This is a genomic window from Pelomonas parva (genome assembly GCF_043555835.1).
GTDB lineage: Bacteria > Pseudomonadota > Gammaproteobacteria > Burkholderiales > Burkholderiaceae_C > Pelomonas > Pelomonas parva.
Genome location: NZ_JBIGHV010000008.1, coordinates 55,882 through 112,300, shown reverse-complemented (window position 1 = coordinate 112,300; position 56,419 = coordinate 55,882). Strand labels below are relative to the sequence as shown.

Annotated in this window: 53 protein-coding genes (2 of these 53 running past the window's edge); 28 read left to right on the top strand and 25 right to left on the bottom strand. The window is 68.4% G+C overall.

The genetic code is table 11. From position 1 onward, the window contains the following. The 6 genes in view from ACG00Y_RS20675 to ACG00Y_RS20650 are tightly spaced (at most 31 nt apart) and all read right to left on the bottom strand, a layout consistent with a single transcriptional unit that may run on beyond the window. A protein-coding gene (locus tag ACG00Y_RS20675; RefSeq protein ID WP_394482132.1) for a pilus assembly protein crosses the window boundary here: on the bottom strand, positions 1–1,666 show its 5' end (the start). It extends 2,150 nt beyond the left edge of the window; the window shows 1,666 of its 3,816 coding nt (coding positions 1–1,666); its start codon is at positions 1,664–1,666; its stop codon lies beyond the left edge, outside the window. Between the two features lie 31 nt (positions 1,667–1,697). Then, positions 1,698–2,306, bottom strand: coding sequence for a pilus assembly PilX family protein (locus ACG00Y_RS20670; RefSeq protein WP_394482130.1), 609 nt, complete (start codon positions 2,304–2,306; stop codon positions 1,698–1,700). Between the two features lie 5 nt (positions 2,307–2,311). Next, the gene (locus ACG00Y_RS20665) at positions 2,312–3,451 is read right to left on the bottom strand and encodes a PilW family protein (protein ID WP_394482128.1); all 1,140 of its coding nucleotides are present in this window, start codon (positions 3,449–3,451) and stop codon (positions 2,312–2,314) included. Further along, positions 3,448–3,846, bottom strand: a complete 399-nt coding sequence (locus ACG00Y_RS20660; protein ID WP_394482126.1) for a type IV pilus modification PilV family protein — start codon at positions 3,844–3,846, stop codon at positions 3,448–3,450. The genes ACG00Y_RS20665 and ACG00Y_RS20660 overlap by 4 nt, the downstream gene beginning before the upstream one ends. Further along, positions 3,846–4,469, bottom strand: a complete 624-nt coding sequence (locus tag ACG00Y_RS20655; protein WP_394482125.1) for a pilus assembly FimT family protein — start codon at positions 4,467–4,469, stop codon at positions 3,846–3,848. The genes ACG00Y_RS20660 and ACG00Y_RS20655 overlap by 1 nt, the downstream gene beginning before the upstream one ends. Next, positions 4,463–4,921, bottom strand: coding sequence for a type IV pilin protein (locus ACG00Y_RS20650; protein ID WP_394482123.1), 459 nt, complete (start codon positions 4,919–4,921; stop codon positions 4,463–4,465). Before ACG00Y_RS20650 ends, ACG00Y_RS20655 begins: the two co-directional genes overlap by 7 nt. A 242-nt stretch (positions 4,922–5,163) precedes the next feature. Here ACG00Y_RS20650 and ACG00Y_RS20645 point away from each other — a divergent pair, with 242 nt between their 5' ends. From ACG00Y_RS20645 to ACG00Y_RS20620, 6 genes are read left to right on the top strand one after another with little or no spacing between them, the layout of a single operon-like run. Further along, the gene (locus ACG00Y_RS20645; protein WP_394482121.1) at positions 5,164–6,015 is read left to right on the top strand and encodes an ABC transporter ATP-binding protein; all 852 of its coding nucleotides are present in this window, start codon (positions 5,164–5,166) and stop codon (positions 6,013–6,015) included. Beyond that, a complete protein-coding gene (mlaE, locus tag ACG00Y_RS20640) occupies positions 6,012–6,791 on the top strand; it encodes a lipid asymmetry maintenance ABC transporter permease subunit MlaE (protein WP_394482119.1) in 780 nt (259 codons plus the stop codon). The genes ACG00Y_RS20645 and mlaE overlap by 4 nt, the downstream gene beginning before the upstream one ends. A 19-nt stretch (positions 6,792–6,810) precedes the next feature. After that, complete coding sequence (mlaD, locus tag ACG00Y_RS20635; protein WP_394482117.1) at positions 6,811–7,311, top strand: outer membrane lipid asymmetry maintenance protein MlaD; 501 nt, start codon at positions 6,811–6,813, stop codon at positions 7,309–7,311. Further along, positions 7,308–8,153 (top strand): MlaA family lipoprotein, encoded by an 846-nt coding sequence (locus tag ACG00Y_RS20630; protein WP_394482115.1) that lies wholly within the window; start codon positions 7,308–7,310, stop codon positions 8,151–8,153. The genes mlaD and ACG00Y_RS20630 overlap by 4 nt, the downstream gene beginning before the upstream one ends. Before the next feature lie 55 nt (positions 8,154–8,208). Then, complete coding sequence (locus ACG00Y_RS20625) at positions 8,209–8,850, top strand: MlaC/ttg2D family ABC transporter substrate-binding protein (RefSeq protein WP_394482114.1); 642 nt, start codon at positions 8,209–8,211, stop codon at positions 8,848–8,850. A gap of 2 nt (positions 8,851–8,852) precedes the next feature. After that, positions 8,853–9,161, top strand: coding sequence for an STAS domain-containing protein (locus ACG00Y_RS20620; protein ID WP_394482112.1), 309 nt, complete (start codon positions 8,853–8,855; stop codon positions 9,159–9,161). Here ACG00Y_RS20620 and ACG00Y_RS20615 read toward each other — a convergent pair whose 3' ends face one another. Continuing rightward, the gene (locus ACG00Y_RS20615; RefSeq protein WP_394482539.1) at positions 9,162–10,022 is read right to left on the bottom strand and encodes a MurR/RpiR family transcriptional regulator; all 861 of its coding nucleotides are present in this window, start codon (positions 10,020–10,022) and stop codon (positions 9,162–9,164) included. Between the two features lie 2 nt (positions 10,023–10,024). Further along, positions 10,025–11,470: a glucose-6-phosphate dehydrogenase gene (zwf, locus tag ACG00Y_RS20610; protein ID WP_394482111.1), complete on the bottom strand. Its 1,446-nt coding sequence runs from the start codon at positions 11,468–11,470 to the stop codon at positions 10,025–10,027. A gap of 111 nt (positions 11,471–11,581) precedes the next feature. Between zwf and tal the strand changes: the two genes are divergently transcribed. From tal to ACG00Y_RS20595, 3 genes are read left to right on the top strand one after another with little or no spacing between them, the layout of a single operon-like run. After that, a complete protein-coding gene (gene tal / locus ACG00Y_RS20605; protein WP_394482109.1) occupies positions 11,582–12,523 on the top strand; it encodes a transaldolase in 942 nt (313 codons plus the stop codon). 2 nt (positions 12,524–12,525) lie between these two features. Further along, on the top strand, positions 12,526–14,160 hold the full coding sequence (pgi, locus tag ACG00Y_RS20600; RefSeq protein ID WP_394482107.1) for a glucose-6-phosphate isomerase: 1,635 nt from the start codon (positions 12,526–12,528) through the stop codon (positions 14,158–14,160). Further along, on the top strand, positions 14,157–14,777 hold the full coding sequence (locus ACG00Y_RS20595) for an HAD family hydrolase (protein WP_394482105.1): 621 nt from the start codon (positions 14,157–14,159) through the stop codon (positions 14,775–14,777). The genes pgi and ACG00Y_RS20595 overlap by 4 nt, the downstream gene beginning before the upstream one ends. On the opposite strand, the gene ACG00Y_RS20590 is transcribed toward ACG00Y_RS20595, so the two are convergent. The 7 genes from ACG00Y_RS20590 to ACG00Y_RS20560 all read right to left on the bottom strand — a co-directional run bounded on the left by ACG00Y_RS20590 (position 14,774) and on the right by ACG00Y_RS20560 (position 21,430). Then, complete coding sequence (locus tag ACG00Y_RS20590) at positions 14,774–14,989, bottom strand: DNA gyrase inhibitor YacG (RefSeq protein ID WP_394482103.1); 216 nt, start codon at positions 14,987–14,989, stop codon at positions 14,774–14,776. The two genes, ACG00Y_RS20595 and ACG00Y_RS20590, sit on opposite strands and share 4 nt — an antisense overlap. A 7-nt stretch (positions 14,990–14,996) precedes the next feature. After that, positions 14,997–15,752: a cell division protein ZapD gene (zapD, locus tag ACG00Y_RS20585; RefSeq protein ID WP_394482102.1), complete on the bottom strand. Its 756-nt coding sequence runs from the start codon at positions 15,750–15,752 to the stop codon at positions 14,997–14,999. Positions 15,753–15,926: 174 nt separating this feature from the next. Then, positions 15,927–16,532: a dephospho-CoA kinase gene (gene coaE, locus ACG00Y_RS20580; protein WP_394482100.1), complete on the bottom strand. Its 606-nt coding sequence runs from the start codon at positions 16,530–16,532 to the stop codon at positions 15,927–15,929. 15 nt (positions 16,533–16,547) lie between these two features. Beyond that, a complete protein-coding gene (locus tag ACG00Y_RS20575; RefSeq protein WP_394482098.1) occupies positions 16,548–17,489 on the bottom strand; it encodes a prepilin peptidase in 942 nt (313 codons plus the stop codon). Positions 17,490–17,559: 70 nt separating this feature from the next. Continuing rightward, positions 17,560–18,783 (bottom strand): type II secretion system F family protein, encoded by a 1,224-nt coding sequence (locus ACG00Y_RS20570; RefSeq protein WP_394482096.1) that lies wholly within the window; start codon positions 18,781–18,783, stop codon positions 17,560–17,562. Positions 18,784–18,801: 18 nt separating this feature from the next. Then, positions 18,802–20,469, bottom strand: a complete 1,668-nt coding sequence (gene pilB, locus ACG00Y_RS20565; protein ID WP_394482536.1) for a type IV-A pilus assembly ATPase PilB — start codon at positions 20,467–20,469, stop codon at positions 18,802–18,804. Positions 20,470–20,704: 235 nt separating this feature from the next. Continuing rightward, positions 20,705–21,430, bottom strand: coding sequence for a siderophore-interacting protein (locus tag ACG00Y_RS20560; RefSeq protein WP_394482094.1), 726 nt, complete (start codon positions 21,428–21,430; stop codon positions 20,705–20,707). Between the two features lie 108 nt (positions 21,431–21,538). Here ACG00Y_RS20560 and ACG00Y_RS20555 point away from each other — a divergent pair, with 108 nt between their 5' ends. Then, complete coding sequence (locus ACG00Y_RS20555; RefSeq protein WP_394482092.1) at positions 21,539–21,937, top strand: MarR family winged helix-turn-helix transcriptional regulator; 399 nt, start codon at positions 21,539–21,541, stop codon at positions 21,935–21,937. Positions 21,938–21,940: 3 nt separating this feature from the next. On the opposite strand, the gene ACG00Y_RS20550 is transcribed toward ACG00Y_RS20555, so the two are convergent. Further along, complete coding sequence (locus tag ACG00Y_RS20550; protein ID WP_394482090.1) at positions 21,941–22,867, bottom strand: LysR family transcriptional regulator; 927 nt, start codon at positions 22,865–22,867, stop codon at positions 21,941–21,943. A gap of 89 nt (positions 22,868–22,956) precedes the next feature. On the opposite strand from ACG00Y_RS20550, the gene aptA reads away from it, so the two are divergent. From aptA to ACG00Y_RS20525, 5 genes are all read left to right on the top strand, one after another. Next, the gene (gene aptA, locus ACG00Y_RS20545; protein WP_394482088.1) at positions 22,957–24,303 is read left to right on the top strand and encodes an omega-aminotransferase AptA; all 1,347 of its coding nucleotides are present in this window, start codon (positions 22,957–22,959) and stop codon (positions 24,301–24,303) included. 3 nt (positions 24,304–24,306) lie between these two features. Further along, a complete protein-coding gene (locus tag ACG00Y_RS20540) occupies positions 24,307–25,815 on the top strand; it encodes a CoA-acylating methylmalonate-semialdehyde dehydrogenase (RefSeq protein ID WP_394482534.1) in 1,509 nt (502 codons plus the stop codon). 393 nt (positions 25,816–26,208) lie between these two features. Then, complete coding sequence (locus ACG00Y_RS20535) at positions 26,209–27,102, top strand: hypothetical protein (protein ID WP_394482087.1); 894 nt, start codon at positions 26,209–26,211, stop codon at positions 27,100–27,102. Between the two features lie 543 nt (positions 27,103–27,645). Further along, positions 27,646–28,920, top strand: a complete 1,275-nt coding sequence (locus ACG00Y_RS20530) for an NAD(P)-binding protein (RefSeq protein ID WP_394482085.1) — start codon at positions 27,646–27,648, stop codon at positions 28,918–28,920. 83 nt (positions 28,921–29,003) lie between these two features. Next, positions 29,004–29,891 (top strand): DUF4394 domain-containing protein, encoded by an 888-nt coding sequence (locus ACG00Y_RS20525; RefSeq protein WP_394482083.1) that lies wholly within the window; start codon positions 29,004–29,006, stop codon positions 29,889–29,891. A gap of 21 nt (positions 29,892–29,912) precedes the next feature. Here ACG00Y_RS20525 and ACG00Y_RS20520 read toward each other — a convergent pair whose 3' ends face one another. The 9 genes from ACG00Y_RS20520 to ACG00Y_RS20480 all read right to left on the bottom strand — a co-directional run bounded on the left by ACG00Y_RS20520 (position 29,913) and on the right by ACG00Y_RS20480 (position 37,571). Beyond that, positions 29,913–30,899, bottom strand: a complete 987-nt coding sequence (locus ACG00Y_RS20520) for an aldo/keto reductase (protein WP_394482081.1) — start codon at positions 30,897–30,899, stop codon at positions 29,913–29,915. Between the two features lie 51 nt (positions 30,900–30,950). Beyond that, complete coding sequence (locus ACG00Y_RS20515) at positions 30,951–31,913, bottom strand: Gfo/Idh/MocA family oxidoreductase (RefSeq protein ID WP_394482079.1); 963 nt, start codon at positions 31,911–31,913, stop codon at positions 30,951–30,953. Then, positions 31,910–32,779, bottom strand: coding sequence for a class III extradiol dioxygenase subunit beta (locus tag ACG00Y_RS20510; RefSeq protein ID WP_394482077.1), 870 nt, complete (start codon positions 32,777–32,779; stop codon positions 31,910–31,912). The genes ACG00Y_RS20515 and ACG00Y_RS20510 overlap by 4 nt, the downstream gene beginning before the upstream one ends. A 2-nt stretch (positions 32,780–32,781) precedes the next feature. Continuing rightward, entirely contained in the window at positions 32,782–33,216 is a 435-nt protein-coding gene (ligA, locus tag ACG00Y_RS20505) for a protocatechuate 4,5-dioxygenase subunit alpha (RefSeq protein WP_394482075.1), read from the bottom strand. A gap of 3 nt (positions 33,217–33,219) precedes the next feature. Then, positions 33,220–34,134, bottom strand: coding sequence for an amidohydrolase family protein (locus ACG00Y_RS20500; protein ID WP_394482073.1), 915 nt, complete (start codon positions 34,132–34,134; stop codon positions 33,220–33,222). A 1-nt stretch (position 34,135) separates the two neighbouring features. Beyond that, positions 34,136–34,819 carry a 4-carboxy-4-hydroxy-2-oxoadipate aldolase/oxaloacetate decarboxylase gene (gene ligK, locus ACG00Y_RS20495; RefSeq protein ID WP_394482071.1) on the bottom strand — a complete coding sequence of 228 codons (684 nt, stop codon included), beginning with the start codon at positions 34,817–34,819 and terminating at the stop codon, positions 34,136–34,138. 1 nt (position 34,820) lies between these two features. Further along, the gene (locus ACG00Y_RS20490) at positions 34,821–35,849 is read right to left on the bottom strand and encodes an amidohydrolase family protein (protein ID WP_394482069.1); all 1,029 of its coding nucleotides are present in this window, start codon (positions 35,847–35,849) and stop codon (positions 34,821–34,823) included. Between the two features lie 14 nt (positions 35,850–35,863). Further along, positions 35,864–36,559, bottom strand: coding sequence for a substrate-binding domain-containing protein (locus ACG00Y_RS20485; protein WP_394482067.1), 696 nt, complete (start codon positions 36,557–36,559; stop codon positions 35,864–35,866). Positions 36,560–36,665: 106 nt separating this feature from the next. Continuing rightward, on the bottom strand, positions 36,666–37,571 hold the full coding sequence (locus ACG00Y_RS20480) for a LysR family transcriptional regulator (RefSeq protein WP_394482065.1): 906 nt from the start codon (positions 37,569–37,571) through the stop codon (positions 36,666–36,668). Positions 37,572–37,695: 124 nt separating this feature from the next. Here ACG00Y_RS20480 and ACG00Y_RS20475 point away from each other — a divergent pair, with 124 nt between their 5' ends. From ACG00Y_RS20475 to ACG00Y_RS20415, 13 genes are all read left to right on the top strand, one after another. Further along, positions 37,696–38,121 (top strand): GlcG/HbpS family heme-binding protein, encoded by a 426-nt coding sequence (locus ACG00Y_RS20475; RefSeq protein WP_394482063.1) that lies wholly within the window; start codon positions 37,696–37,698, stop codon positions 38,119–38,121. Beyond that, positions 38,118–39,161 (top strand): amidohydrolase family protein, encoded by a 1,044-nt coding sequence (locus tag ACG00Y_RS20470; protein WP_394482061.1) that lies wholly within the window; start codon positions 38,118–38,120, stop codon positions 39,159–39,161. The genes ACG00Y_RS20475 and ACG00Y_RS20470 overlap by 4 nt, the downstream gene beginning before the upstream one ends. Beyond that, the gene (locus ACG00Y_RS20465) at positions 39,158–40,054 is read left to right on the top strand and encodes a VOC family protein (protein WP_394482059.1); all 897 of its coding nucleotides are present in this window, start codon (positions 39,158–39,160) and stop codon (positions 40,052–40,054) included. The genes ACG00Y_RS20470 and ACG00Y_RS20465 overlap by 4 nt, the downstream gene beginning before the upstream one ends. 15 nt (positions 40,055–40,069) lie before the next feature. Then, on the top strand, positions 40,070–40,939 hold the full coding sequence (locus ACG00Y_RS20460) for a fumarylacetoacetate hydrolase family protein (protein WP_394482057.1): 870 nt from the start codon (positions 40,070–40,072) through the stop codon (positions 40,937–40,939). Positions 40,940–40,942: 3 nt separating this feature from the next. Further along, entirely contained in the window at positions 40,943–42,484 is a 1,542-nt protein-coding gene (locus ACG00Y_RS20455) for a bifunctional 3-(3-hydroxy-phenyl)propionate/3-hydroxycinnamic acid hydroxylase (protein WP_394482055.1), read from the top strand. 13 nt (positions 42,485–42,497) lie between these two features. Then, a complete protein-coding gene (locus tag ACG00Y_RS20450; RefSeq protein ID WP_394482053.1) occupies positions 42,498–43,385 on the top strand; it encodes an alpha/beta hydrolase in 888 nt (295 codons plus the stop codon). Between the two features lie 450 nt (positions 43,386–43,835). Beyond that, positions 43,836–46,166 carry a TonB-dependent receptor gene (locus ACG00Y_RS20445; protein ID WP_394482051.1) on the top strand — a complete coding sequence of 777 codons (2,331 nt, stop codon included), beginning with the start codon at positions 43,836–43,838 and terminating at the stop codon, positions 46,164–46,166. An 11-nt stretch (positions 46,167–46,177) separates the two neighbouring features. After that, positions 46,178–48,958, top strand: a complete 2,781-nt coding sequence (locus tag ACG00Y_RS20440) for a glycosyl hydrolase (RefSeq protein WP_394482049.1) — start codon at positions 46,178–46,180, stop codon at positions 48,956–48,958. A gap of 9 nt (positions 48,959–48,967) precedes the next feature. Then, a complete protein-coding gene (locus tag ACG00Y_RS20435) occupies positions 48,968–50,320 on the top strand; it encodes an MFS transporter (protein WP_394482048.1) in 1,353 nt (450 codons plus the stop codon). A 23-nt stretch (positions 50,321–50,343) separates the two neighbouring features. After that, a complete protein-coding gene (locus ACG00Y_RS20430; RefSeq protein WP_394482046.1) occupies positions 50,344–52,902 on the top strand; it encodes a family 1 glycosylhydrolase in 2,559 nt (852 codons plus the stop codon). Further along, entirely contained in the window at positions 52,902–53,825 is a 924-nt protein-coding gene (locus ACG00Y_RS20425; RefSeq protein WP_394482044.1) for an alpha/beta hydrolase, read from the top strand. The genes ACG00Y_RS20430 and ACG00Y_RS20425 overlap by 1 nt, the downstream gene beginning before the upstream one ends. After that, positions 53,822–55,345, top strand: coding sequence for a glycoside hydrolase family 43 protein (locus tag ACG00Y_RS20420; RefSeq protein WP_394482042.1), 1,524 nt, complete (start codon positions 53,822–53,824; stop codon positions 55,343–55,345). The genes ACG00Y_RS20425 and ACG00Y_RS20420 overlap by 4 nt, the downstream gene beginning before the upstream one ends. After that, positions 55,342–56,419: the 5' end (the start) of an alpha-L-rhamnosidase gene (locus tag ACG00Y_RS20415; protein WP_394482040.1), read on the top strand. The gene runs 1,619 nt beyond the window's last position; the window shows 1,078 of its 2,697 coding nt (coding positions 1–1,078); it begins with the start codon at positions 55,342–55,344; the stop codon falls past the right edge of the window. Before ACG00Y_RS20420 ends, ACG00Y_RS20415 begins: the two co-directional genes overlap by 4 nt.

Genomic DNA, 56,419 nt, shown 5'->3' with positions numbered 1-56,419 from the left:
TTGCGCTTGCGACGGTGAAGCTGTCAGGTGGGTTGAAGCCACCGTACTTGGCAGCAAGATAGAACTGCCGGTTAGCCTTGTAGCCGCCTTCCAGGACGTCAAGCCAATAGGTTTTGATGGTTTGCTTGCCGGCCAGATCGTCCCGGATGTCGGTGGTATTGGCGTAGTACGCCAGACCTGCCATCAGATAACCGGCATCGTTGCTGGGAATCAGTGAAGTACCCAGGTTGCTCAGCCCCTGCAGGGTGCCGACCTTGTTCGTCCACTCCACGGCGTCGACGGTGTCGTTGGCGACGGCGGTGGGTTTGGCTGGCTCTTTGCCGCCGGTGGCGCCTGGCAGGTTGCGGTCTGCGTGGGTATTGACGTCACCAATTCCCAATATGAAATTGCGTTGGCAGGAATATTGAACGGGGTCTTTCCAGTTGGTGATGACAGGAAACCCATCCAGCATTGTTCGGCGGGTGGCGTCGTTGACACCCGTCATGGCGGACCACTCCGTCACATTGCCCAGGTTGCGGAAGTAGCGCAACGTCGCGTAATACAGCTCGCTCACGTTGTCGTAGCGCTTGTAAACGGTGCGGTTTATTTCCCCAAATTTATTGAGGTAGTTCATCACGCCGCTGTCCAGAATCGGCACGGCGGCCGTGCTGCTGGCGGTGGCGTCGGCGCTATTGGGGTTTCGCGCCATCACGCCGGTGGTCGAACTCCACTCCGGTGTGAGCGGATTGGCAATGTCGGGGCTGCCGGGCACGGGCTGGGTCGGGCCGATGAAGCGCTGCGCCGCCCGCAAGACGGCACCGTCGCGCTTCAGGTTTCCGTCGCCCGTATCATCACTCGCCAGATACCCGAAGGCGCTGTAACGGATTTTGTTCGAATACTGCTGCATCAAGCCTTCCGGCTTGTAATTGCCACCGGCATACGCAACGCAGTTGGCTTCGCGGCCGACGCTGTTGTCGCATACCTTGACCCGAATGAAAACCTCATACTGGGTGGCCAGGTTTGCGGTGCTGTTGAAATGTGTCGGCGTGCCGCTGTAGCTCGGCGAACCCGATGCGACGGCCATGAAGCGCATCTTGTTGCCGTAACTCCAGATGGCGGTGCCGAGAGTTGCCGCGCCGGTAAAGGGTGTCGCGCCGGCAATCGTCGTGCTTCCGGATGTGGTGCTATTGGCGAAATTGTTCGCGGCGGAACCCTGGCCGCTGCTCCATGCCTTCTCGAGCACGGTCAGCTCGGGGGTGTCGATCCAGCGATATCCGCCGGTCAAGGCCCAGCGAAACGGGTCGATGGTCTGCATCGATGCCCAATTCAGGAAATTGCCACTCCATTCGCCGGAGCAAACCCTGTTGGTGGCTGCACGGGTGGGATAAAAATAGTTGTTGTCGCTGTCCGGCGCCGTGCTGCTGACAAACTTATATTTGTAGCATTTGCCCGGGTCGAAGTAGCCGAGATAGTTGTTTGTCGACGCGTAAGTGCGGCCCGGGTGAGCAACGCTGATGGCCGTGGGGAACTCCACCGACAGGGCCAACGCCATGTTGCCCGGCACATTGACGGACGAGAACACGGGCTGATCGGCGAGCGGTACCTGGGCGGTGGTCGTTGCTGCGATGACGAGCAGGCTGGCTGTCAGGGCCAAACCGCGCGCGTTGACAAAGCGGACTGCATTCATGGAGGACCTCGTTACGCCGGAGCGGCCGGACTCAATCTGCGGTGAATGTGGACTGGAAGAAAGACAGCGTCTTGCGCGGCCCCGTCACACGCAGCGTGATGCGAAAGATGGGCTGCTCGGGTGGAGCTGCCTTGATCAGCTCACTCGACGCCGTGCCAAAAACCTTCTGGGCAGCCATGGTGCAAGTGCTCGAACTGCAGGCGCCGTCGGTGGTTGCCAGGCGATCGATCACATACCGGATCGTGACGCCCATGTCATCCACCTTGATGTCCCTGTCCGCAGTGCCAATGGCCTCGAACTGGGCGTCCGACAGCAGCGCAGTCGGAATGCCTTGCGGATTGGACGGCAGCAGGGAGGCGCTGTAGTTGGCCGACTTGAGGTTGCTGTTGCGTGCCGTCTCGGTGGCCAGCGCGCCGGCGTCGCGGACGACGTCCAGCGCGATCTGCAAGGCGCGTTCGCCCTGGTTGGTCAGGTCTCGCTTGAAGCCGATGTTGCCGAGGACAAGCTGGCTGGACGTGATGGAGCGGGAGATCGCGACTGCGCCGATCAGCAGGATGACCAGGGTGATGAGCGCGAAGATCAGCACCATGCCGCGTTGCGATCGGCGGCGTTGCGCGAGTTGGGCAGGATGGCGTTTCATCGCGTCTAGCGGGAGTACCGCACGTTGCGCAGCGGCACCGTGAATTCCACGGTCCGGTAGCGCTGGGTCGCCGTACCGGCCGGTACGGTGAAGGTGTGCTGTTGCGCGGCAGGCAGCGTGTCAAACAGCGTCAGGGTCGGTCGCGTGACATCGGTCTTGTCCACGAGGTCGCTGCGAAGGACCAGGCCGACGCGGAGCGACAGGATGGACTGCAGGTTGTCTCGCGATGTGGCCGACCCGTCGCGCAGTGCGGCGGCGGTGTAGCCTGCGCTGGTGGGGGCAATCCAGGCGTCGACGGTCCCGTCCCTGGGCGCGCTGTCGACGCCGTACCGGACCCGCATGTCCACGATGCCCTCTGCAAGTGCTTGTGCGCCCGCGGTCAGCTGCAGCAGGTCATAAGAGAAGAGCGTGTTGTTGGCGCCGATCCCGAGCAATTGCAGGCGGGGCTGGTTGCCCGTGGCGTTGCCGAGCAGCGAGACGTTGGTATTGCCGATGGCGAAGTCGGCCAGTGCTACGCCGGCAATGACGTCTGCCGCGAGCGTGCCGCCGAAGGTCAGGACCTCGGCAGTGCCGCCCACGAAGCCGGCGCTGACCTGCTGCAACATGCACTGCGCCAGACCGTCCTGCGCCACGAGCACCAGGTCGCCGCCGCGCATGCCGAGCGTGTTGCTCAGCTTCACCTGTCCGGGTGCGGCCGTGCCCGGCGATACGGGCAAAGCCGTCTCGCTGAGCCCTGAGTGGCCCGTCGCCACGGCAATCACGTCCGAGCCGCCAGCGCCGGCGCCGGCGAACACCATCACGGGTGCGAGCCTGTAGTCCTGAGGAATCGCAGCGAAAGGCGCAGGAAATGCCGCAGTGGCTGGCAGCAACTGAGCTGCGTTGCGGGACGCGTGCAGGGTGCAGCCGTAGTTGCTCGCCGTCGCCTGGCTGAAGCCCGCGCCCGCGCTGCGCAGTTCGCGGTCCAGCAGGTAGGAGGCATACGCCGAGTTGCTGGTCAGGTCGTTGCCCGACGTCACGCCGCGCCGCACCGATTCCTGGCGCGCCACCATCGTGGAGATGGTCAAGGTCAGCACCAAGCCGATCACCATGGCAACCATCAGCTCGACCAGCGAGAACCCACGGTCAAGGCGTGCAGGGCGGCTCATTGGGGAATCACCACGTCGGTCGAATAGCGATTGGTGTCATTGGCGGCGCCGGTCGATTGAACCGGCCGCCAGCTGACCGTGATGCGCGCGGTATTGCCGTTGACTGTGACGGTGCCCACGCCGTTCGGCACGCCGCCGCTGGCCGGGTCGGCGGCCCGGGCGGCCCAAGCCTCGACGGTGGCGGCATTCACGTTGACGTTGTTCTGGTCGAACATCGTGGCCGCCATCTCGGCGGCCAGCAGCGTCGCGCGCTGTGAGTCCTCGGTGCCGACGGCAGCCTGCAGCGCACGGCCCTGCAGCGTGATCAGGCCAAGCAGCCCGAAAGTGATGATCAACACGCCAACCAGCATCTCGATCATCGAGAAGCCGCGCGCCTTGCAATGAGGGCTGTGCATCATCGGCATCCGTCCGGAGCTGTGCTGGCTTTGCCGGGGTCGCACAAGCGGATTGCGCCCGCGAGGCTGACGTCCAGGCGCAGCGCACGGTTTTCTGCGCCGGTGGCGGTAGGGGCCAAGTCGAAACGTGCCGTGCCCGCCGTGCAGTTCGCGCCGATGGCGGTGGGGTCTTCCATCGAGGTCTGCCTGCCGTCCCCACCGAAGCACAGCGCTGCAAGCGGTGTTGGGTCTGCGGCGCCGACCGCGACCTGTGAAGTCAGGCTGACACCTGCGGACACGTCCGTCAACACACCGCATTGGATGGCCTCGGCCGTATCGGCGGTCAGCAAGGCGTTGGGGACCGAGCGAATCTGCCAGTTGAGGCCATTCGCATCGGCAGTCGACGTGACGGTGCAGTCCTTGTCGGTGGTGCGAAAGAAGACGACCGTGTGCGCGCGCCGCTGCGCCTCGGCCTGCGCCAGGCGAACACCCGCCTGCAGCGTCTCGGTCACCGTGCGGACTCGCGAATTGCGAATCCAGCTGGTGAAGTTGGGCAGCGCCAGTGCCGTCAAGATGACCAGCACGCTGACGGCCACCATCAGCTCGACCAGGCTGAAGCCGCGCTCTGAACCACCGCTCAGCATGAATCGCCCTTCTTCATGATCCATTTGCTCGCACAGGTGCTGCCCCAGCCGGTCGGCAGTGCAGTCGTGGCGCGCACGTCCTGATGATTGACGGTGTAGGTGAAGCCGCTCGAAGGCCCGCTGCCTACCGCGCGCAGCGTGAACTGAGTGGCGTTCAGCGTGCCCGTGCAACTGATGACAAAGTTGCCGAACGTGCGGGTCGACACGACGCTGTTGTTGCAAGGCGAGACGAAGGTGCCGCTGTCCGCGTAGGTGCGGTTGTCCTGGTAGTAGCGCTCCATCTGCGCGCGCATCGTGGCAAGCCCGGTGCTGGCGTCGGCGAGCCGGCTGCGCGAGACATAGTCCCGGTACTGCGGTATGGCCACGGCTGCCAGGATGGCGATGATGGCCACCGTGATCATGACTTCGATCAGCGTGAAGCCTCGGGCGTTGGCGGGGGAGCTGCGGGGCATGGCGGCACTTTGTTGAGCGGTTGGCCTGTATTCTGTTGGCGGGTCGGCGGCTTGCGCTACCGCTTGTCGCAGCACTGCAAACGCTGGTCGCTGGCGACGCCCCATTCGTGAAGTAGCGCACGCCCTGGAGGTGGTGCCTGCGGGGAAGGCTGCCGCCGACGCTGACGAGAGCGGACGGGTCATCGCTATGCCGACTGCCCATGCGCGGGCGAACTCAGGGGGCTCTCGGTGTTTCCCCTATCATGGCGCCCTTTATTCCCGCCCGGCTTCGGCCCGCTCGCGTGACTCCCTTGGCAACCGCTCCCCTGATCGAACTGCGCAATGTCAGCTGCGGCTATGGCGATCGCGTGATCCTGGACGGCGTCAACCTGAAGCTCGAACGCGGCAAGGTGCTGGCGCTGATCGGTACCTCGGGGGGCGGCAAGACCACCGTGCTGCGCCTGCTGGGCCGGCAGCTGCGCCCGATCTCGGGCCAGGTGCTGTTCGACGGCCAGGACATCGCACCGCTGGACCTCGCCGGCCTGTACGCCGTGCGCCGGCGCATGGGCATGCTGTTTCAGTTCGGCGCGCTGTTCACCGACCTGAGCGTGTTCGAGAACGTCGCCTTCCCGCTGCGCGAGCACACGGACCTGACCGAGGCCATGATCCGCGACCTGGTGCTGATGAAGCTCAATGCCGTGGGCCTGCGCGGCGCGCGCGACCTGCTGCCCAGCGAGATCTCCGGCGGCATGGCCCGCCGCGTCGCGCTGGCCCGGGCGATCGCGCTGGACCCGGACCTCGTGCTGTATGACGAGCCCTTCGCCGGCCTGGATCCGATCTCGCTCGGCATCGCCGCCCGGCTGATCCGCGACCTGAACGATGCGCTGGGACTGACCAGCATCGTCGTCTCGCACGACCTGCACGAGACCTTCGGCATCGCCGACGAGGTGGCCATGATCGCCAACGGCCGCGTCGTCGCCCAGGGCACGCCGGACGAGCTGCGGCGCAGCGAGGACCCGCTGGTGCGCCAGTTCGTCGGCGCCCAGCCGGACGGCCCGGTGCGTTTCCACCAGCCGGCCGTGCCGGTGGCTGAGGATTTCGGAGTGTCCGCATGATGGCGTTGGCGGTCCGCGTCGGCGCGGGCGTGCGGTTGAAGCTGGCCGACATCGGCGCCTCGGCGCGGCTGTTCCTCAGCCTGCTGGCCCGCTCGCCCAAGGCGCTGATGCGCTTCGTGCTCGTGCGCGAGCAGGTCTTCCACCTGGGCAACAAGTCGCTGTCCATCATCGGCGTGTCGGGCCTGTTCGTCGGCTTCGTGCTGGCGCTGCAGGGCTACTACACGCTGCAGCGCTACGGCTCGGCCGAGGCCGTGGGCCTACTGGTCGCACTGAGCCTGGTGCGCGAGTTGGGGCCGGTCGTCACGGCGCTGCTGTTCGCCGGCCGGGCCGGCACTTCGCTGACGGCCGAGATCGGCCTGATGAAGGCCGGCGAGCAGCTCACCGCCATGGAAATGATGGCCGTGGACCCCGTGCAGCGCGTGCTCGCGCCGCGCTTCTGGGGTGGTTTTATTGCCATGCCCTTACTTGCGGCAGTCTTCTCCGCGCTGGGCATCATCGGCGGCTGGGTGGTGGCGGTGCCCTTGTTGGGCATCGACGCCGGCGCCTTCTGGTCGCAGATGCAGGGCGGCGTGGATGTGTTCAAGGACATCGGCAACGGGGTCGTCAAGAGCCTGGTGTTCGGTGTCACCGTCACCTTCGTAGCGCTGCTGCAGGGCTACACCTGCCGACCCACGCCGGAAGGCGTGTCGGCAGCCACCACGCGCACCGTCGTGCTGTCGTCCCTCGCCGTGCTGGCGCTGGACTTCATGCTGACCGCGATGATGTTTTCGATTTGATTGGATTCAGGGACACCACATGCAAGCTTCTCGACATGACGCCTGGGTGGGTCTATTCGTGCTGCTGGGCGGCGCCGCGCTGCTCTTCCTCGCGCTGAAGGCCGGCAATCTGCTCAGCCTCAATTTCGATGAGACCTACCAGGTGTCGGCCCGCTTCGACAACATCGGCGGCCTCAAGCCCAATGCGGCGGTCAAGAGCGCGGGCGTCGTCGTCGGCCGCGTCGAGACCATTGCCTTCGACGACAAGACCTTCCAGGCCCGCGTCGTCATCAACCTGAACAAGGCCACCGCTTTTCCCAAGGACAGTTCGGCCAAGATCCTGACCTCCGGCCTCCTGGGCGAGCAGTACATCGGCCTGGAGCCAGGTGCTGCGGAGAAGAACCTCGTCAGTGGCGACCTGATCACGCAGACGCAGAGCGCCGTCGTGCTGGAGAACCTGATCGGCCAGTTCATCAACAGCAAGGCCTCCGACATGGGCAGTACGGCTGCGCCTGCGCCGACCTCGGGAGGCAAGCCATGAGCCCGGTCATTCGTGCGCTGGCCATGCTGGTGCTGGCATTCGGTCTGGTGGGCTGCCAGACGGTCAAGGGCGTCGGCACGCGGCTGGAGCGCGCCGTCGACAAGGTCATGGGCTCCAAGGGCCAGCGGCTGGACCCGTGGGAGAAATGGAACCGCAAGGTCTTTGCCTTCAATGAGAAGCTGGACGCCAATGTGCTGAAGCCGGTGGCGACGGCCTATTCCGAGATCGTGCCGTCGCCGGTGCGCACCGGCATCGACAACTTCTTCGGCAACATCAGCGATGCCTGGTCGGCGGTGAACCTGCTGCTGCAGGGCCGCTTCAAGGCGGGTGTGGACCAGGGCATGCGCTTTGCCGTCAACTCCACGCTGGGTTTCGCGGGTGTACTGGACATCGCCACCGAGGCGGGCCTGGAGAAGAACAGCCAGGACTTCGGCAAGACGCTGGGCCACTGGGGCATGGGCACCGGCGCCTATGTCGTCTGGCCGGTGTTCGGGCCGTCGTCGGTGCGCGACTCGCTGGCGCTGCCCGTGGATTGGCAGGCCACGCCCGCCGTCGTCTTCGACGGCGGCAGCAACAAGGCTGCGATCTCGGTGCTGAATGTCGTCAACGCCCGCGCCAACTTCCTGCGCGCCGGCGACATGCTCGAAGGCATCGCGCTGGACAAGTACACCTTCTACCGCGACGCCTACCTGCAGCGCCGCGGCAGCTTCGACGACGACGAGGAGTTCGAGGTGCTGGTGCCCGGCAATGGCGCGTCGGCGCCGGCTGCGGCCGCGGCGCCCGCCGCTTCGGCTCCCACTGCCAAGAAACCGGCGGAGCCGGCTTCTGCGGCCTCCCGGTGAACCAAATCACGGGCTGGCGCGTTGAGTGCCCGTCCCTGTTCTGAGAAAGCGAACCATGACCCTGCTGACCTCCCTGCGCCGAGCGCTCACCGTGGCCGCACTGGGCCTTGGCGTCCTGCACGCCGCCCATGCCGCCGATGCCGGCACGCCCGATCAACTGATCCGTGACCTGTCGCTGGAGACCATCGAGGCCGTCAAGGCCGACAAGGACATCCAGGCCGGCAACATCAGCAAGATCATCGCCCTGGTGGACACCAAGGTGATGCCGCACGTGAACTTCCAGCGCATGACGGCCTCGGCCGTCGGCCGCTTTTGGCGCCAGGCCACGCCCGACCAGCAGACCAAGCTGCAGGCCGAGTTCAAGACCCTGCTCATGCGCACCTACGCCGGCGCGCTGACGCAGGTGAAGGACCAGACCATCGGCCTGAAGCCGTTGCGCGCCCAGCCGACCGACACCGAGGTCGTCGTGAAAACCGAGATCCGCGGCAAGGGCGACGCCATCCAGCTCGACTACCGCCTGGAGAAGTCCGGCGCCGTCTGGAAGATCTACGACGTCAATGTGCTGGGCATCTGGCTGGCGGACCAATACCGCAACAGCTTCGCGCAGGAGATCGGCGCCAACGGCATCGACGGCCTCATCAAGAGCCTGGCCGCCAAGAACGCCAAGGCCGCCGGCGCACCGGCCGCCAAGAGCTGATCTTGAGCAGCCTGAAGCTGCCCGCGCGGCTGCGCATGGATGGCGCCCGCGCCACCTGGGCGCAGATGTCGCCCGCCTTGCGCGCGGAGGCCGCCCAGGTGCTCGCTGCCGCCGGCCGCGAGGTGCGGCTGTCGGCGGCCGAGCTGACGGATTTCGATTCGTCGGCGCTGAGCCTGCTGCTGTCCGCCGCGCGCCAGTGCAGCGAGCAGGGCGCCACGCTCAAGCTGGCGGATGCACCGGAGAAGCTGCGCGAACTGGCCCGCGTCTACGGCGTGGCCGAGCTGCTGTGGCCGGCCACAGCGGCCGCCTGATCAGCCTGCATAACGCTTGGCGCGCAGGTTCTTCTTGATCTCCTGCAGCACGGGCCGCAGTTGCTGGCCCAGCTTGAGCGCGACGCCTGTCGTCAGGATATCCACCGCGATCAGGTGCAGCAGCCGCGACACCATCGGGCTGTAGCGGTCGAAGTCTTCCGGGTGGTCCACCGCCAGCAGGATCTGGCTGGGGCCCAGCGCCAATTGCGCGAGCGGCGAGGCGCTCGCGGTGATGATGATGATGGTCGCGCCCTTCTTGCGCGCGATGTCGGCGGCGTCCAGCAGGTCGCGGCTGCGGCCGGAGTTGCTGATGATGACCGCGCAGTCGCCCGGCTGCAGCATCGTCGCGCTCATCAACTGCACATGGCCGTCGCTGTTGGCGGCCGTGTTGACGCCGAGGCGGAAGAACTTGTGCTGGGCGTCCTGGGCGACGATGCCTGAGTTGCCGACGCCGTAGAACTCGATGCGCCGGTTGTGCCGGGCCGAATCGGCCAACGCCTCGATGGCGCGCTCGAAGGCGTGGCTGGCGGCGTCGTTGCGGTAGTGCAGCAGGGCGGCTACAGCGTTGTCAACGACCTTGACGATGATGTCTTGCGGCTTGTCGTCCTCGTCCACGGCGCGGTGCACGAACGGCACGCCCTCGTTGACGCTGCCCGCCAGCTTCAGCTTGAAGTCGGCCAGGCCGTCGTAGCCGACGCTGCGGCAGAAGCGCACCACGGTTGGCTTGGACACATGGGACCGGTCGGCCAGCTCGCTGACCGGCAGGCTGGCGAAGGCGCGCGCGTCCAGCAGCAGCAGCTTGGCGACACGCTGTTCGGCGGGCGGAAGCGCCGGAAGCGCCGCCTTCACTCGTTCGAGGATGCTCATTGCTCTTCTGCCCAGTGGAAACCGTCACGCGCAACCAGCGCGCTGGCGGCCGCCGGGCCCCAGGAACCGCAGGAATAGGGACGCGGGCCGCTCGTGTCGGCCTCCCAGGCGTCGAGGATGGGCTCGACCCAGCGCCAGGCCTGCTCCTGCTCGTCGCTGCGCACGAACAGGTTCAGGCGGCCGGCGATCGCGTCCAGCAGCAGGCGCTCGTAGGCGCCGACGCGCTGCGTGGCAAAGGCCTTGTCGAAATCCAGGTCCAGCGACACCGGCGTCAGCTGCTCGCCGTGGCTGGCGCCCTTTTGCGCCAGCAACTGCAGCTCCAGGCCGTCCTCGGGCTGCAGCTTGATGACGAGGCGGTTCGGCTGGCTGCCGCCGGGGAAGATCTTGTGCGGCACCTGGCGGAAGTTGACGACGATCTGCGCGTCGCGCTCGGCCAGGCGCTTGCCGGTGCGCAGGTAGAAGGGCACGCCGGCCCAGCGCCAGTTGTTGACCTCGGTGCGCAGCGCGACGAACGTCTCGCACTGGCTGTCAGGCGGCACCTTGACCTCTTCCAGATAGCCCGGCACGGCCTTGCCCTCGATGCTGCCGGCGCGGTACTGGCCGCGCACGACATCGCGGGCGACGCTCTCGGCCGTGAAGGGCTTCAGCGAGCGCAACACCTTGAGCTTCTCGTCGCGGATGGCGTCGGCGTCGTTGCTGCTCGGCGGCTCCATCGCGATCATCGTCAGCAGCTGCAGCGCATGGTTCTGGATCATGTCGCGCAGCGCGCCGGTGCCGTCGTAGAAGGCGCCGCGCGTGCCCACGCCCAGGCGCTCGGCCAGCGTGATCTGGATGTTGGCGATGCTCTCCCGGCGCCACAGTGGCTCGAACAGCGCATTGCCGAAGCGCAGCGCCATGAGGTTCTGCACCGAGGGCTTGCCGAGGTAGTGGTCGATGCGGAAGGCCTGGCTTTCGGCGAAGACGCTGCGCACCGCGCGGTTGATCTCCTGCGCGCTGGCCAGGTCGTGACCCAGCGGCTTCTCCAGCACCACGCGCACCTTGGCATGGTTCAGACCGACGGCGCCCAACTGCTGGCAGATGCCGGTGAACAGATGCGGGCTGGTAGCCAGGTACAGCACGACGGTGTCCGCGTTGCGCGCGTCCAGCCAGTCCTTCAGGCCCTGGTAGTGCTCGGGCTGGGACAGGTCCATGCGGCGGTAATGGATGAGCGCACCGAACTTCTCGAATTCCTCGTCGGTTGGGCGCTTGGCGCCGTCCACCTCGCGAAAGCGTTCTTTCAGCCATTCGCGGTAGCGTTCGTCCGTCTGTTCGTCACGTGCGACGGCGAGAATCCGACCGCCCTCGGGCAGCTTGCCGTGCCGGAAAGCCTGGAAAAGCGCGGGCATTAATTTGCGCCACGTCAGGTCGCCGGTGCCGCCAAAAAACACGAGATCGAAGGACATTTGCGGAGTCTCCAAGCCAGCATCTCCCATGGAGCGCTAACCGTTGTGTAACTTAGTTTCGTGAAATACTATGCAGCAGTTTCTTCCCTGGGTCAATCCGGAACGAATGCCATGAACCAGCTCGACCAGCTCAAAACCCTCACCACTGTCGTTGCCGACACCGGCAACTTCCTGCAGTTGGCGCAGTTCGCGCCGCGCGACGCGACGACCAACCCGTCGCTCATCCTGAAGGCCGTGCAGTCGCCCGATTACGCGCCGTTGTTGAAGGAAACCGTCGAGGCCCACCGCGGCAAGCCGCTGGACGAGATCGTCGATCAAGTGCTCGTGCGCTTCGGCCTGGAGATTCTCAAGGTCGTGCCGGGTCGCGTGTCCACCGAGGTCGATGCGCGTCTGAGCTTTGACAAGGCCAGCAGCCTGTCCCGCGCCCGCCGCATCATCTGCCTGTACGAAGCCGCCGGCATCTCGCGCGAGCGCGTGCTGATCAAGTTGGCGTCGACCTGGGAAGGCATCCAGGCTGCCGCCGAGCTGGAGCGCGAAGGCATCCGCTGCAACCTGACGCTGCTGTTCGCCTTCGCCCAGGCCGTGGCCTGCGGTGAAGCCAAGGTGCAGCTGATCTCGCCGTTCGTGGGCCGCATTTACGACTGGTACAAGAAGTCGGCCGGCGCGGCGTGGGATGAGGCGGCCATGGCCGGCGCCAACGACCCCGGCGTCAAGTCCGTCGCGCAGATCTATGCCTACTTCAAGCAGCACGGGATCAAGACCGAGGTCATGGGCGCGAGCTTCCGCAACATCGGCCAGATCCAGGCGCTGGCCGGCTGCGACCTGCTGACCATCAGCCCTGATCTGCTGGCGCAGCTGCAGGCGACGGACGCCAAGCTGGAGCGCGCGCTCGACCCGGCCAAGGTGTCGGCGACGCCCGCCATCCACCTCGACGAAGCCGCCTTCCGCTTCGCGCTGAACGAGGACGCGATGGCCACCGAGAAGCTGGCCGAAGGCATCCGCCTGTTCGCCATCGACGCGGGCAAGCTCGACAAGCTCATCCAGGCCGCCTGATCATGACGACACGCTGCGACCTCTCTCCCGTCTGGGCTGAACTGCAAGCCCATTTCGACCAAGACGGCGCCGCGAGTGGTCGCGGCTTCGACATCCGCGAGGCCTTCAAGGCCGACGCGGGTCGCTTCCAGGCGCTGTCGTTTGAAGCGCCCGAAGTCTTCGCCGACCTCTCCAAGAACCGCATCGACGCGCCCACGCTGGCCCTGCTGCTGAAGCTGGCCGGCGACTGCGGGCTTGAATCTCGGCGTGATGCGCTGCTGCGCGGCGACCCGGTCAACCACACGGAGGGCCGCGCGGTGCTGCACACGGCGCTGCGCGCACCTAGCGGCAGCGACGCGCCCTTCAACGCCGATGTGCAGGCCTCGTTGGACGCGATGCTGGCGTTTGCCGAGAGCGTGCGGGCGGGCGAGCGCGGCGAGATCACCGACGTCGTCCACATCGGCATCGGCGGCAGCGACCTGGGTCCCGCCATGGTCGTGCAGGCGCTGCAGGCCTTCGGCCGCCGCGACTTGAAGCTGCACTTCGTCTCCAACGTCGACGGGCACGATCTGGCGCCCGTGCTGGCTGGCCTGGATGCGCAGCACACGCTGTTCGTCGTCGCCTCCAAGACCTTCACGACGCAGGAGACGCTGGCCAACGCGCAGGCCGCCAAGTCGTGGTTCCTTGCTGCGGGCGGCACTGACATCGCCCGCCACTTCGTCGCGACAAGCAGCAACACCGCTGCCGCTGCCGCCTTCGGCATCGACACCGCATTCGGCTTCTGGGATTGGGTGGGCGGCCGCTATTCGCTGTGGTCGGTCATCGGCCTGCCCATCGCCATCGCCGTCGGCGCCGACAACTTCCGCGCATTGCTGGCCGGCGCTCACGCGATGGACAAGCACTTCGCCACCACGCCGCTGGCGCGGAACCTGCCCGTGCTGCTGGGCCTGCTGGACATCTGGTATCGCAACTTCCACGGCTTCACCAGCCGCAGCGTCGCGCCCTACCACCAGGGCCTGCGCCGCCTGCCCGCCTATCTGCAGCAACTGGAGATGGAGAGCAACGGCAAGGGCGTCGACCTGGACGGCAATGCACTGCCGTTCGGCACGTCGCCCGTCGTCTGGGGCGAGGCCGGCACGAATGGCCAGCACGCCTATTTCCAGATGCTGCACCAGGGCACGGACGTGATCCCGGTCGAGTTCATCGCCGTGAAGCGCCCCAACCACGGCGTGACCGGCGAGCTGGCCGAGAAGCTCGCCGACCAGCACCGCAAGCTGCTCGCCAACTGCCTTGCGCAGAGCCAGGCCTTGATGCAGGGCAAGACCGCCGCCGAGGCGCTGACCGAGAAGGCGCCAACCGCCTCGGCCACGCTGGACCGCGACGTGCTGTCCCGCCACCGCAGCTTCCCCGGCAATCGCCCCAGCACCACGCTCGTGCTGCACGCGCTGACGCCGCGTTCGCTCGGCGCGCTGATTGCTCTCTACGAACACCGCGTCTTCGTGACCGGTGCACTGTGGGGCATCAACAGCTTCGACCAGTGGGGCGTGGAGCTGGGCAAGGCGCTGTGCAACCAGCTGCTGCCGCGCCTGGACAGCGGCGACGCCGCCGGCCTGGATGGTTCGACCGCCGGCCTGCTGACCCGTCTGGTGAGCGCATGAAGATCGTCTTCGACTTCGGCGGCGTGGTCTTCCGCTGGCACCCCGCCAGCTTCCTGGCGCGCGTCTGGCCGCATCGCATCGAGACTTTGGAGCAGGGCGCCCAGGCGGCATCGGTCTTTTTCCAGAACTACGGTGGCGACTGGGGTCTGTTCGACCAGGGGCTGATCGGTGCCGACGAGGTGGTGCGCCGCATCTCCGCTCGCACGGGCTGGCCCCTGGGTGACGTGGCCGCCGTTGTGCGCGCGGTGCCGGACGAGTTGATGCCCATCCCGGGCACGGTCGTGCTGATCCGCGACCTGCGCGCGGCAGGCCACACGCTGCACTTCCTGTCCAACATGCCGGAGCCCTACGCGGACCACCTGAGCGCGACCTACCCGCTGAGCGAGTGGTTCGAGTCGGGCCTGTTCTCCGGCCGCGTCAAGCAGGTCAAGCCCGGCGCCGAGATCTATGCGATGGCCGAGCGGCACTTCAACGCGGCGCCCGAGGAGCTGCTGTTCCTGGACGACCACCCGGTCAACGTCGAGGCGGCGCTGTCGCGCGACTGGCAGTCCTTCCTGTTCACCGATGCCGCCAGCGCGCGGCGTGAACTCGTGTCCAGGCGACTGCTGAACGCCTAGTGCACGAGCGGCGCGCCGTCAGGCCCGTATTCATCGGGGTTCTGAGGCGGTGTCGCCGGCAGGCGGAATGACTCGCTGGCCCAGGCGCCGAGGTCGATCTGCCGGCAGCGTTCGCTGCAGAACGGCCGCCACTTGTTGCTGGGCGCGAACACGCTGTCGCCGCTGCATTGCGGGCAGCGGACGAGGCGCTCACCTTGGGCGTTGGTCTTCATGGGGTGCTCACTGACAAAGTGCCAGCTCGAAGCTGCTGTCTTCCGGCGCCAGCTTGAGCCGGCCTTCTTCGTCCTGGCGCATCAGGCGGATGGAGATCATCAGCCTATGGCCTGAAATCTCGGGTATGAGGCCCAGGCTGGGGTCGATGCGCATGCGCAGCAACTGGTAGACGCGGCCCGCCGGCAGGCTCTGCTGGAACTGGCCTGCGGTGGCCGCGACCTTGTGCGGCGCGCCCGAGTCGCGCAGCAGGCCCAGCAACACCTGCAGTGCCTCGGCCATGGGCATCAGCGTCTGCGCCCAGCCCATCAAGTCCTTGCGGCGGCGCACCGGCGGCTGCTGCTGCCAGTGGTAGTAGGCCGGCAGGTCGAACTCGCAGGTGCCGCCGGGGATGCTGATGCGGCTGCGGATGCTCATCAGCCAGTCGTTGCCGTTCAGCACCGCGCCGGTCTTGCCGGTCAGCCCATTGAGCCGCTGGTAGGCGCCATCGATGCGGGCGACGACTTCGTCGAGCCGCGCATCGTCGACACCGGGGCTGCCGCGGAAGCCATTGAACTGCGCCTTGTGCTTCTCCAGCTCCTTCAGCAGGTCGCTCTTCAGGTCGGCGCGCGAGGCCACGTCGAGGATCTCGAACAGCGTGACCAACGCAAAGTGGTGGTCCAGCGCGGGGTCGCGGGCCATCAAGGCGCCGAAGCGGTCAAACAGGTGTTCGAGGCGGAGCATCGTGCGGATGCTCTCGTTGAACGGGTACTCGTACAGGACCACGGCGGGGAGTTCAGTCAGAGGGTGAGAGTTTTTCAGACGTGCCCGAAAGGCGCGTCAAAACGCCCTCGAACTAGGCGCAAATCGCAGCCATAGCGAGCTATGGCGAGCATTTGCAACGACGGGCGAGGGTGTTTTGGCGGGCAAGGCGGGCATGGATGACAAGCTCTCACCCTCTCAGGGCTGCGTGATTGTTTCACAGCCCCAGCGGGCGGCCAGGCTCCTGACCTCGTTTCTGAGCGTGTCCAGTGGTATGCCGTCGTTCAGCAACACGGCGTCGGCGGCGGCGCGGCGCGCCTCGCGCGTCGCCTGGGCAGCGAGGACGCCTTCGACGCCCTCCCGTGTCCAGCCTGGCCGCTGCAGCACACGCTCGATCTGCGTCGCGGCGGAGCAGTCGACAACGAGCACGCGCGCGACGCGTGACCGCCAGCGGCCGGATTCCACCAGCAGCGGCACGTCGAAGACGATCAGCGGCGCGGTGGCCGCGTCCGCCTGCGCGAGGGCCCCGGCGGTGATGAGCGGATGCAGGATGGCCTCCAGCCTGCGCTTGGCCGCCGCGTCGGAGAAGGCGAGGGCGCGCATGCGCTCGCGGTCCAGCGCGCCGTCGGTGGTCACGAAGTCCGCGCCGAATTCCTGCGCGATGGCCGGCATGGCTGCGCCGCCAGCCAGCGTCAACGCGCGCGAGATGGCATCCGTGTCGACGATGGCCGCGCCCGCTTCGCGCAGGAAGCCGGCGACCGTGCTCTTGCCCGAGCCGATGCCGCCGGTCAGGCCAATCCTCATTTGTTGTGCATGCGGTCAGGCCCAGCCCAGCCAGCCCAGCACCGTCTGGCTGCCCGCGAACAGCACGACCAGGCCGCCGCCGGCCAGGAAGGGGCCGAAGGGCACGTAGCGGCCCTCGCGCAGGCTGGCCGTCAGCTTCATCAGCAGGCCCACGACGGCGCCCACCGCCGAGGCTCCCAGCACGACCGGCAGCAGCATCTGCCAGCCCAGCCAGGCGCCCAGGGCCGCCAGCAGCTTGAAGTCGCCCGGCGCCATGCCGATCTGGCCGCGCAGCTTGGCGTACAGCCCGGCGATGGACCACAGCGACAGATAGCCGGCCACGGCGCCGATGACAGCGTTCTCCAGCGAGACCGGCGTCCAGCCCAGCAGCGCAGCCAGCAGCCCGGCCCACAGCAGCGGCTGGTTGATGACGTCGGGCAGCAGCGTGGTGTCCCAGTCGATCATCGCCAGCGCAATCAGCGCGGCGACGAAGCCGCACCACAGCAGCGTCGTCGGCTGTGCGCCGAAGCGCCAGGACAGCGCCGCGAAGGCCAGCCCGGTCGCGACCTCGATGACGGGATAGCGCTTGGAGATCGGCGCCTTGCAGGCCGCGCACTTGCCGCCCAGGCGCAGCCAGCCGACGAGCGGCAGGTTCTCGTGCCAGCGCAGCTGGTGGCCGCAGTGTGGGCAGCGCGAACGCGGTGTTGCGATGCCCAGCGGCGGCAGTTCCTCGATCTTGGTGCCGTAGGCATCGACGGCCTTGGCCAGCTTGTCGGTCTCGGCCCGGGGCACGCCGGCGACGCGCGTCATGACGGCTGGGTCGATCAGCTGGGCGGCGGCGTCATGCAGCCACTCCCGCTCCAGCATCAGCGGCAGGCGGTGGATGACGACGTTCAGGAAGCTGCCGATGCACAGGCCGAAGAGGCCCAGCAACCAGGGCGAGAGCCAGAGAGACCAGTCGATGGAGGCGAGAGGCATGGAGGGACGGGCAACGGGTGAAGGGATGCGGGCGGCAGGCCGCCCGCGTTCGGCGTCCTGCCGCGGTCGCTCAGACGACCGTGCCGATCTTGAAGATGGGCAGGTACATGGACACGACGATGCCGCCGATCAAGGTACCGAGGATGACGATGATGAAGGGCTCCATCAGGCTGGACAGCGCCTTCACGGCCTCGTCCACCTCGTCCTCGTAGAACTCGGCGGCCTTGGCCAGCATGTGGTCCAGCGAGCCGGACTCCTCGCCGATGGAGGACATCTGCAACACCATGGTCGGGAAGATGCCGGTCGTCTGCATCGACGTCGTCAGCGCGGAGCCGGTGGAGACGTCGCGCTGGATCTGTTCGGTGGCCTCCTGGAAGACCGCGTTGCCCGAGGCGCCGCCGACGGAGTCCAGCGCCTCGACCAGCGGCACGCCCGCCGCGAACATCGTCGACAGCGTGCGCGTCCAACGCGCCACGGCCGACTTGTAGAGCAGGTCGCCGAACACGGGGATCTTCAGCAGGATGCGGTCCATGCGCTTCTGCATCTTTTCCGAGCGCTTCCAGCTCTGGATGAAGAAGTACAGGCCGCCGCCGATGCCGCCGAAGATGGCCCACCAGTAGCTGACGAAGAACTCAGACATCGCGATGACGATCAGCGTCGGTGCGGGCAGGTCGGCGCCGAAGGACGTGAACACGTCCTTGAAGGCCGGGATGACGAAGATCATGATGACCGCGACGACGATGAAGGCCACGACCAGCACGGCGATCGGGTAGGTCAGCGCCGACTTGATCTTGTTCTTCAGCGCGACGGTCTTCTCCTGGTAGATGGCCAGGCGGTCCAGCAAGGCCTCAAGAATGCCGCCCGTCTCGCCGGCCTCGACGAGGTTGCAGTACAGCGCGTCGAAGTACATCGGGTGCTTGCGGAAGGCGGCGGACAGGCTGGTGCCGGTCTCCACGTCCTGGCGGATGTCGTTGAGCAGCCGGGTCAGGCGCGGGTTGGTTGCGCCGCGGGCGACGATGTCGAAGGCCTGCAGCAGGGGCACGCCGGCGCGCATCATCGTGGCGAGCTGGCGCGTGAAGACGGCGATGTCCTTCTGCTTGATGGACGTGCCGCCGCTGGTGCGGCGCTTCTTGACCTTGTTGACGAGGATGCCCTGGCGGCGCAGCGTGGCGCTGACCATGGCTTCGCCACCGGCGCGCAGTTCGCCCTTGACGATCTTGCCGTTGCGGTCCTTGCCCTCCCACTCGAAGACGAAGTCCTTGACGCCTTTTGCTGCTGCGGTTGCAGTGGCCATGCGCTCTCCTGAGCTGATTTATTCGTTGGTGGCGGCCAGGACTTCTTCAAGCGTCGTGACACCGAGCCGGACCTTGACGAGGCCCGACTGACGCAAGTCACGCACGCCCTCTTTCCTGGCCTGGTCCGCGATGTCCATGGCCGTGCCCTCCGCGAGGATGATGCGTTGGATGGCTTCGGTGATGGGCATCACTTGGTAAAGGCCGACGCGGCCCCTGTAACCGTTCGTGCAGTTGTTGCAGCCGACCGCACGGAAGGGCTTCCAACTGCCGTCGAATTCTTCTTCGAGGAACCCGGCCTTCAACATGGCTTCGCGAGGGTACTCGGCCGGCTGCTTGCAGTTCTCGCACAGGCGTCGCACCAGGCGTTGGGCCGTGATCAACAGCACGCTGGAAGCGATGTTGAACGGCGCCACGCCCATGTTCAGCAGGCGCGTCAGCGTCTTGGGTGCGTCATTGGTGTGCAGCGTCGACATGACCATGTGGCCGGTCTGCGCGGCCTTGATCGCGATGTCGGCCGTCTCCAGGTCGCGGATCTCGCCGACCATGATGATGTCCGGGTCTTGCCGAAGGAAGGACTTCAGCGCCGCAGAGAAGTTCAGGCCGGCCTTGTCGTTGACGTTGACCTGGTTGATGCCCGGCAGGTTGATTTCCGCGGGGTCCTCGACGGTCGAGATGTTGACGCCCGGCTGGTTCAGGATGTTCAGGCAGGTGTAGAGCGACACCGTCTTGCCGGAGCCCGTCGGGCCGGTCACCAGCACCATGCCATAGGGGCGGTAGATGCAGGCGAGCAGGCGCTCCTTCTCGATCTTCTCGTAACCCAGCGCCTCGATGCCCAGCTTGGCTGAGGACGAGTCCAGAATACGGATGACGATCTTCTCGCCGAACAGCGTGGGCAGCGTGCTGACGCGGAAGTCGATGGACTTGGCGCCGAACTTCAGCTTCATGCGCCCGTCCTGGGGCACGCGCTTCTCGGCGATGTCCAGGCGCGAGATCACCTTGATGCGCGAGGCCAGCTTGTCCTTGATGGCGATGGGCGGCTGCGTGATCTCGCGCAACTCGCCGTCGACGCGGAAGCGCACGCGGTAGTGGTACTCGTAGGGCTCGAAGTGAAGGTCCGAGGCGCGCAGGTTGATGGCATCCACCAGCATCTTCTGCAGGAAGCGCACGACCGGCGCGTCCTCGACATCGGCCAGCTCCGCCGCCTCCTGCTGCGGTGCTGCGTCGTCCTCGGCGATGTCGAAGTCGAAGTCGCCGCCGGCGATGGACTCCAACGACTCCGTCGCACTGACGCCGACATTCGTCAGCATCTTGGCCAGCTTGTCGTGCTCGACGATGACCCACTCGGGCTGCAGCTGCGTCGCGAACTTGATGCGCTCGATGACCTCCAGGTCGGTCGGGTCCGCGCCGCCGACGAACAGGCGATTGCCGCGCCGCGACAGCGCCACCACCTGGTATTGCTGGGCCAGCTTGCCGTCGATGACGTTCTGCGGCATGCGCTGCGGGTCCATCGCCGCCAGATCCAGCAGCGGCAGCGCAAGCGCACTTGAGAGCGTGTGCGCCAGGTCTGCAGGCGATACCTGGCCGCTGGCGATCACGGCGTTGACGAAGCTGATCTTCTTTTCGCGCGCCTGCTTGACGAGATCCTCGGCGGCCTTGGCCTGCAGCTTGCCGGCATGCACGAGCATGCGCGCAACCCCGGACAGGGCGGACTGAAGCGGCTCGGCGAGCGTGGTTTCCACTGCGATGACGTCGGCGACGCGAAGACCTGAAGTCCGACGATTGTGCCAGTGGCGGCACTATTACCCAGCAAGCCGGTTTGCCGGGCTTGCGTGACGGATTCAGCAGTGCCGCAGGGCGGTGAGAGGCGCTTCGTCCCGCAGGGAAGACCGGCTCAGGCCGAGAGGATTCGAGCCGCCGGCATCAGGTGTCGATCGTCTCGTGGAAAGCCGCTGCGCCGGCCTTCCAGTAGGCCGCCACCTTCAGCGCCTCCTTGGGCAGGCCCTTGGCCACCAGCAGCGGGCGCAGGGCGGCCATCGCCGACGCCTCGCCAGCAGCCCAGGCAAAGCCTTCGCCGTCGGGCAGCGCCAAGGCGGCGACGGCGGCCTGCAGTTCCTCGGGTGTTGCCACCCATTGCACTTGCGCGTGAGCAGGCAAAGGCCGACGGTCCGCAGCGTCGCCGACCTGCAGCAGCACGATGACGTGCGCCTCGGGCTGCAACTCTTCCAGGCGGCGATGCACGGCGGGCAGCGCGGAGTCGTCGCCGATGAGCAGGTGCCAGTCGTAGTCGGTTGGGATGACCATGGAGCCGCGCGGGCCGGCGACGGCGAGGCGCTGGCCGACCGCCGCCTGTCGCGCCCAGTCAGAGGCGGCGCCGCTGCCGTGCAGCGCGAACTCCAGGGTCAGTTCACGACGATCCGTGTCGAAGCTGCGCGGCGTGTAGTCGCGCTTGGCGTCGTCGCCGAAGAACAGCTTCACATGGTCATCAAAGGAATCGGAGCGGAAGCTGGCCAGTGATTCGCCGTGGAGCGTGACGGCGACGAAGTTGGGGCTGAGCTGCTCGACGCGCGTGACTTCGAGGTCGCGGCGTTGCAGTTCATGGCGGATGCGCTGGATGCGGCGGGCGGGGGCGGTTGCAAGGTCTGACATGGATTGATGCATTGGTTGATAATGTCATCCATCATGCGCAAACAAGTTGATACTGTCAACCATAAATCCAGCCTGGCCGACGAAGTCGTGGAAAGCGTCCACGCTGTCATGCACCGCTTCCGCTCGCTGCAGTTCCAGGCGCTGAAGGAAGCGGCGCATGACCTCAGCCACATGGAGGCCAAGGCGCTGGGCTTCTTCGCCGCCCGGCCGGGCGCGACGCAGAGCGAGCTGGTCCAGCACGCGGGGCGCGACAAGGGCCAGGTGGCGCGGCTGATCGCGGGCCTGCGCGAGCGCGGCCTGCTGGAGGCCGGCGCCGACGCGGCCGACAAGCGCAGCGTGCGCCTGCAGGTCAGCGCCGAGGGCAAGGCCTTGCAGCAGCAGGTGCGCAAGCAGGCGCAGCGGGTCTCGGCGCAGGCCGTCAGCGGGCTGGACGAGGCGGAGTGCCGACAGCTGCTGGCGCTGCTGGGCAAGCTGCGCGAGAACCTGGAGCAGGGCGCAGGCGAGTAGCCCTCAGCCCGCCGCGTGCGCGGCTTCCAGCGCCTGCACCAGCGTCGACGCGGCGCGGGTGGGCGCAGGGTCGCGGCGATGGATGCAGGCAAAGCTGCAGTCATAACTCAACTCATCGACCGACACGGCGCGCATGCGGCCCGCGTCGACAAAGGGCTGGGCGTAGTGGTCCGGCAGGAAGCCGACGAAGCCGCCGGTCAGGATCAGCGTGGCCACGCCTTCCTGGTCCGACGCGGTGGCCGCCCGCTCCAGCTTGCGGCGGTGCGTCAGCACGAGGTTGGGCGAGTGGTAGCCCAGGCCAGCCAGTGGCTGGCGCCGCAGGTCGGCCCAGCGCCAGCGGTGGTCGGCTGCAAACCAGGGGTGCCCCTGGCCGGCGTAGAGGTGCATCTGCTCGCCGAACAGCGGCCGGTAGGCCAGGCTGTCCGAGCGCCGGTGCTCGGGGATCACGCCCACCTGGAACTGGCCCGACAGCACGCCCTGCTCGATGTCGGTGATGGTGCCGACGTGGATGTGCAGCTTCACGCCCGGCGCGGCCTCGTGGAACTGCGCCAGCGCGCGGGCGATGTGGCAGGCAGGGTTGCTGGCGGTCTTCTCGAACAGCGCCAGGTGCAGGTCGCCGCCGATCTGCTGGTGGATCTCCTCCAGCCGGGCGCGGAAGTCGGTGGTGGCGGCCAACAATTGCAGCGCCGCCGCATACAGCCCGGCGCCCTCGGCGGTCAACGCAAAGCCAGCGCGGCCGCGGCGGCACAGCACCAGGCCCAGGCGTTCCTCCAGGTCCTTGATCTGCCGGCTGATGGTGGGCATGCCGACGTTGAGCTCCAGCTCCGCCGCCGCCATGCCGCCGCATTCGACGACCGCCTTGAAGACGCGCAGCAGGCGCAGGTCCACGTCGGCGATCTGGCCAGGGAGGTTCGCTGTCTTTGGTTTCATCAGCAGGCAAGTAGACATCGAGATGTGGGCATTTTCTACAAGCATCGGCTTGGGCAGGATGCCGGCGCAAACCACTCGCACGAGACGCCATGACGCTCACCGCAGACCAAGACCGACCCGCAGGCTGGATGGACGCCCACTGGATGCCCTTCACCGGCAACCGCCAGTTCAAGGCCAACCCGCGCGTGCTGACCGGCGCGGCCGGCGCCTACTACCGCACCGACGAAGGCCGGCAGATCTTCGACGGCCTGTCGGGCCTGTGGTGCACGGGCCTGGGCCATGCGCGCACCGAGATCGTCGACGCCGTCAGCCGCCAGGTGCGAGAGCTGGACTACTCGCCCGCCTTCCAGTTCGGCCACCCGCTGTCGTTCGAGCTGGCCAACAAGATCGTCGAGAAGATGCCGACCGGCCTGAACCGTGTGTTCTTCACCGGCTCGGGTTCGGAGTCGGCCGACACGGCGCTGAAGATGGCCCGGGCCTACTGGCGCGTGAAGGGCCAGGCCACCAAGACGCGGCTGATCGGCCGCGCCAAGGGCTATCACGGCGTCAACTTCGGCGGCATCTCGGTCGGCGGCATGGTGGGCAACCGCAAGCACTTCGGCCAGGGTGTGGAGGCCGACCACCTGCCGCACACCCAGCCGCCCAACGGCAGCTTCTTCAAGGGCATGCCGCCGCAGGAGGGGCCCATGGGTGCCGCGCTGGCGGACGAGCTGCTGCAGCTGATCGCGCTGCACGACGCCAGCAACATCGCCGCCGTCATCGTCGAGCCGTTCTCGGGCTCGGCCGGCGTCGTCATCCCGCCGGTGGGCTATCTGCAGCGGCTGCGCGAGATCTGCACCGCGCACAACATCCTGCTGATCTTCGACGAGGTCATCACCGGCTTCGGCCGCGCCGGTGCGTGGACCGGTGCCGAGGCCTTCGGCGTGACGCCCGACATCCTGAACGCCGCCAAGCAGATCACCAACGGCGTGCAGCCGCTGGGCGTGGTCGTCGCGAAGCAGGAGATCCACGACGCCTTCATGGCCCAGGGCGGGCCCGACTACATGCTGGAGTTCCCGCACGGCTACACCTACTCGGCCCACCCGGTCGCCTGCGCGGCGGGCATCGCGTCGCTGGACCTGCTGGAGAGCGACCATGCGCTGGAGCGCGTCAAGGCGCTGGCGCCCAAGCTCGAAGCGGCGGTGCATGGCTTGCGCACGGCCAAACACGTCGCCGACATCCGCAACTACGGCCTGGCCGCCGGCATCACCGTCACGCCGCTGCCCGGCGAGCCGGCCAAGCGCCCCTTCGACATCGCGATGGCCATGTATGCCAAGGGCTTCTACGTGCGCTACGGCGGCGACACCATCCAGCTCGCGCCGCCCTTCATCAGCACCGAGGCGCAGATCGACACGCTGGTCTCCGCCTTGGGCGACTGCTTCAATGCGACTGCCTAACTCATCCATCAAGAGCAACCTGTGATCACCCATCTCATCAACGGCCAGCCCGTCGACGGCGGCAGCCGCTCGGCCGACGTCTTCAACCCCGCCACCGGCAAGGTCGGCGAGCAGGTCCGCCTGGCCGACCGCGCCACGGTCGAGTCGGCCATCGCCGCCGCGCAAGCCGCCTTCCCCGCCTGGCGCAACACGCCGCCGCTCAAGCGCGCCCGCGTGATGAGCCGCTTCAAGGAGCTGCTGGAGCAGCATGCCGACACGATCTGCCGCCTCATCACCGACGAGCACGGCAAGGTGCTGGCCGACAGCCTGGGCGAGTTGCAGCGTGGCATCGAGAACGTCGAGTACGCGAGCTATGCGCCCGAGCTGCTGAAGGGCGAGCACAGCCGCAACGTCGGCCCGGGCATCGATGCCTGGTCGGAGTTCCAGGCCTTGGGCGTCTGCGCCGGCATCACGCCGTTCAACTTCCCGGCCATGGTGCCGCTGTGGATGTGGCCCATGGCCGTGGCCTGCGGCAACACCTTCATCCTGAAGCCCTCCGAGCGCGACCCCAGCAGCACGCTGTTCATCGCCCAGCTGGCCCAGGACGCCGGCCTGCCGCCGGGCGTGCTGAACGTCGTCAACGGCGACAAGGAGGCCGTGGACACGCTGCTGACCGACCCGCGCGTGCAGGCCATCAGCTTTGTCGGCTCGACGCCGGTTGCCGAATACATCTACTCGACCGGCACCAAGCACGGCAAGCGCGTGCAGGCCCTGGGCGGCGCGAAGAACCACGCCGTCGTCATGCCCGATGCGGACATCGACAACGCCGTGACGGCGCTGATGGGCGCGGCCTTCGGCTCCTGCGGCGAGCGCTGCATGGCCATTCCGCTGGTGGTGGCGGTGGGCGACGCGACGGCCGATGCCGTGCGCGAGAAGCTCGTCGCCGAGATGGCCCGCATGAAGATCGGCTCGGGCCGCGAGGCCGGCTGCGACATGGGGCCGCTGGTCACCAAGGCGCACCTGGACAAGGTGCGCGGCTATGTGGACCAGGGCGTGGAAGAGGGCGCCGAGCTGGTGGTGGACGGCCGCAGCCTGACGGTTGCGGGGCACGAGGCCGGCTACTTCCTCGGCCCCTGCCTGTTCGACCGCGTGACGCCCGGCATGCGCATCTACGAGGAAGAGATCTTCGGCCCGGTGCTCGGCATCGTCCGTGTGGACAGCCTGCAGGCCGCGATGGCCATGATCGACGCCCACGAGTACGGCAACGGCACCTGCATCTTCACGCGCGACGGCGAGACGGCGCGGCACTTCACCGACCACATCCTCGTCGGCATGGTGGGCGTCAACGTGCCGCTGCCGGTGCCGGTGGCGTACCACTCCTTTGGCGGCTGGAAGCGGTCGCTGTTTGGCGACTTGAATGCCTATGGGCCGGATGCGGTGCGGTTCTACACAAGGCGCAAGCAGATCACGCAGAGGTGGCCGTCGGCGGGGGTGAGGGAGGGGGCGGTGTTCTCGTTTCCGTCGAGCAAATGAGGTGAGCTGGCCGCCTGCGCAGCGCGGTAGGTGCCGCGTTTGCGTGGAGATGTGACCGTTGCTTTGCACCGCACCGCTGGACGCTTTCTCCCGGCCGTCAGCGGTCGATGGTGAAGGGAAGTTCCCCGAGGGCGACCACGTCGCGCTGGAAGCTTGGACGAGGCAAGTCCCATCAGGAGATCACCCTGCAGTAGGCAGGCGCAGTAGCTATGCGGCGGTGAGGGCGCATGACGCAGGCCTAGGGTTGGAGAGCCACCCGAGCGTCACTCCTGCTGCCCTGTTGCTCGTGCCTGGCGTTGATGCGCCGAAGCGCGGACTCAGCAGTTTTGATGGTGTGCGGCGGGCCTAGGCGCTCAACAGTCTGGCCCCATCGGCATCGCCGCCACGTGTGGCATGCCTAGCCCGCGTCCTCATCACCGTTCAACACTGGGAGCCACCATGAAAGCGCTTGGGAAGACATTGCTGCCGATCACCCTTTCTGCCCTTCTTGCCCTGTCGATCTGCTCGACGGGTGCCCATGCTGCGGACGACGCCGCAAAGAGCGCTGCCGATGCGGCCGGCAGCGCCGCCAGTGCGGCTAGCTCTGCGAAGGCGGCCGAGGCCGCTGCCGCCAAGTTCGACCTGCCGGTGGACATCGCCGTGGGCGACCGCATCAAGCTGCGATCCAACATTGTGGGCCTTGCGGGCGCGAACGGCGCGACCACGGCCAACGCCCCGAGATACACCTGCCTGCGTGTCAATCGCCTGGGCGCCAATGGCGGCCTCACGGTCTCCGTGGAAGACAAATCGCGCCTCGGGACCTGCGATGAGCCGACTGGTGCTGGCGATGTCAAGGTTGGCGACTCCTACACCATTACCGCAGAGCAGCTGAAGAACGCCTCCTACTCCCGCTACGGCTGGATCTACGGCCCCATGGTTGTGCCCTTCAAGTACTTTCCGCACGACCGCAGCTTCGAGCCGTCGCAGTCTCTGGGCATGTACGCGGGCTACCGCACGAGCTGGTTCGAGTCGCGCGGCCTGAGTTTCGTGGGCAGCGCCGGCGTGGCGACGATGAAGGTGTCCCAGGTCGTCGACGACCCGGCCAAGCCCGGCAGCAAGACGACCAAGGAAAACACCATCGCGGGCTACACCGTGGCGGGCGGCGTGTTGTTTGACCTGACCCGCGAGGCCAAGCCCTTTGTGGCCGGTCTGCTGGTGGGGCGCGACTTTGTGGGCCGCAATTCGGCGCTGGAATACAAGCACGACAACAAGACCTGGATCGCGCTGCAGCTCGGCTGGGCTCAGTAACCCGCTGCCGGCGGGCGCGGACTCCACGCACCCACCTCAACGCCCCCCCCCGGCGCACTCGCAACCCCATTGGTAGACCCATGATGAGCATCAATCGGATTGTTCAGAGGACCTGCGTCGCCTGCTGAGGCTTGGCGCCTACCCGCGCAACTACTGGTGGAGCGCCTTCGCCGCAGAGCGAAGCATCAAGAGATGCTGAAGCGGATCGCCGACACCGCAGCCTCGGCATCCTTCCCCCTGCTGTTGGCATGGGTCGCAGCTAAGGTGGACGCCCTGAATCTGCTCCCATTGCCCTTGTTCAACGGCGGTTCTATTTTTGGCTGCACTGGGACCGCGCGTCGGTATCAAGCGCGTGTGGCCAAAGGCGGCCACGCGCGCATTGTTCGCGGTGTATGCGGCCTTGCTACTGCTGTGGGCTGCGGCGCTTGTGATCCATGTCTTTGAGGTCTGAATAGCTGGCCGATGCATTTGCGCGGGTGGCCTCGGTCTTGATGCCTCCAGTCGGCCCATCAGATTCCTGGTGACACCAGCTACCCTGCGCCGATGAACATCGCCGTCATCGGCGCCGGCATCGCCGGCTTGGTGGCCGCGTGGCAGCTGTCGCGGCGCCATGCGGTGACGCTGTTTGAACGCCATGCGGTGCCGGGCTTCATCGCCAGCTCGGTGGCGCTCAACGACGCCGCAGCCCCGGGCTTGCGGGTCGACGTGCCGCTGCGCGTGTTCTACCCCGGCTACTACCCGACGCTCACTCGCCTCTATGCCGAACTCGGCGTGGCCACCGAGCCGGTGGACTACGCCACCACCTTCAGCGGCTGCGACGGCCGCGCCTACTTCCGCTGGCGCAATGCGCGCCTGGGTGGCTGGTCGCTGCCCTATGTGCTGCCGCAGGACGTGGCCAGCGCGCGTGGGTGGCGCATCGTGCAGGGCGCGCTGCGCTTCCATGCCCGGGCGCGCGCGGCTCAGGCGGCCGGGGAGCTGGGCGGCGCCAGCATTGGCGAGTTCGTCGCCGCCGAGCGCATCGCCCCCGAGTTCGTCGACGGCCTGCTGCTGCCGGCCGTCGCCACCATCGCCACCTGCAGCACCGCAGACGCACGCGCCTACCCCGCCGCCGTGGTGGCCGGCTATGCCACCGCCGGCGTGGGGCGACAGAGCGTGCGCCGGGCGCGCGACGGCGCCGACGCGGTGGCCGCGAAGCTGCTGGCCGGCATCACGCGCGTGCAGTGCAGCGCCGGCGTGGTGGCCGTTCGGCGCACAGCCGATGCCGGCCGCGTGGTGGTGCAGCACGCCACCGGCGAGGAGGCGTTTGACCATGTCGTCTTCGCCACGCAGGCCAACCAGGCGCTCGCCTTGCTGGCCGACTCCGCGCCGGACGAGGCCGCCGCGCTGGCCGCCTTCCGCTACCGCGCGCTGGAGGTGTTGATGCACCGCGACACCGCGCTGATGCCGCCGCGCCGCGCCGACTGGTCGCCGGTGAACGCGCGCGTCTGTGCGGAACACGCGCAACCCGAAAGCACCATCTGGATCAACCGCGTGCAGCCGGGGCTGCGTCACGCCGTGCCGCTGTTCCAGACCGTGATGCCGCAGCGCGCGCCGCGAGACGACAGCGTCATCGGCCATGCCCGCTTCGAGCGCCCGCTGGTGGGCGCTGGCAGCGGCGCGGCCCTGGCCGCGTTGCAGCGCCTGCATGCGCAGCCGGGGCGCCGCGTGTGGTGGTGCGGCTCCTATGCCGAGGCCGGCGTGCCGCTGCTGGAAAGCGCGGTGCGGTCGGCGCTGGCGGTGGCCGAGCGTTTGGAGCCTGGCGCCGCCGGGGCTTCCTGATCGCGGCGCCGGCGCCTGCATCCGGTTCGACCGGTGCCGCGTACAGCGTTTGGCATTCCCACAACTCGACCCAAGGGCCCGTCATGACCACCGCCTCCTTCCAACGCGCAAGCCTTGCCGCAGTGCTGCTCGCCAGCCTGGCCGCCTGTTCCACCATGGCGCCGGAGCCCGAAGGTGACATGCGCGATGAAAGAGCGGTCGCCGTCACCGCGTCGAACAAGCTGCTCAAGTTCAATGCCGGCCGCCCGGGCCGCATCCTGGCCACCGTCAACATCACCGGCCTGCAGGCTGGCGAAACCCTGCTGGGCATCGACTACCGCGTGTCCAAGGAGCAGCTCTACGCGCTGGGCAGCACGGGCCGGCTCTATACCGTCGACGACGAGACCGGTGCCGCCACCGTCGTCGGCAGCCCGTTCGCGGTGAAGCTGGAAGGCACGCAGTTCGGCTTTGACTTCAACCCGGCGGTGGACCGCATCCGCGTGGTCAGCAACACCGGGCAGAACCTGCGCCTGCACCCCGACACCGGCGCGGTCGTGGACGGCAACGCGACGCTCGACGGCGTGCAGACCGACGGCAAGCTGGCCTATGCGGCGGGTGACACCAACGCGGGCAAGTCGCCCGTCGTCGTGGGCGCGGCCTACAGCTACAACAAGGCCGACCCCAAGATCACTACCAACTTTGCGCTCGACGCCACCACGGGCGCGCTGGTGACGCAGGGCACGCGTGAAGGCGTGGCACCCGCCGTGTCGCCCAACACGGGGCAGCTGATGACGGTCGGCGCCCTGGGCATGGCGTTCACCAACGCGGCCTTCGACATCCAGGCGCTGAGCGACGTGGCGTTCGCCGCCTTGAACAGCGACGGCGCCGCCGCCAGCCGCTGGGTCACCATCGATCTGAAGACCGGCGCGGCCAGGTCGCTGGGCACCGTGGGTGGCGGCGAGCGCGTGGTGGGGATGGCGCTGGAGCCCTGAAGCAGCCCGCGCGGTAGCCGCCTAGAACTCCTCGGTGTCGATCTCGGCCTGCGTCGCCGCGTTGTAGCGGGCGCCGCTGACGGTGTGACGGTTGATCAGCGCGTCCAGACGCTGCAGCGTCGCACCGTCCAGCTGCAGCTGGGGCGCGGCGATCAGCGCCCATAGATGCTCGGGCCTGGACGTGCCGGGGATGGGGATGATGTCGTCGCCCTTTTGCAGCAGCCAGGCCAGCGCCAGCGTGGCCGGCGCACAGTGCAGCCGCGCCGCTTCGTCCTGGAAGGCGTCCAGCAGCTTCAGGTTGGCCGCGTAGTGCTCGGCCGAGAAGCGAGGCATGGCGCGGCGGATGTCCTTGGGCTCCAGCTTGCTGACGTCGCGCAGCTCGCCGCCCAGGAAGCCGCGCGCCAGCGGGCTGAAGGCGACAAAGGCGATGCCCAGCTCGCGGCAGGCGTCCAGCACGGCGATCTCGGGGTTGCGCGTCCACAGCAAGTACTCGGTCTGCAGTGCGGCGATGGGGTGGACGGCGTGCGCACGACGCAAGGTGGCGGCCGACACTTCGGACAGGCCGAGCGCACGCACCTTGCCGGCCCGCACGAGATCGGCCATCGCGCCGACGCTGTCCTCGATGGGCACCTTGAAGTCCAGCCGGTGCAGGTAGAGCACGTCGATGACGTCGGTGCGCAGCCGCTTCAGGCTGGCCTCGACGCTGGCGCGAATCGTGTCTGGTAGGCCGTCGATGACGCGCTGGCCATTGACGCCCTGCATGCCGCATTTGCTGGTCAGCACGATGCGCTCGCGGTGCTGGGCCAGCAGGCTGCCGAGCAGCTCCTCGTTGGCGCCAAAGCCGTACAGCGCCGCCGTGTCGAACAGCGTGATGCCGCCGTCCAGCGCGCCGTTCAGCACGGCAGCCGCCACGTCGCGCGGCGGCGGCGTGCCATAGGCGTGGCTGAGGTTCATGCAGCCCAGGCCGATGGCCGAGACTTCGAAGGGGCCGATGCGGCGAGTTTTCATTTCATTTGGCCATTCCACATTGGCAGCCTGTAGGGCGGGTCATGACCCGCCCTACGTGCCGGCGTTCAACTGCCGTTCGAGGTCGTGCAGCACGCGATAACAGGGCAGCACCTGGGCCACGCTGCTGTTGGGCTCGCGGCCTTCGCGGATGGCGGCGAAGAACTCGCGGTCCTGCAGCTCGATGCCGTTCATGGACACGTCCACCGCCGACACGTCGATCCTGTTTTCCTTGCCATCGAACAAGTCGTCGTAGCGGGCGAGGTAGGTGCCCGTGTCGCCGATGTAGCGGAAGAACGTGCCCAGCGGCCCGTCGTTGTTGAAGGACAGGCTCAGCGTGCAGATCGCGCCGTTGGCGGCCTTGAGCTGGATGCTCATGTCCATCGCGATGCCCAGCGTCGGGTGGATGGGGCCTTGCAGCGCGTTCGCCTGCACGACCGGGCTCTGCGCCTGGTAGGCGAACAGGTCGACCGTGTGTGCGGCGTGGTGCCAGAGCAGATGGTCGGTCCAGCTGCGCGGCTGGCCCAGCGCGTTCATGTTGCTGCGGCGGAAGAAGTAGGTCTGCACGTCCATCTGCTGGACGTTGAACTCGCCCGCCGCGATCTTCCTGTGCACCCACTGGTGGCTGGGGTTGAAGCGCCGCGTGTGGCCGCACATGGCGACCAGGCCGGACTGCTGCGCCACAGCGATGACCTCTTCGCCATCGGCCAGCACGTCGCACAGCGGAATCTCCACCTGCACATGCTTGCCGGCCTTCAGGCAGGCCAGCGTCTGGCTGGCGTGCATCTGCGTGGGCGTGCAGAGGATGACGGCGTCGACCTCGGGCAGGGCCAGGCTGTCGGCCAGGTCAGTGGTGACGTGCTGGATGCCGTACTTCTGAGCGACCTCGCGGGTCTTGTCCAGGTCGCGGCTGATCAGCGAGACGACCTCGACGCCTTCGATGTTCTTGATGCCGTCCAGGTGCTTGATGCCGAAGGCGCCGGCGCCGGCGAGGGCGACCTTGATCGTGCTGCTCATTGCGAGTTCTCCAGAATCAGATGTCCCACCGCCGTGTTCGACGCAGGCACGTGATAAAAGCGATGCGCGACCTTCGGGGCCGCACCGCCGTTGATGTCGGCCATCGCGCCACGCGCAATCATCCACATGACCAGCTCGATGCCTTCCGAGCCGGCCTCGCGCACGTACTCGTCATGCGGCACGCGCGAGAGCGCGTCGGGCTCGGCGATCAGCCGGTCCAGGAAGCGGTTGTCCCAGTCGCGGTTGATGAGGCCGGCGCGCGGGCCCTGCAGCTGGTGGCTCATGCCGCCGGTGCCCCAGATCTGCACGTTCAGGTCCGGCCCGAACGACTCCACCGCACGGCGGATGGCCTGGCCCAGCATGAAGCAGCGCCGCCCCGACGGCACCGGGTAGTGCACGACGTTGACGGCAAACGGGATGACCGCGCAGGGCCAGGCGCCCTGCACAGGATCGGTTTGCCCGCACATCAGCGACAGCGGCACCGTGAGGCCGTGGTCCACGTCCATCTTGTTGACGATGGTCAGGTCGAAGTCGTCCTGGATGACGCTGTGCGCAATGTGCCCCGCCAGCTCCGGGTGGCCGATGACCGGCGGCACCGGGCGCGGGCCCCAGCCTTCGTCGGCGGGCTCGAAGCGCGCGGCCGTGCCGATGGCGAAGGTGGGGATCAGGTCCAGGCTGAAGGCGGTGGCATGGTCGTTGTAGACGAGGAAGACGACGTCCGGGCGGTTGTTGGCCAGCCAGCGCTTGGACGGCTCGTAGCCGGCGAACACGGGCTGCCAGTAGGACTCGATGGTCTTGCCCAGGTCCAACGCCGCGCCGATGGCGGGCACGTGCGAGGTGTAGACGGATGCGGTGATGCGGGCCACGGTTACTTCTTCCCTGCTTTGCCTTGCGGCTGTCGATGAGCTTGCGCGTCGCCGTCTTCGCCGATGCGCCGGTTGCCTTCCACGGAGCGTCCGCCAGAGATCATCATGTGGCGGTACTCCTCTTCGCTCATGCCGGTCATGCTGCCGGCCAGCTGCTGGAAGCTGCGGCCGTCGGTCGCGCCGATCTTGGCGAGGAAGTAGATGTTGCCGCCCAGGCGGATGCACTCGTTGAGGTCGCGTGCCAGCACCGCTTCCTTCTGCGCGTCGGTCATGGGCCATTCATCGAGGTAGGCCCGCTCGCCGGCCTTGAAGCGGGCGCGGTTGTCGGCCTTCATCAGCGACATGCAGAACTGGTTGAGCCAGTAGCCCTTGCGGCACTGGTCGGCGTCGAAGATGGTGGTGCCGGGGATGTCGGTGTAGGACTTGTCGAGGGGCATGGATCAATCCAGTTCTGGCCAATACAGGCGCATCGGGTTGTCTACCAGCAGCCGGCGTTGCTGTTCGGGCGTCGGCGCGATGTGCGGGATGAAGTCCACCAGCAGGCCGTCGTCGGGCATGTGGTCCTTCAGGTTGGGGTGGGGCCAGTCGGTGCCCCACAGCACGCGGTCGGGGAACTCGCTCATCACGCGGCGTGCGAAGGGCACGACGTCGCGGTAGGCCGCCTGCTCGCCGTCCAGCGCGCGCGGGCCGGTGACGGACAGGCGCTCGGGGCAGCTGAGCTTGCTCCACACATTGGCGTTCTCGCGCATGAAGCGCAGGAACAGTTCGAACTCGGGGCCGTCGACGGGCTTGCTCACGTCCGGCCGGCCCATGTGGTCGACGACGACGGTGGTGGGCAGGGCGGTGAAGAAGTCCCACAGCTCGGGCAGGTCGGCGGCCTCGAAGTAGATGACGACATGCCAGCCGAGCTTGGCGATGCGCGCGGCGATCTCCTGCAGCTCGTCCTTGGGCGTGAAGTCCACCAGCCGCTTGACGAAGTTGAAGCGCACGCCGCGCACGCCCGCCGCATGCATGCGCCACAGCTCGTCGTCGCTGATGCCGCGCCGCACGGTGACGACGCCGCGCGCCTTGCCGCCGGAGCTTTGCAGCGCGTCCAGCAGCGCGCCGTTGTCGGCGCCGTGGCAGGTGGCCTGGACGATGACGTTGCGCGCAAAGCCGAGGTGGTCGCGCAGCGCGAACAGCTGGTCCTTGCTGGCGTCGCAGGGCGTGTACTTGCGTTCCGGCGCATAGGGGAACTCGGCACCGGGGCCGAAGACGTGGCAGTGCGCGTCCACTGCGCCGGGTGGCAGCTGGAACCTGGGTTTGGCGGGGCTGGCGTACCAGTCCAGCCAGCCGGGGGTCTTGGTGAATTCCATATCAGTCCACGTAGCGCAGGCCGGCCTTCTCAAGCGGCTCGCGCATCTTGTACATGTCCAGGCCCAGCACGCCGGAGGCCAGCCTGGCGCGCTTCTCGCCCTCGAAGCTCTCGCGCTTGAGGGCGGCTTCCAGCGTGTCGACCGCACGCGCGGCCGGCACGCAGACGACGCCGTCGTCGTCGGCCACGATGACATCGCCCGGCGTGACCCACATGCCCGCGCAGACGACGGGGATGTTGACCGAGCCCAGCGTGGCCTTGATCGTGCCCTTGCTGCTGATGGCACGGCTCCAGACGGGGAAGCCCATCTGCTGCAGCGTCTTCACGTCGCGCACACCGGCGTCGATGACCAGCGCGCGCGCGCCGCGGGCCTGGAAGGAGGTGGCGAGCAGGTCGCCGAAGTAGCCGTCGGTGCAGTCGGCGGTGACGGCCGCGACGACGATGTCGCCTTCTCTGATCTGCTCCGCTGCGACATGCATCATCCAGTTGTCGCCCGGCTGCAGCAGCACCGTGACCGCCGTGCCCGACACCTGCGCGCCGGCGTAGATGGGCCGCATGTAGGGCTTGAGCAGGCCCACGCGGCCCATGGCCTCGTGCACGGTGGCCGAGCCCAACGCGGCCAGGCCGTCGGCAGCGGCGCGGTCGGCGCGGCGGATGTTGCGGTAGACGACGCCAAGTTCGTACATATCAAAGGCCCTTCGCTTTGAGTTGCGTATCCAGGCGCGGGAAGACGCGGCGGGCATTGCCTTCATAGACCGCGTGGCGGTCCGCGTCGCTGAGGTTGGCCGTGGCCTCGACGTAGCGCTTGGTGTCGTCGAAGTAGTGGCCGGTCTCGGGGTCGATGCCGCGCACGGCGCCGATCATCTCGGAGGCGAACAGGATGTTCTTCACCGGGATCACCTGGGTCAGCAGGTCGATGCCTGGCTGGTGATAGACGCAGGTGTCGAAGAAGATGTTGTTCAGCAGGTGCTCTTGCAGCAGCGGCTTCTTCAGCTCCTGCGCCAGGCCACGGAAGCGCCCCCAGTGGTAAGGCACCGCGCCGCCGCCGTGCGGGATCAGGAACTTCAGCGTCGGGAAGTCCTTGAACAAATCACTCGTCAGGAACTGCATGAAGGCCGTCGTGTCGGCATTCAGGTAGTGGGCCCCGGTGGTGTGGAAGCAGGCGTTGCAGCTGGTCGAGACGTGGACCATGGCCGGGATGTCGTACTCGACCATCTTCTCGTAGATGGGGTACCAGTGCCGGTCCGATAGCGGCGGCGCGGTCCAGTGGCCGCCGGAGGGGTCGGGGTTGAGGTTGATGCCGACGTTGCCGAACTGCTCCACGCACTTGACCAGCTCGGGGATGCAGGTCGCCGGGTCCACGCCGGGCGACTGCGGCAGCATCGCGGCCGGCACGAAGTGGTCGGGGAAGAGCTGGGCGACGCGGTAGCAAAGCTCGTTGCAGATGGCGGCCCAGGTGGCGGACGTCTGGAAGTCGCCGATGTGGTGGGCCATGAAGCTGGCGCGCGGGCTGAAGATGGTCAGGTCCGAGCCGCGCTGCTTCATCAGCCGGAGCTGATTGGTCTCGATGCTCTCGCGCAGCTCGTCGTCGCTGATCTTCAGCTCGCTGGCCTTGGGCGCGTGGCTCGGGTCCTTGAGTGCGGCGATCTGCAGGTCGCGCCAGGCGCCGAGCGCTGCCGGGGCGGTCGTGTAGTGGCCGTGGACGTCGATGATCATGGCGGGGTCGTCTTTCAGGAGGATGCGGACGGGCTCATGCCGTGGGCGAGCTTGATGCTCGCGGTGTCGGCACTGGCCAGGAAATCGAGCAGCGCCTGGGCGGCGCCAGGCTGTGCGCTGTGCGCGCCGACGGCGCCCGTGAAGGTGGTGACGATGTCCAACTGCGGCGGCAGGCCGCCAAGCAGCTTGATGCCGGCGATGCCCTGCAGTTCGGTGAGCTGCTGGAAGCCAATCTCCGCCTCGCCGGCGGCGACGAGGCCACCCACCGGCACCCCCGGCCGGGCCTGGACGAGGCGGGCGCCCAAGGTCTCGCCCAGGCCCCAACGGTCGAAGATCTGCAGCAGCGCGCGGCCGCTGGGGCCGGTGGAATAGCCGATGGTCTTGGCAGCCAGCAGCGTGTTGCGCAGCGCGTCTTCCGAACCGATGTCGCGCCTTGGCGAGCCCTCGCGCACGGCGATGGCGATGCGTGAGTCAGCCATCGCCTGCGGGGCCCGCACATGGCCTTGCTCGGCCAGCGTGGCGAGTGCGTCGCCAGCCAGTACGACGACGTCGAAGACCTCGCCCGCCTGCACGCGCTTGGCGGCGTCCACGCCGCCTGCGGACTCAAGCCGCACCGCTGTGCCGCTGCGCTGCCGATAGGCATCGGTCAGCGCGACCAGTAGCGGCTTGGTCGCCATGGAAGACAGCAGCGTGATCTCGGTAGAAGGCATGGCGCAGGCAGATGGGAGCTGGCCGCATTCTTCTGAGACCAGCCTAGCGCAACAAGTTCTGGCCGGTGCTAGCTGCTATTCGATCCCGGCATGACAGAGGGCCAGCTCAGACCGCAAACAGTTTCTGGATGCTGGAGCGCAGCCACACCGTCGCTGCGTCCTTGTGCGCGCGGCGGTGCCAGAACTGGTGGACCGGAATCACCGGCGCCTTCACCGGCGTGTCGAAGATGCGCAAATCGGCATATCGCGAGCAGATGTCGGCCAGGTCGCGCGGCACGGTGGCGATCAGGTCGCTGGCTTCGATGATGGGCGGCAGGCTCATGAAGTGCGAGATCTCCAGCGCCACGTCGCGCCTGAGCCCCTGCTGCTGCAGGTACTGCTCGAACACATGGGCGCGCCCCTCGGGCTTGACGAGCACATGGCGCATGGCCAGGTATTCGTCCACGCTCAAGGGCGCGTCGCCGACGCCGGGATGGCCGCGCCGCACGACGCAGACATGGTGGTTGTCGAACAGCTTCTGGCGGAAGAACTCGGCGCTGTCCAGGTCGGGGAAGTAGCCCAGGGCCAGGTCGGCCGCGCCCGAGGCCAGCGCCTCCGACGCGGCCAGCCGCGGTCGTGACACCACGCGCAGCCGCAGCTGCGGCGCCGCCTTGGCCAGATAGGCCAGCAGCGGCGGCACGAAGTGGATCTCGCCGATGTCCGGCGTGATCAGCGTGAAGGTGCGCTCGCTGGTGGCGGGGTCGAACTCGGCGCTGTTCAGGATCTCGGTCTTCACCGTCTCCACCACGCGCCGCACATGGGGCGCCAGCGTCTGCGCGCGCAGCGTGGGCTCCATGTGGCTGCCGGTCTTGACGAACAGCGGGTCGCCGAAGAGGGCTCGCAGCCGGTTCAGCGCGGCGCTCATGGCGGGCTGGCTCAGGCCTATCGCCTCGCCCGCGCGGGTGACCGAGCGGTGCTCGGCCATCGCGTCAAAGCTCACCAGCAGATTCAGGTCGACCTTGGAGATATCCATCCGCTGGATTCTAAATATCCATCCCATCATCTGGATGAATTGATGCCGTTTTCCTAGAGTCGCCGCCAGTGCAAAGCAATGCCTCGCCACCCCGGCAAAGAGGCTCTTCCTGGAGACGACCCCCATGCCCACGCTGACCCTGGCGCAGGCCAACACCTTGCTCGCCGCCGCGCTGGCTGCGGCCCGCGCCGCCGGCCATGCGCCGATGGCCGTGGTGGTGCTGGACGAAGCCGGCCACCTGAAGGCTGCGCAGCGCGAGGACGGCGCGAGCATGTTCCGCATCGACATCGCGACGGGCAAGGCCTGGGGCGCGGTCGGCATGGGCGTCTCCAGCCGCGTGCTGGCCGAGCGTGCCAAGGGCAACCCCAATTTCTTCACCACGCTGGCGGACACGGCCAAGGGCCGCTTCCTGCCGCAGACGGGTGCCGTGCTCATCAAGGACGGTGCAGGGCGCGTGCTGGGCGCGGTGGGGGCGTCGGGCGGCAGCGGTGACGAGGACGAGGCGATCTGCATCGCCGGTGTGGTTGCTGCGGGTCTGGTCGCCGCATGAATCTGCAAGCCTGCGGCTGCCGTGGCATCGACGTGCACGCGCACGTCGTGCCCGAGCACTTCCCGGCGTATCTCGGCGCGCACGTGCCGGCGCAATGGCCGTCCACCGTGGCCGCGCCCACGCAGGGGGGCCTCTGCCATCGCCACGTGATGATCGCCGGCAAGCAGTACCGCACCGTGTCCGAGAAATGCTGGAGCACGCCGCGCCGCCTGGCCGACCTGCCCGGCATGGGGTTGAGCCAGCAGGTGATCTCGCCCATGCCCGAGCTGCTCAGCTACTGGCTGGAACCCGCCGACGCTAAAGAGCTGCTGCGCTACCTGAACGAACAGACCGCCGCCATGGTGGCCGACAGCGGCGGCGCGCTGCTGGGCCTGGCCGCCGTGCCGCTGCAGGACGTTGACCTCGCCATCGCCGAGCTGCGCCACGCGGTCGAGGCGTTAGGCCTGGTGGGCGTGGAACTGGGCAGCAACGTCAACGGAACGCCCATCGGCGACCCGCGGTTTTTGCCCTTCTTCCAGGCCTGCGAGGCGCTGGACGTGCCCGTCTTCGTGCACGCCCTCAAGCCCACCGGCATGGACCGCCTCGTCGGCCCCGCGCCGCTGCAGCAGGTGCTGGCCTACCCCAGCGACGTGGGCCTGGCCGCGGCCTCGGTCATCACCGCCAACCTGCTGCTGGCCTGCCCGCGCCTGCGCATCGCCTTCAGCCATGGTGGCGGCACGCTGGCCATGCTGCTGCCACGGCTGCAGCAAGGCTGGCAGGTGTTCCCGGCGCTGCGCGAGCAGGTGCAGGCCTCACCGGTGGAGCAGGCCCGCCGGCTGTTCTTCGACACCCTCGTGTTCGACGACGCCACGCTGCGCCATCTGGTGGAGCGCTTCGGCCGAGGTCAGCTGATGCTGGGCAGCGACTACCCCTTCAACTTCCATGACCGCACGCCGGCGCAGCGTGTCGAGGCCGCCGGCTTTGACGACGCCACCGTGGCCGCGCTGCTGCATGGCAATGCCGAGCGCTTCCTCGGTCTTTCTTCCAAGGTTTACTCATGAGTTCACGCTGGATCAGCGGGCTGCGCAGCGTGGCCCTCGATGTGCCCGACCTGGCGCGCGCCGAGACCTTCTACACCGAGGTGTGGCGGCTCACCGTCGCTGCCCGCACGGCCGATGCCATCTACCTGCGCGGCACCGGCGCCGAGCACCATCTGCTGGCACTGCACGCCGCCGACCGACTGGCCATCCGCCACGTCACGCTGCGCGCCCGTGATGAGGCGGCGCTGACTGCGATTGCCGACGCCGCCGTGGCCGCCGGGGGGCGCGTGCAGCAAGACCTGGCCCCCATCGCCGAGCCTGGCGGCGGCACCGGCCTGGCCGTGCGCGACCCCAGCGGCCGGCTGTTCCAGATCGTCCACGGCGACACCCGCCACGCCGACACGGCTGACGAGCCCGACCGCCCCATCCGCCTCGCCCACGCCGTGCTGAACAGCCATGCGCTGCCCGCCAGCCAGGCGTGGATAGAGCAGGCGCTGGGTTTCACGCTGGCCGACCGCACGCGGATCATGGCCTTCCTGAACTGCGACCGCGACCACCACACGCTCGCGCTGGGCGACGCCGACAACGACGCGCTCAACCACATCGCCTTCGTCATGCCCAGCGTCGACGCTGTCATGCGCGGCGGTGGCCGCATGCGCGATGCCGGCCATGTCATCGAGTGGGGCCCGGGCCGCCACGGCCCCGGCAACAACGCCTTCAACTACTTCATCGGCCCCTTCGGCGAGGTCATCGAGTACACGGCCGAGGTCGAGCAGATCGATGACAGCTACCGCGCCGGTGGCCCCGCCGACTGGACCTGGCCGCCCGGCCGCGTCGACCAATGGGGCATTTCCGCTCCGCCCAGCGCCGCGCTGAAAGCCGCGCAGCGCAGCGTCTTCTTCATCCCGACCTGAACACGAGTCCCCCACATGAAATTCACCACCTTTGTCAGCGCCGAAGGGCGCAACCGCCTGGGCCTTGTCGACGGCGACCGCGTCATCGACCTGAACGCTGCCCAGCCGCAAGTGCCGGCCGACCTGCGCGCGGCGCTGGAAGCCGGTGTGGATCTCGCCGCCGCCGCCACGGCTGCCTTGGCCAGCGACGCCCCGCGCCTGCTGCTCGCCAGCCTCACGCTGGCCCCGCTGGTGCCTGAGCCCGGCAAGACCATCTGCCTGGGCCTGAACTACTACGACCACGCCAAGGAAGGCGGCCGCGAGAAGCCTGAGTACCCGTGGTTCTTCTTCCGGGGAAAAAGCTCGCTGATTGGCCACGGCGCCGCCGGCCAGCTGCCCCGCGTGTCGGAGAAGTTCGACTACGAGGCCGAGCTGGCCCTGGTCATCGGCGCCAAGGTGCCGCGCCACGCCAGCCAGGCCGACGCGCTGAACTACGTGTTCGGCTACACCTGCTTCAACGACATGTCGGTGCGCGACTACCAGAAGCGCACGCCGCAATGGACCATCGGCAAGAACTTCGACGCCACCGGCGGCTTCGGCCCGGTGCTGGTCACGGCCGATGAGCTGGCACCCGGCGCCACCGGCCTGCGCATCCAGAGCCGGCTGAACGGCCGCGTCATGCAGGACGCCAGCACCACCGACATGATCTGGAGCGTCGCCGAGACCATCGCGCTGCTGTCCGACTGCCTGACGCTGGAGCCGGGCGACGTCATCGTCATGGGCACGCCGGCCGGCGTGGGCCAGGCGCGCACGCCGCCGGTTTGGATGAAGGATGGCGATGTCATCGAGATCGAGATCGAGCGCATCGGCCTGCTCTCCAACCCCATCCGTCGCGAAGAGGCTTGAGCCATGGCTGAGCCGCTCTACGACGTGGCCATCGTCGGCTTCGGGCCGAGCGGAGCCGTGGCCGCGGCCTTGCTGGGCCAGGCCGGCTTCACCGTCTTCGTGGCCGACCGGGCGCACGAGGTCTACGACCGCCCGCGCGCCATCGCGCTGGACCACGAGGTGCTGCGCGTGTTCCAGCAGCTGGGCGTGGTCGAGCAGGTCGAGCCCTTCACGGAGCCCTTCACCGACTCCTGCTACTACGGTGTCGACGGCGAGCTGATCCGCCGCATGACCATGGTGGCGCCGCCCTATCCGCAGGGCTACACGCCCTCGGTCGTGTTCACGCAGCCGCCGGTCGAAGAGGTGCTGCGCCGCGCCGTCGCCGCGCTGCCGTCGGTCACCGTCAAGACCGGGCTGACCGTGTTCGGCCTGCAGCAGTCCGATGAGCAAGTCGTCCTGCACTGCCGCGCCGAGGACGGCAGCGAGCGGCAGGTCCATGCCCGCTACGCCATCGGCTGCGATGGCGCGTCCAGCACCGTGCGTGACCTGGTCGGCATCGCGTTGCAGGACCTGTCCTTCGACGAGCCCTGGCTGGTCGTCGACGTGCTGGCCAACGAGCAAGGCCTGGCCAAGCTGCCCACCACCAGCGTGCAGTACTGCGAGCCCGACCGCCCCTGCACCTATGTGATGGGCCCCAAGAACCACCGCCGCTGGGAGATCTCGCTGAAAGCCGGCGAAGACCCCAAGGCCGTTGTCGAGGACGACGCGACCTGGGCGCTGCTGTCGCGCTGGATCACGCCGGCCGACGGCGAGCTGTGGCGCCAGGCGGCCTACCGCTTCCATGCGCTGGTGGCCGAGCGCTGGCGCGCCGGCCGCGTCTTCATCGCCGGCGACGCGGCCCACCAGCAGCCGCCCTTCCTGGGTCAAGGCATGTGCCAGGGTGTGCGCGATGTCGTCAATCTGGCCTGGAAGCTGACGGCCGTGCTGCGCGGCGACGTGCAGGGCAGGGCGGCGGACACGCTGCTGGACAGCTACGGCCTGGAGCGCAAGGCCCATGTGACCGACCTGACGACGCGGCTGAAGAGCATCGGCGCGGTGATCTGCGAGCGCGATGTCAATGCGGCGCGTAGCCGCGACCGGCAGATGCTGGCCGAGGGCGTGGCGCCCAAGCCGCGTCAGGACGTGTTGCCGTGCCTGACCACCGGCCTGCTGGACGGCAGCGCGGCCGCAGGCAGCCTCGCGCCCCAACCCTGGCTGCAGCTGCCGGACCGGCGCGTGCGCATGGACCATTGGCTGGGCTGCGGCTGGCGCCTGCTGATCGCGGCCGGCAGCGACCTGGGCGGCCCGACGCCTGACCAGGCCCGCGCATTGAAGCTGCAGACGCTGCGCTTAGGCGATGGCGAGGGCTGCATGGCTGAGGCCGAGGGCGTCATGGCGCGCTGGTTCGAGGCGCAAGGCTGCCAGGCGGTGCTGCTGCGGCCTGACCATTACGTCTACGGCACGGCCGTCGATGCGGCGCAGTTGCGAGCGCTGCTGGACGGCGCCGTGGCGGCCCTGCATGGCTGACGATACTCAAACCATGAACACCGTGCCCGACTCCATCGCCGCGCGCCTGGCGGAACTGGGCGCCGGCTTCAATCTGCCCGAGGTGCAGGCGCTGTACGAACCGCTGCTGGCCCGGCAGCCGACCGATGGCGTGCTGAAGCTGGACTCGCAGCGCTACGGCGCCCACGCGCGCCAGGTGCTCGACGTCTACCGGCCCGCAGCCGAGACAACGACGCTGCGCCCGCTGTTGCTGTTCTTCCACGGCGGCGGTTTCATCCGCGGCGACAAGGCCCACAAGGCCAACATCGGCTGGCACTTCGCGCGCCAGGGCGTTGTCACGTTGTTGCCCAACTACCGCCTCGCGCCCGAGCACCGCTGGCCCGCCGGGCCCGAGGACGTGGCCACCTCCCTGGCCTGTGCGCACGAGCAGGCACAGTCTCTCGGCGCCGACCCCGCGCGCATCTTCCTGATGGGCGAGTCGGCCGGCGCGGCGCATGTCGCCGCAGCCTCTCTGATGACGCGCTTCGGCGTGCAAGGCATCCGCGGCGCCATCCTGACCTCTGGCCCCTACAACGCCCGGCTGGAACGCCTGTCGCGCGCGGCCTTCGGTGTCGCCACGCCCGACCCGCGCAACGACGCGTACTTCGGCACCAACGACCCCGAGGCGCTGCTCGCCATGAGCATCGTGGAGCAGGTCGACGCCGCCCCCTTCCCGCTGCTCATCAGCTACGCCGAGCGCGACCTGCTGCAGATGCAGGTGCAGGCCGGCGAGCTGTTCGCGCGGTTGAGTGGCCAGCACGGCTTTGCACCCGAGTTGCGGGTCATCCGCCACCACAACCACTTCTCGCAGACGCAGGCCGTCAACACCGGCGACGACAGCCTCAGCGGCCCGGTGCTGGACTTCATCGCGCGCCACGGTTGAGTGGGTGGGCAGCGGCCCTTTTGTGGCTGCACCACCTCGGTGTTTTCCCCCTGACAGCACTGTCTTGCGGAGCCGGTTTCCGGCCCCGCAGCCCGCCACGCCCATGACAAGCGCCGCACTGCGGCGTCATCCACGGGATGGATTCAGAGAATTCACTTCATCCCCTGGATGAATAAATGGCCAGTCCATAGACTGAGCCGCAACAGATCAAAAAAGCCCGCCCGCGATCCCGCAGGGCGAGGTTCACAGGAGACAAGCCATGACCCCGCAGACCTCGGCGAGCACCTCGCCGGCTCCCGCCCCGGCGCCCCACTCGGCGCCCACCCTGAGCCCCGATTTCCCCCGTTCCTAAAACACCCGTGCACCGGCCCGTGACCTGACCTCGGCCGGCCGCCAGCACACGGTCAACGCACAAGGCTCAGCCTTGGCATCCATCACAGGAGACAAAACTTGAACACCCCCTTCGCATCCCGCGCGCCCTTCCGCCCCAGCGCCATGGCCCTGGCCGCGCTCACCACGATCAGCCTGATGGCCCCGGCCGCCTGGGCGCAGCAAACCGAAGCTCCGGCCGCCAAGGCCGATGTCAACGAACTGCCGACCGTCATCGTCACGGCGCAGAAGCGCACGCAGACGCTGAAGGAAGTGCCGGTCGCCATCAGCGTCATCAGCGCCGATCAGTTGCAGAAGCAGGGTGTCAGCGACATCACCGACCTGTCCAAGGCCGTCGCCGCGCTGGAGTTCGGCGACACCAAGACCGGCGGCGCCGGCGGCAGCGCGTCCATCCGCGGCATCGGCACGGCGGTGTTCACGATGTCGGCCGAAAGCTCGGTGGGCATCGTCGTGGACGGCGTGCCGCTGGGCAACACGGCCGGCGGCGCGCTGTTCGACCTGGAGCGAGTGGAAGTGCTGCGCGGCCCGCAGGGCACGCTGTTCGGCAAGAACGCCTCGGCCGGCGTGCTCAACATGGTCACCAAGGCGCCCAAGTTCAATCTCTTCGAAGGCTCGGCCTCGCTGGAGCTGTCGGGCAAGAACGCGCTGGGCTCCAAGCTCGGCAACCGGGTGCTGCGCGGCGCGGTGAATGTGCCCATCAACGACATCTCCGCGCTGCGCATCACGGCCCATGCCGACCAACTCACCGGCGTCTACAACAACGTCTACAACGGCACCGATGCCAAGACCGTCGGCACCGGCGCACGGCTGCGTTATCTGCTCAAGCCCGATGCCGACCTGAGCATCAACCTCATCGCCGACTACGACAAGAGCAAGAGCACCAACGCTGTGTTCTTCGCCCCAGCCATCGCCTACGCCTCCAACACCGCCGGCAACCACGCGCCGCTGGCCGAGTTCGCGGCCTGCGGCGTGACGGTCAGCCTGACCAACAACGACGTCTGCTCCGACTCGCTGGAGCTGTTCCAGGCCACCGTCGGCGGCCTGTCCGCTCAGGTCGACAAGACGTTGGCCAACGGCGTGACGCTGACCTCCATCACTGCGGTGCGCGAGCGCAAGACCGGGCCGGACTCGGCCGCCATCGACATGTCGGTGGGCTACGACAAGATCCGCACCATCGGCACCGAGATCAAGATCCGCCAGCTCACGCAGGAACTGCGCCTGTCCTCGCCCGCCGGCCAGTCGGTGGACTGGGTGGCCGGCCTGTTCCTGTCCGACTCCCACGCCACCAAGAGCTCCACCACCACCATCCTGCCGTCGCCCTACGCGCCGTCGCCGCCGGTGCCGCGCTCCATCTCCACGCTGATCGACTACACGACCGATACCGGCTCCGCCGCGCTGTTCGGCCAGGCCACGTTCAAGCTGGGCGAGCAGCTCAAGCTGCTGACCGGCCTGCGCTACACCCGCGACCGCGTGAAGGACTTGCAGGTCCGCACCGGCGACGTCGCCTTCGCCAGCTTCGCGGCGCCCACCACCGTCAAGAGCAGCGCCGCTGCGGCCCGTGACAGCGACCTGTCCGGCAAGATCGGCCTGCTCTATGCGCTGGACAAGCAGACCCAGGGTTACCTCACGCTGAGCCGCGGCTACAAGGGCCCGCAGATCGACAACGACACGCCCGTCAGCGCACTGGCCGCCAGCGGCAGCACCAGCGGCGCCATCGTCAAGGCCGAGCAGCCCACCAGCCTGGAGCTGGGCCTGAAGACCAGCCTCTTCAACAAGCACCTGGACGTGGACGTGGCGGTGTTCAACACCAGCATCAAGAACTTCCAGGAACAGAACTGCACGCTGACCGCCGTGGGCGCGCTGAACTGCATCCCGTTGAACGTGCCCGAGGTCAAGAGCTACGGCCTGGAGCTGGACCTGCGCGCCCGCGTGCTGGGCGCGCTGAGCCTGCGCGCCAGCGGTGCGCTGATCATGGGCACCGAGTACCCGAGCGGCTTCACCTTCGACAACCAGAACGTCGGCGGCCAGCGTCTGCTGTACTCGCCCAAGGGCAAGCTGACCGTGGGTGCCGACTACGACACCGAGGTCTTTGATGGTTATGAGCTGAGCCTGGGCGTGGACGCGACCTACAAGTCCCGCGTGCGCCTGTGCAACACGCTGGCGGCCGAGTGCGGCTTCAAGGCCCACACCATCGTCGGCGCGCATGCCGGCCTCCGCAGCCCGGACGACAAGTGGGGCCTGACCCTGTTCGTGCGCAACGCGGGCGACGAGCGCGTGCCCAACGCCATCCTCTACCCGCTGCCGGGCAAGGGCGCGGGCTCGGGCTATGCCTACTCGCTGGGTGCCAACTCCTTCCGCATGGTGGGCGTGACGGCCGACATCAAGTTCTGATCCTGACCGTGATGCACGACCTGTTCCGCGACCCGCCCACCGCGCAGCGACCCATGCTGCGCTGGTGGTGGCCGGGCGGCGCCGTCGACGCCGAGGCGCTGTGCGAGCAGCTGCGCGGCTTTGCCGACGCGGGCTGGGGTGGCGTCGAGATCCAGCCCTGCCGCGTGGGCTTGCCGCATGAGCTGACGGTCGAGCAGTCGGCCCGCGTGCACGATGTGTTCACGCCGGGCTGGTTCCAGACCGTCGCGGCCGTCATGGCCGAGGCGGCGCGGCTCGGGATGCTGGTGGACGTCACCTTCGGCTCGGCCTGGCCATTCGGCGGCAGTGAAGCCATCACGCCCGAGCTGGCCACGTCGGAGCTGACGCTGGCCTGGACGTCGGTGCAAGGGCCGCAACGCTGGCAGGGCGTGCCCCGCCAGCCCGAGCGCCCGCTGCGCTCAGCCACGTGGTTAGCCAGGCAAGGCGGCATTGCCGAGGAACAGGCGCTGCCCGCCGAATGGCAGCAGCGCATGGCCGCGCCCGTCGAGACCGTTGCCGTGCTGGCCCAGCGCGGCGGCGTGCCCAGCTTGGGGCCTTACCCCGGCTTCGTGCCGATGACGCTGCCCGACCGCTGGGGCCAGGTGCTGGCCGCCGGCTGGATTGCCGCCGAACAAACCGTCGACCTGACCGACCGTCTGCAGCCCGATGGCAGCCTTGAATGGGACGTGCCGGACGGCGACTGGCAACTCATCGTCGTGCAGCGCTTCACCAGCGACCACATGATCCTGGAAGGGGCCGGCCGCGGCCCGCAGCTGGTGCTGGACCATCTGCAGCGCGCCGCCTTCGATGCCCATGCCGCGCGCGTCGGCGACGCCGCGCTGCCGCATTGGCAGGCACATGCCGGCACCACCTGGCGCAGCATCTTCATCGACAGCCTGGAGATCCCGGCCGACCTGCTGTGGACCCACGACTTCCGCGCCGAGTTCCAGCGCCGCCGCGGCTACGACCCGCGCCCGCACCTGCCGCTGATGCTGCAGCCCGGCTGGCGCAACTGCTTCCAGGCGCGCCACGGCGCGCCGCTGTTCGACGACGCCGACATCGGCTCGCGCGTGCGCCACGACTACCGGCTGACGGTGTCCGAGCTGATGATCGAGCGCCTATACGCGCCCATGGCCGATTGGGCCCGCGAGCACGGCCTGCAGGCCAAGGTGCAGGCCCACGGCGCGCCGGTGGACTGGCTGCAGGCCTACGGCGTGGCCGGCATCCCTGAGACCGAGGACCTGGCCGGTGGCGCTGCGCCGCACTTCCTGCGCGTGGCCCGCTCGGCCGCCCATATCTACGGCCGCGAGCTGGTCACCGGCGAGGCCTTCTGCTGGCTGCTGGAGGGCTTTGCTGTCACGCCGCAGAAAGTGCGCGAGCGCGCCGATGCCTTCTATGCGGCCGGCATCCAGCAACTCGTCGGCCACGGCGCCAGCGCCCGCATGGCGGGTTGGACCGGCGGCCACCCCTGGTATCCCTTTGAGGCCATGGAGATCGGCACACCGCTGGACGACGCCAACCCGTGGTGGCACATGGCGCGCCCGCTGATCGACTACCTGGCCCGCAACCAGGTGCTGCTGCAGCGCGGCTGCGCGCGCGTGCCGGTGGCCGTGCTGGCACCGCTGGATTTGTTCGCCTTCACGAGCGCGGCCGAGCGCCTGACGCCACCGGCCTGGCACGACGCGCTGGAGGACGCCGGCTACGACTGGGACTGGATCAACGACCACGGCCTGCTCGCCAGCCGCCTGGAAGCCGGCGCGCTGGTGACGCCGGGCGGCCACCGCTACCGCGCGCTGCTGCTGCCCGACTTGCCGGCGCTGCGGGCCGAGGTGGCGGAGTGGCTGGCCGCCTGCGCCGAGGCAGGTGTGACGGTCTGGGCCTGTGGCCGCGTGTCCGCTCGCGAGGCCGGCTTCAAGGACGCCGCAGCGCGCAACCAGCGTGTGCAGCGGGCCATGCAGGTCGCGCGCCTGGTGGCGCCGTCGGCCATCGGTCGCGCGCTGCGCGCTGCGGATGTGCCGCCCACGCTGCCGCTGCCGGCCGGCCATGGCTGCAGCTTCCATGTGCGCGAGGACGGCGAGCAGCAATGGGTGCTGCTGCGCAATGCCGGCGCGACGGCGCAGACGCCGAGCTGGCCCTTGGCCGCCGGCCACGCGGCCGAGATCTGGGACGCCTGGAGCGGGGAGGTACACGGGATGAAAACGGCCGAGATCCAATTGCCTGCGGGCACATCGCGTTGGCTGCGCATCGCGCCCGCCAGCGACTGCCGCGCACCGCGCGCCGCCACGGCAGCGGGCGCCCCGGTCCTGGTGCGCGAGCTGCGCGGCCCCTGGCAGGTCAGCGCCGACGGCGTGGGCCTGGGCGGCCGGCGCATCCGCTTCGACGCCACCTGGGACACGCTGGCCGACCTGCGCAACCTGGCCGACCTGGCCGACTTCGCCGGCCTGCTGCGCTACACGCTGCAGTTCGAGCTGACCGCCAAGGACCTCGCGGCCCGCGCCGTGACGCTGGACCTCGGTACGGCCTTTGATGCGCTGTCGCTGCAAGTCAACGGCGACACGCCGTGGATGCGCAGCGAAGGCCCGTTTGTCTTCGACGTGACCCGCCGCCTGCAGGCGGGCACCAATACTTTGACCATCGTGGTGGCCAACGTGCCCGAGAACGCCCACCGCGACCCGACCCGCCCCGGCGGCCTGCCACTGCCCGGGCGCCGCCTGACCCGCCTGCCCACCGGCCTGATCGGCCCTGTTCGTCTGCGCACTTCCGACGCCTCCTGAAAGCCCACCATGAGCAAGCTCCGCCTTCCCTTCCATGAAAAGGTGGCCTACGGCCTGGGCAACTTCATGCCCACGGCCGTCACGGCCACCGGCGGCATGGCGATGTACTTCTACACCGACGTGGCCGGCCTGTCGGCCGCCTTCATCGGCGCGCTGCTGCTGCTGGTGCGCATCGTCGATGCCTTCTGGGACATCTGGGTCGGCCGCCGTGTTGACGCCACGCGCAGCCGCTGGGGCCAGGCGCGGCCTTATCTGCTGTGGTTCTCGCCGGTGCTGGCCATCGCGCTGGTGGCCAGCTTCACGGTGCCGCCGCTGGAGGGCACGGCCAGGACGGTCTACTTCGTCGGGGCCTATGTCGCGCTGTGGTGTGCCTACAGCCTGATCATGATTCCCTTCCAGTCCATGCTGCCCATGATCGCGCCCGACCCCGACGAGCGCCTGCGCGTGGCCGGCGTCAGCAGCTTCGTGCAGTTCATCTTCGTGGTGGGCTGCGCGGCCGGCTTCCCAATGCTGAAAGACGCGCTGTCCGACGGCAATCCGGCGCAAGGCTTCCACCGCGCAGCGCTGGTCTATGGCGGTGTGGGTCTGCTGTTCACGTGGCTGTGCTTTGCCTTTGTGCGCGAGCGCGTGCCGCCGATGAGCGGGCCGCGCGCCAACCTCAAGGCCGACCTGCGTGCGCTGCTGGCCAGCCGCGCCTGGCGGGCCGGTGTGCTGGCGCAATGCGCGCTGGGCGCGCTGATCGGCCTGCCGCTGGCCAGCGGCGTCTACTACTTCGCCGTCGTCATCGGCAAGCCACAGCTGATCGGCCCCTTCATGGGCCTCGGCGGCATCGGCCTGGTGCTGGGCGTGGTGCTGAGCGACCAGCTCACAAGGCGCCTGTGCAAGAAGCGCGTCTACGTCGGCGCCATGCTCGGCGCGGCCTTGCTGCTGACGGCCATGACGCTGGGCGGCCCGGATCGCCTGCCGCTGGTCTTCACGCTGGCCTTCCTGTCCAACGTCTGCCTGGGTGTCAGCGCGCCCATCAGCTACTCGATGAACGGCGACATCGCCGACGACATCGAATACCGCGAAGGCCAGCGCGTCGTCGGCACGCTGGTGGCGACGATCAACTTCGCCTCCAAGGTCGGCTCCGGCCTGTGCAGCGCCATCGTCGGCGGCGTGCTCAGCGTCACCGCCTACCAGGCCGGTGCCGCCCAGCAGGCGCCTGAGGCGCTGCAAGGCGTGGTGGCGCTGATGAGCGTCATCCCGGCGCTGATGGCCCTGGGCGTGGCCGCCGTCATGGGCTGGGCCTACCCGCTGGGCCGCAGCCAGCTGCAGCAGATGAACACCGAACTGGCCCAGCGCCGCGTCGCCACGGCCTAAGCCTCCAACCTCTCCATCACGTCATGAGCAAGAACTTTCCCGAAGGCTTCCTCTGGGGCGCCGCCACCGCCGCGCACCAGGTCGAAGGCGGCAACGGCAACTGCGACACCTGGGCCGAGGAATGGGCTGCAGGATCGCCCTATGCCGACAAGAGCGGCGACGCCATCGACCATTTCCACCGCTTCCGCGACGACATCGCGCTGCTGGCCTCGTTCGGCCTGAAGGCCTACCGTTTCTCGGTGGAGTGGGCGCGCGTGGAGCCGCGCGAAGGCGAGTTCAGCGCAGAGGCGCTGGCCCACTACCGCGCGGTGGTGGACGCCTGCGTAGCCCACGGCCTGGAGCCGCTGGTCACGCTGCATCACTTCACGTCGCCCAAGTGGCTGATGGCGCTGGGTGGCTGGAAGGGCGAGCGCACGCCCGCGCTGTTCGGCCGTTATGTGGAACGCGTGATGCCGGCGCTGGGCCCGGCCGTGAAGCGCGTCGTCACGCTCAACGAATGCAACATCGGCGTGCTGCTGCAGAGCATGTTCGCCCAGCTGGGGTTTGTGCCGCCCATCGGCGTTGACGTGAAGAGCTGGCGCGCGCCCGGCTGGCGCGAGAGCGCGGCCAAGGCCTGCGGCACGGATGTCGCGACCTATTGCGCCTTCCAGATGGCCGGCGACGAGTGCGGCGTGGCCACCATCTCGGCCGCACACGTCGCTGCGCGTGAGGCGATCCGCCGCGTGGCGCCGGGCGTGCAGGTGGGCCTGTCGCTGGCGCTGTCGCAGCCGCAGGTGGCGCCCGGCGGCGAGCAGCAGGCCGCCAGGATGTGGCACGGCAACTTCCGCCAGTGGCTGCCTGCCATCGAAGGCGACGACTTCTTCGCGCTGCAGAACTACACCCGCGAGATCTTCGGCCCCGAGGGCCAGGTCGCGCCGCCCGAGGGCGTGGAGACCACCGGCATGCGCTACGAGTTCGCGCCGCAGGCCGTGGCCTCGGTGGCGCGCCGCGTCGCCCACGAGCTGAAGCTGCCCATTCTCATCACCGAGAACGGCTACAGCGGCGACGACGACACGCGCCGCATCGCCTTCGTCGGCCAGGCGCTGGCCGGCCTGCACGCGGCCATCGCGGACGGCGTGCCGCTGATCGGCTACACCTACTGGACGGCCTTCGACAACTTCGAGTGGGTGTTCGGCTACGCCGTGCGCTTCGGCCTGGTGGCCGTGGACCGTGCGACGCAGCAGCGCCTGCCCAAGCCCAGCGCCCACTTCCTGGGCGAGATCGCCCGCCGCAACGCGCTGCCCGACGGCATCGCCACCCACCCCCAACCCGGCACCTCGACGGAACTGGCCATGGACCACCGCTACATCCCGCCGACGCCCGAACCCGGCGTCGTCTTCACCAACGTGCGCATCTTCGACGGCAGCGGCAGCGCCACCTTTGCCGGCGAGCTGCGCGTGGACGGCCGCCGCATCACGGCCGTCGGCGCCAGCGTGTCGCACGACAACGCCCGCGTCATCGACGGCAAGGGCGGCGTGCTGATGCCTGGCCTCACCGAGGCCCACGCCCACCTGACCTGGCCCACCAGCGTCGAGAAGTTCGTGCCCGGCATGAGCCTGCCGCCCGAGGAGCTGACGCTCACCGCCGCGCGCAACGCCCGCATCCTGCTCGACCATGGCTTCACGAGCGCCTACTCGGCCGGCGCCCTCGGCAAGCGCATCGAGCCGGCGCTGAAGGACATGATCGACAGCGGCGGCATGCCCGGCCCGCGCATGGTGGCCTCGTCCGTCGAGCGCGAGCCGCCGTCGGACGGTTCGCTGCTGGACCCCGGCAAGGTCGACGAGCATGGCGCCGGCCCGGCCAACGTGGCGGCCTTCGTCAAGGGCTGCAAGGACATCGGCGCCAAGGCCGTGAAGTTCCTGATCTCGGGCGAGAGCGCGCTCAAGCCCGGCGCGTCGCTGGAGCTGCTCTACACCGAGGAAGAGCTGATGGCCGCCGGCGAGGCTGCGCGCGAGCACGACCTCTGGCTGACGGGCCACGCCCACGCCGCCGAGGCGGTCAAGCTGGGCGTGAAGGCGGGCTTTCGCGTGCTCTACCACTGCACCTATGCCGACGAGGAGGCGCTGGACCTGCTGGAGTCGGTCAAGGACAGCATCTTCATCGCCCCCAGCATCGGCATCATCCAGGCCACGCTGGACGCCACGCCGCCGCCGCACTTCGACATGACGCACATGAAGCAGGACGCGGCCATCGTGCTGGAGACGCAGAAGGCCCTGGTGCCCGAGCTGCGCCGCCGCGGCCTGCGCTTGCTGCCGGGCGGCGACTACGGCTTCCCCTTCAACCCCAACGGCCGCAACGCGCGCGACCTGGAGTTGTTTGTGCAGCACTTCGGCTACACGCCCGCCGAGGCTCTGCATGCAGCCACGGCGTTAGGCGGCCAGATCATGGGCATGGGCGACGAGCTGGGCCAATTGAAGGAGGGCTACCTGGCCGACCTGCTGCTGGTGGACGGCGACCCGACCGCCAACGTCGCCATCCTGCAGAACAAGCACCACCTGAAGGCCATCATGAAGGACGGCCGCTTCCACAAGGCGCCCAACTGATGGCATACGCTTTTGTTCGCCCGCTGGTGGGCGCGCTGGTGGCCGCTGCCAGCCTGGCCTATGTGCCCGCAGCGCAGGCCGCCGAGCCGCCGCGCCATGTCTTCCGCACCGTGCCCGCTACGCCGATGGAGCTGCCCACGCCGCTGTCCTTCGGCGGTACGGCCAGCGGCCCGGCCTTCCAGTGGACCGGCCTGGGCCAGGAACGCATCCTGCGCAATGTGCAGCGGCCGCAGCTCTTCCCCGTGCGGCCGGCTGCAGGCAAGGCCAACGGCCGCGCCGTGCTGGTCGTGCCGGGCGGTGGCTACCGCTTCGTGGCCATCGAGAACGAGGGCCTGCCCATCGCGCGACGCCTGGCCGATGCGGGCTTCACGGCCTTTGTGCTGGTCTACCGCGTCAAGCCCACGCCGGTGGCGGACGCCGACTTCGCCGCCGAGGTCAACGCCGAGATCGCGCAGCGCTTCAGGCCCGGCGCGCCCAAGGCCGCCGACGACCTGGCGCCACATGGCCCGGCGGTGGAAGACGCCAAGGCGGCGATGACCTGGCTGAAGTCCCATGCGGCGGAGCAGGGCTTCGACGCCAAGCGCCTCAGCTACATCGGCTTCTCGGCCGGCGCTCGCAGCGGCCGCGCGCTCGTGATGCAGGCCACGGCCGACGAGATGCCCGACACGCTGGCGCTGATCTACGGCGGCTTCTACGCGACGCCGCCGCGCCAGCCGGTGCCGCCGCTCTTCCTGGCCCAGGCGGCGGACGACCCGCTGTTCCCGCCCGATGGCTTCGACATCGTGCAGAACTGGCGCCAGGCTGGCCAGCGCGTCGAACTGCACCTCTACGAGCGCGGCGGCCACGGCTTCGGCTCCATGCTGCGCGGCACGACAGCGGATGCCTGGCTGGACGCGTATCTGGCGTGGCTGAACCGTCAGTGAGTTATCGGAACCCGGTGCTGCCGGGGTCCTACCCCGACCCCAGCGTCTGCCGCGTCGGTGACGACTATTACCTGGCCTGCAGCTCCTTCGAGTTCTTCCCCGGCCTGCCGCTGTTCCACAGCCGCGACCTCGTGAACTGGCGCGCCATCGGCCATGCGCTGACGCGCGACAGCCAGCTCGACCTGCACGGCTGCAAAAGCTCGCTGGGCATCTTTGCGCCGACGCTGCGGCACATCGCCGGGCGCTTCTATCTCGTCACGACGAACCTGAACAAGTTCCGCAACTTCCTCGTCTGGGCCGACCAGGCCGAGGGGCCGTGGTCGGAGCCGGTCTGGCTGGACTGGCCGGGTATCGACCCCTCGCTGTTCGAGAGCGAAGACGGCCGCGTCTTCATCAGCGGCAACGGCGGCTTCCTGGGCGACGAGCCGGTGGGCATCTACCAGGCGGAGATCGACCTCGCGACGGGCGCGCTGCTGTCACCGCGCCAGCTAGTCTGGACAGGCACCGGCGGCAAGGCGCCCGAGGGGCCGCATCTGTACAAGCGCGGCGGCTGGTACTACCTGCTCATCGCCGAGGGCGGCACCGAGTACGGCCACATGGTCACCGTGGCGCGCAGCACGCAGCCTCACGGGCCGTTCGAGGCCTGCCCGCACAACCCCATCCTCAGCCACCGCAGCCTGGACAGCCCCATCCAGGCGACCGGCCATGCCGACCTCGTAGAGGCGGTGGACGGCAACTGGTGGGCGGTGTTCCTGGGCATCCGCCCGGCGCCTGTGCGGTTTGCCGGCCAGCATCATCACATGGGCCGCGAGACCTTCCTCGCGCCGGTGACGTGGACGACGGACGGCTGGCCGCGCATCGGCCAAGTCTTCGAGACCATGGACGCTGGCGATCTGCCGCTGCAGTCGCTCAAAGCGCCAGCGACTCGCACCGAGTTCAACGGCACCGATCTGCCTCACCAGTTCAACCACCTGCGCAACCCGCAGCCCGGCAGCTGGAGCCTGCAAACGCGGCCCGGCTGGCTGACGCTGCAAGGCCAGCCCGACACGCTGGACGACCCCGCCGCGCCGGCCTTCGTCGGCCGCCGCCAGCAGCACTTCGACTGCGAGGTCGCGACGCTACTGGACTTCGAGCCCGCCGCCGACGGGGAAGAGGCCGGGCTGACCGTCTTCAAGAGCGAACGCTTTCACTACGAGATCGCCATCGGCCACCGCGCGGGCCAGCGGCTCGTGTTCCTGCGCCGCCGCATCGGCAGCTTGTGGAAGGTCGAGCTGGAAAGGCCGCTGCCGCACGGCGAGCTGCTGCTGGGCCTGCGCGCCGATGCGCAGCACTACCGCTTCTTCTTTCAAACCCCAGGCGAGCCCGAGCAGGAATTCGGCGGCGGTGAATGCGCCTTGCTCTCCACCGAGACGGCCGGCGGCTTCACCGGCGTCTACCTGGGCCTCTACGCCACCGGCAACGGCCGCCGCAGCACGGCGTCGGCAGCCTTCAAGTGGCTGGACTACATCACCACACCATGAGCACCATCATCGATTCCACCGCCGCCTGCTGGCTGGCCGCCGAGGACACCGCCGCGCGCGAGGAACGCCAGGCCGGCTGGCACTGGGCCTGGGGCGCCCTGCCCGCAGGCGTCACGCAGGAGCCCAAGCTGCGCCAGTTCGTCTGGGACTTCCATCTCGACGAACCGCTGGCCGACGCGCGACTCTTGATCGCCGCGCAGAAGGGCTTGCCGGTCGTGTGGTTGGATGGGCAGGCGGTGCATGAGTCCGTCGACATGCTGTCCGGCCGCGCGATGCAAGACCTGGCACTGGGCGCGCTGGCCGCCGGGCCGCACCGGCTGGCGGCGCAGGTGCGCGTCTTCCACCCCTTCATCGCCGAGCCGCGCCAGGGTGGGCTGGCGGCGTTGCTGCGGGGTGGCGCCAAATTCATGTCGCCGCAGCCGGCCGACTGGCGCACGCGTGTGCTGGCCGAACCCGGCTGGCACCTCGGCGATCTCGGCCCCGAGTGGCAACCGGCCACGTCGCCGGCCGAGGAAATCGACTGGCTACCCATGCCCGCCCAGCCCGCGCGGCTGTTGCGCCGCGCCTTCCACCTGCCGGCCAAGCCCCAGTCCGCCATGCTGACGTTGACGGCCCTGGGCGGCTGCGAGGCTGAGCTGAATGGGCAGCGCGTCGGCGATGCCTTGCTGGCGCCCGAGAACAGCGACTTCCGCCACCGCCTGCTGGTGCAGCAGCACGACGTGGTTGATCAACTGCAGGCCAACGACAACGCCATCGGCGTCATGGTCGGCGACGGCTTCTACGCCAGCGAGGCCATTGGCCGCGGCCGCTATCCCTTCGGCGCGGCGCCACGGCGCCTGTGGCTGACGCTGGATGTCACGCTGCCCGACGGCAGCACGCAGCGCATCGCCACCGACGACGACTGGCGCGCCGCCACCGCGCCGGTGCGCTTCGCCGAGATCTATCACGGCGAGACCTACGACGCGCGGCTGGAGCAAGCCGGCTGGTCGTCGCCCGGCTTTGACGACCGCGCCTGGGACGAGGTCTGGCAAGCGCCCACGCCCAGCTGCACGCTGTTCCTGCAGGAAGGCCCGC

Coding starts and splice junctions, on each gene's coding strand:
- ACG00Y_RS20670 (WP_394482130.1), bottom strand. CDS start 2,306: ATGAAACGCCATCCTGCCCAACTCGCGCAACGCCGCCGATCGCAACGC.
- ACG00Y_RS20665 (WP_394482128.1), bottom strand. CDS start 3,451: ATGAGCCGCCCTGCACGCCTTGACCGTGGGTTCTCGCTGGTCGAGCTG.
- ACG00Y_RS20660 (WP_394482126.1), bottom strand. CDS start 3,846: ATGCACAGCCCTCATTGCAAGGCGCGCGGCTTCTCGATGATCGAGATG.
- ACG00Y_RS20655 (WP_394482125.1), bottom strand. CDS start 4,469: ATGCTGAGCGGTGGTTCAGAGCGCGGCTTCAGCCTGGTCGAGCTGATG.
- ACG00Y_RS20650 (WP_394482123.1), bottom strand. CDS start 4,921: ATGCCCCGCAGCTCCCCCGCCAACGCCCGAGGCTTCACGCTGATCGAA.
- ACG00Y_RS20645 (WP_394482121.1), top strand. CDS start 5,164: ATGGCGCCCTTTATTCCCGCCCGGCTTCGGCCCGCTCGCGTGACTCCC.
- mlaE (WP_394482119.1), top strand. CDS start 6,012: ATGATGGCGTTGGCGGTCCGCGTCGGCGCGGGCGTGCGGTTGAAGCTG.
- mlaD (WP_394482117.1), top strand. CDS start 6,811: ATGCAAGCTTCTCGACATGACGCCTGGGTGGGTCTATTCGTGCTGCTG.
- ACG00Y_RS20630 (WP_394482115.1), top strand. CDS start 7,308: ATGAGCCCGGTCATTCGTGCGCTGGCCATGCTGGTGCTGGCATTCGGT.
- ACG00Y_RS20625 (WP_394482114.1), top strand. CDS start 8,209: ATGACCCTGCTGACCTCCCTGCGCCGAGCGCTCACCGTGGCCGCACTG.
- zwf (WP_394482111.1), bottom strand. CDS start 11,470: ATGTCCTTCGATCTCGTGTTTTTTGGCGGCACCGGCGACCTGACGTGG.
- tal (WP_394482109.1), top strand. CDS start 11,582: ATGAACCAGCTCGACCAGCTCAAAACCCTCACCACTGTCGTTGCCGAC.
- pgi (WP_394482107.1), top strand. CDS start 12,526: ATGACGACACGCTGCGACCTCTCTCCCGTCTGGGCTGAACTGCAAGCC.
- ACG00Y_RS20595 (WP_394482105.1), top strand. CDS start 14,157: ATGAAGATCGTCTTCGACTTCGGCGGCGTGGTCTTCCGCTGGCACCCC.
- ACG00Y_RS20590 (WP_394482103.1), bottom strand. CDS start 14,989: ATGAAGACCAACGCCCAAGGTGAGCGCCTCGTCCGCTGCCCGCAATGC.
- coaE (WP_394482100.1), bottom strand. CDS start 16,532: ATGAGGATTGGCCTGACCGGCGGCATCGGCTCGGGCAAGAGCACGGTC.
- ACG00Y_RS20575 (WP_394482098.1), bottom strand. CDS start 17,489: ATGCCTCTCGCCTCCATCGACTGGTCTCTCTGGCTCTCGCCCTGGTTG.
- ACG00Y_RS20570 (WP_394482096.1), bottom strand. CDS start 18,783: ATGGCCACTGCAACCGCAGCAGCAAAAGGCGTCAAGGACTTCGTCTTC.
- pilB (WP_394482536.1), bottom strand. CDS start 20,469: ATGCTCGTGCATGCCGGCAAGCTGCAGGCCAAGGCCGCCGAGGATCTC.
- ACG00Y_RS20560 (WP_394482094.1), bottom strand. CDS start 21,430: ATGTCAGACCTTGCAACCGCCCCCGCCCGCCGCATCCAGCGCATCCGC.
- ACG00Y_RS20555 (WP_394482092.1), top strand. CDS start 21,539: ATGCACCGCTTCCGCTCGCTGCAGTTCCAGGCGCTGAAGGAAGCGGCG.
- ACG00Y_RS20550 (WP_394482090.1), bottom strand. CDS start 22,867: ATGAAACCAAAGACAGCGAACCTCCCTGGCCAGATCGCCGACGTGGAC.
- aptA (WP_394482088.1), top strand. CDS start 22,957: ATGACGCTCACCGCAGACCAAGACCGACCCGCAGGCTGGATGGACGCC.
- ACG00Y_RS20535 (WP_394482087.1), top strand. CDS start 26,209: ATGCCTAGCCCGCGTCCTCATCACCGTTCAACACTGGGAGCCACCATG.
- ACG00Y_RS20530 (WP_394482085.1), top strand. CDS start 27,646: ATGAACATCGCCGTCATCGGCGCCGGCATCGCCGGCTTGGTGGCCGCG.
- ACG00Y_RS20525 (WP_394482083.1), top strand. CDS start 29,004: ATGACCACCGCCTCCTTCCAACGCGCAAGCCTTGCCGCAGTGCTGCTC.
- ACG00Y_RS20520 (WP_394482081.1), bottom strand. CDS start 30,899: ATGAAAACTCGCCGCATCGGCCCCTTCGAAGTCTCGGCCATCGGCCTG.
- ACG00Y_RS20515 (WP_394482079.1), bottom strand. CDS start 31,913: ATGAGCAGCACGATCAAGGTCGCCCTCGCCGGCGCCGGCGCCTTCGGC.
- ligA (WP_394482075.1), bottom strand. CDS start 33,216: ATGCCCCTCGACAAGTCCTACACCGACATCCCCGGCACCACCATCTTC.
- ACG00Y_RS20500 (WP_394482073.1), bottom strand. CDS start 34,134: ATGGAATTCACCAAGACCCCCGGCTGGCTGGACTGGTACGCCAGCCCC.
- ligK (WP_394482071.1), bottom strand. CDS start 34,819: ATGTACGAACTTGGCGTCGTCTACCGCAACATCCGCCGCGCCGACCGC.
- ACG00Y_RS20490 (WP_394482069.1), bottom strand. CDS start 35,849: ATGATCATCGACGTCCACGGCCACTACACGACCGCCCCGGCAGCGCTC.
- ACG00Y_RS20485 (WP_394482067.1), bottom strand. CDS start 36,559: ATGCCTTCTACCGAGATCACGCTGCTGTCTTCCATGGCGACCAAGCCG.
- ACG00Y_RS20480 (WP_394482065.1), bottom strand. CDS start 37,571: ATGGATATCTCCAAGGTCGACCTGAATCTGCTGGTGAGCTTTGACGCG.
- ACG00Y_RS20475 (WP_394482063.1), top strand. CDS start 37,696: ATGCCCACGCTGACCCTGGCGCAGGCCAACACCTTGCTCGCCGCCGCG.
- ACG00Y_RS20470 (WP_394482061.1), top strand. CDS start 38,118: ATGAATCTGCAAGCCTGCGGCTGCCGTGGCATCGACGTGCACGCGCAC.
- ACG00Y_RS20465 (WP_394482059.1), top strand. CDS start 39,158: ATGAGTTCACGCTGGATCAGCGGGCTGCGCAGCGTGGCCCTCGATGTG.
- ACG00Y_RS20460 (WP_394482057.1), top strand. CDS start 40,070: ATGAAATTCACCACCTTTGTCAGCGCCGAAGGGCGCAACCGCCTGGGC.
- ACG00Y_RS20455 (WP_394482055.1), top strand. CDS start 40,943: ATGGCTGAGCCGCTCTACGACGTGGCCATCGTCGGCTTCGGGCCGAGC.
- ACG00Y_RS20450 (WP_394482053.1), top strand. CDS start 42,498: ATGAACACCGTGCCCGACTCCATCGCCGCGCGCCTGGCGGAACTGGGC.
- ACG00Y_RS20440 (WP_394482049.1), top strand. CDS start 46,178: ATGCACGACCTGTTCCGCGACCCGCCCACCGCGCAGCGACCCATGCTG.
- ACG00Y_RS20435 (WP_394482048.1), top strand. CDS start 48,968: ATGAGCAAGCTCCGCCTTCCCTTCCATGAAAAGGTGGCCTACGGCCTG.
- ACG00Y_RS20430 (WP_394482046.1), top strand. CDS start 50,344: ATGAGCAAGAACTTTCCCGAAGGCTTCCTCTGGGGCGCCGCCACCGCC.
- ACG00Y_RS20425 (WP_394482044.1), top strand. CDS start 52,902: ATGGCATACGCTTTTGTTCGCCCGCTGGTGGGCGCGCTGGTGGCCGCT.